The sequence below is a fragment of the uncultured Comamonas sp. genome, assembly GCF_964277875.1.
Lineage (GTDB): Bacteria > Pseudomonadota > Gammaproteobacteria > Burkholderiales > Burkholderiaceae_C > Comamonas > Comamonas sediminis.
The window spans coordinates 1-54,714 of sequence record NZ_CAXYJV010000003.1 but is presented as its reverse complement, the minus strand read 5'-3'; the positions used below and the strand labels follow the sequence as shown (position 1 = coordinate 54,714).

At 64.5% G+C, this 54,714-nt stretch carries 57 protein-coding genes and 1 pseudogene (1 of these 58 only partly in view); 49 read left to right on the top strand and 9 right to left on the bottom strand.

Features of this window, described 5'->3' with window-relative positions:
- The 5 genes from ACHWUQ_RS02100 to ACHWUQ_RS02080 all read left to right on the top strand — a co-directional run.
- On the top strand, window positions 1-898 hold the 3' portion of the coding sequence (locus ACHWUQ_RS02100) for a tripartite tricarboxylate transporter substrate binding protein (protein ID WP_313329422.1). It extends 80 nt beyond the left edge of the window; 898 of the gene's 978 nt are visible here — the last part of the coding sequence; its start codon lies beyond the left edge, outside the window; its stop codon occupies window positions 896-898.
- 15 nt (window positions 899-913) lie between these two features.
- The gene (locus tag ACHWUQ_RS02095) at window positions 914-2,071 is read left to right on the top strand and encodes an acyl-CoA dehydrogenase family protein (protein ID WP_394680216.1); all 1,158 of its coding nucleotides are present in this window, start codon (window positions 914-916) and stop codon (window positions 2,069-2,071) included.
- 16 nt (window positions 2,072-2,087) lie between these two features.
- The gene (locus tag ACHWUQ_RS02090) at window positions 2,088-3,119 is read left to right on the top strand and encodes an acyl-CoA dehydrogenase family protein (RefSeq protein WP_394680215.1); all 1,032 of its coding nucleotides are present in this window, start codon (window positions 2,088-2,090) and stop codon (window positions 3,117-3,119) included.
- A gap of 82 nt (window positions 3,120-3,201) precedes the next feature.
- On the top strand, window positions 3,202-4,296 hold the full coding sequence (locus tag ACHWUQ_RS02085; RefSeq protein ID WP_394680214.1) for an enoyl-CoA hydratase/isomerase family protein: 1,095 nt from the start codon (window positions 3,202-3,204) through the stop codon (window positions 4,294-4,296).
- A 123-nt stretch (window positions 4,297-4,419) separates the two neighbouring features.
- Window positions 4,420-6,384, top strand: a complete 1,965-nt coding sequence (locus ACHWUQ_RS02080; protein WP_394680213.1) for an oleate hydratase — start codon at window positions 4,420-4,422, stop codon at window positions 6,382-6,384.
- 90 nt (window positions 6,385-6,474) lie between these two features.
- Here the strand turns inward: ACHWUQ_RS02080 and ACHWUQ_RS02075 are convergent, their stop codons facing one another.
- From ACHWUQ_RS02075 to smpB, 3 genes are all read right to left on the bottom strand, one after another.
- On the bottom strand, window positions 6,475-6,885 hold the full coding sequence (locus tag ACHWUQ_RS02075) for an ATP-binding protein (protein WP_239811722.1): 411 nt from the start codon (window positions 6,883-6,885) through the stop codon (window positions 6,475-6,477).
- Between the two features lie 89 nt (window positions 6,886-6,974).
- Complete coding sequence (locus ACHWUQ_RS02070) at window positions 6,975-7,352, bottom strand: DUF4259 domain-containing protein (RefSeq protein ID WP_394680212.1); 378 nt, start codon at window positions 7,350-7,352, stop codon at window positions 6,975-6,977.
- An 87-nt stretch (window positions 7,353-7,439) separates the two neighbouring features.
- Complete coding sequence (gene smpB, locus ACHWUQ_RS02065; protein WP_021027262.1) at window positions 7,440-7,913, bottom strand: SsrA-binding protein SmpB; 474 nt, start codon at window positions 7,911-7,913, stop codon at window positions 7,440-7,442.
- Window positions 7,914-8,050: 137 nt separating this feature from the next.
- Here smpB and ACHWUQ_RS02060 point away from each other — a divergent pair, with 137 nt between their 5' ends.
- Window positions 8,051-8,491, top strand: coding sequence for a type II toxin-antitoxin system RatA family toxin (locus tag ACHWUQ_RS02060; RefSeq protein WP_239811724.1), 441 nt, complete (start codon window positions 8,051-8,053; stop codon window positions 8,489-8,491).
- A gap of 46 nt (window positions 8,492-8,537) precedes the next feature.
- Window positions 8,538-8,864 carry an RnfH family protein gene (locus ACHWUQ_RS02055; protein ID WP_312409390.1) on the top strand — a complete coding sequence of 109 codons (327 nt, stop codon included), beginning with the start codon at window positions 8,538-8,540 and terminating at the stop codon, window positions 8,862-8,864.
- A 65-nt stretch (window positions 8,865-8,929) separates the two neighbouring features.
- Here ACHWUQ_RS02055 and ACHWUQ_RS02050 read toward each other — a convergent pair whose 3' ends face one another.
- A complete protein-coding gene (locus ACHWUQ_RS02050; protein ID WP_394680211.1) occupies window positions 8,930-9,490 on the bottom strand; it encodes a DUF4124 domain-containing protein in 561 nt (186 codons plus the stop codon).
- Between the two features lie 144 nt (window positions 9,491-9,634).
- Between ACHWUQ_RS02050 and guaB the strand changes: the two genes are divergently transcribed.
- From guaB to guaA, 5 genes are all read left to right on the top strand, one after another.
- On the top strand, window positions 9,635-11,110 hold the full coding sequence (gene guaB, locus ACHWUQ_RS02045) for an IMP dehydrogenase (RefSeq protein ID WP_239811726.1): 1,476 nt from the start codon (window positions 9,635-9,637) through the stop codon (window positions 11,108-11,110).
- Between the two features lie 59 nt (window positions 11,111-11,169).
- Window positions 11,170-11,628, top strand: a complete 459-nt coding sequence (locus tag ACHWUQ_RS02040; RefSeq protein ID WP_394680210.1) for a DIP1984 family protein — start codon at window positions 11,170-11,172, stop codon at window positions 11,626-11,628.
- A gap of 381 nt (window positions 11,629-12,009) precedes the next feature.
- Window positions 12,010-12,270 carry a type II toxin-antitoxin system Phd/YefM family antitoxin gene (locus tag ACHWUQ_RS02035; protein WP_230777299.1) on the top strand — a complete coding sequence of 87 codons (261 nt, stop codon included), beginning with the start codon at window positions 12,010-12,012 and terminating at the stop codon, window positions 12,268-12,270.
- On the top strand, window positions 12,267-12,713 hold the full coding sequence (locus tag ACHWUQ_RS02030) for a type II toxin-antitoxin system VapC family toxin (RefSeq protein WP_312529862.1): 447 nt from the start codon (window positions 12,267-12,269) through the stop codon (window positions 12,711-12,713). The genes ACHWUQ_RS02035 and ACHWUQ_RS02030 overlap by 4 nt, the downstream gene beginning before the upstream one ends.
- A gap of 44 nt (window positions 12,714-12,757) precedes the next feature.
- The gene (gene guaA, locus ACHWUQ_RS02025; protein ID WP_312462345.1) at window positions 12,758-14,374 is read left to right on the top strand and encodes a glutamine-hydrolyzing GMP synthase; all 1,617 of its coding nucleotides are present in this window, start codon (window positions 12,758-12,760) and stop codon (window positions 14,372-14,374) included.
- Between the two features lie 337 nt (window positions 14,375-14,711).
- Here guaA and ACHWUQ_RS02020 read toward each other — a convergent pair whose 3' ends face one another.
- Window positions 14,712-15,431, bottom strand: a complete 720-nt coding sequence (locus ACHWUQ_RS02020) for a hypothetical protein (RefSeq protein ID WP_394680209.1) — start codon at window positions 15,429-15,431, stop codon at window positions 14,712-14,714.
- A 44-nt stretch (window positions 15,432-15,475) separates the two neighbouring features.
- Between ACHWUQ_RS02020 and ACHWUQ_RS02015 the strand changes: the two genes are divergently transcribed.
- A complete protein-coding gene (locus ACHWUQ_RS02015) occupies window positions 15,476-16,822 on the top strand; it encodes a PLP-dependent aminotransferase family protein (protein ID WP_394680208.1) in 1,347 nt (448 codons plus the stop codon).
- On the opposite strand, the gene ACHWUQ_RS02010 is transcribed toward ACHWUQ_RS02015, so the two are convergent.
- Window positions 16,819-17,763, bottom strand: coding sequence for a GlxA family transcriptional regulator (locus tag ACHWUQ_RS02010; RefSeq protein WP_394680207.1), 945 nt, complete (start codon window positions 17,761-17,763; stop codon window positions 16,819-16,821). The genes ACHWUQ_RS02015 and ACHWUQ_RS02010 overlap by 4 nt on opposite strands.
- Window positions 17,764-17,881: 118 nt before the next feature.
- Here ACHWUQ_RS02010 and ACHWUQ_RS02005 point away from each other — a divergent pair, with 118 nt between their 5' ends.
- Entirely contained in the window at window positions 17,882-18,682 is an 801-nt protein-coding gene (locus tag ACHWUQ_RS02005) for an SDR family NAD(P)-dependent oxidoreductase (protein WP_394680206.1), read from the top strand.
- Window positions 18,683-18,703: 21 nt separating this feature from the next.
- Complete coding sequence (locus ACHWUQ_RS02000) at window positions 18,704-19,837, top strand: thiolase family protein (RefSeq protein WP_394680205.1); 1,134 nt, start codon at window positions 18,704-18,706, stop codon at window positions 19,835-19,837.
- Window positions 19,838-20,261: 424 nt separating this feature from the next.
- Here the strand turns inward: ACHWUQ_RS02000 and ACHWUQ_RS01995 are convergent, their stop codons facing one another.
- Window positions 20,262-21,005 (bottom strand): GntR family transcriptional regulator, encoded by a 744-nt coding sequence (locus ACHWUQ_RS01995; RefSeq protein WP_394680204.1) that lies wholly within the window; start codon window positions 21,003-21,005, stop codon window positions 20,262-20,264.
- A gap of 132 nt (window positions 21,006-21,137) precedes the next feature.
- Between ACHWUQ_RS01995 and ACHWUQ_RS01990 the strand changes: the two genes are divergently transcribed.
- The 32 genes from ACHWUQ_RS01990 (at window position 21,138) to ACHWUQ_RS01835 (ending at window position 51,034) form a co-directional block, all read left to right on the top strand.
- Window positions 21,138-22,064 (top strand): VOC family protein, encoded by a 927-nt coding sequence (locus tag ACHWUQ_RS01990; protein WP_394680203.1) that lies wholly within the window; start codon window positions 21,138-21,140, stop codon window positions 22,062-22,064.
- Window positions 22,065-22,119: 55 nt separating this feature from the next.
- Window positions 22,120-22,578: a carboxymuconolactone decarboxylase family protein gene (locus ACHWUQ_RS01985; RefSeq protein WP_312408875.1), complete on the top strand. Its 459-nt coding sequence runs from the start codon at window positions 22,120-22,122 to the stop codon at window positions 22,576-22,578.
- A gap of 195 nt (window positions 22,579-22,773) precedes the next feature.
- Window positions 22,774-23,475: a FadR/GntR family transcriptional regulator gene (locus ACHWUQ_RS01980; RefSeq protein WP_312834511.1), complete on the top strand. Its 702-nt coding sequence runs from the start codon at window positions 22,774-22,776 to the stop codon at window positions 23,473-23,475.
- A 135-nt stretch (window positions 23,476-23,610) separates the two neighbouring features.
- Window positions 23,611-24,381, top strand: coding sequence for an SDR family oxidoreductase (locus tag ACHWUQ_RS01975; protein ID WP_394680202.1), 771 nt, complete (start codon window positions 23,611-23,613; stop codon window positions 24,379-24,381).
- Between the two features lie 13 nt (window positions 24,382-24,394).
- Window positions 24,395-25,642 carry an enolase C-terminal domain-like protein gene (locus ACHWUQ_RS01970; protein ID WP_394680201.1) on the top strand — a complete coding sequence of 416 codons (1,248 nt, stop codon included), beginning with the start codon at window positions 24,395-24,397 and terminating at the stop codon, window positions 25,640-25,642.
- A 64-nt stretch (window positions 25,643-25,706) separates the two neighbouring features.
- Window positions 25,707-26,720, top strand: coding sequence for a TRAP transporter substrate-binding protein (locus tag ACHWUQ_RS01965; protein ID WP_312834513.1), 1,014 nt, complete (start codon window positions 25,707-25,709; stop codon window positions 26,718-26,720).
- A gap of 147 nt (window positions 26,721-26,867) precedes the next feature.
- Entirely contained in the window at window positions 26,868-27,449 is a 582-nt protein-coding gene (locus tag ACHWUQ_RS01960) for a TRAP transporter small permease (RefSeq protein WP_312408879.1), read from the top strand.
- Window positions 27,446-28,726, top strand: a complete 1,281-nt coding sequence (locus tag ACHWUQ_RS01955) for a TRAP transporter large permease subunit (protein ID WP_312462112.1) — start codon at window positions 27,446-27,448, stop codon at window positions 28,724-28,726. The genes ACHWUQ_RS01960 and ACHWUQ_RS01955 overlap by 4 nt, the downstream gene beginning before the upstream one ends.
- Before the next feature lie 111 nt (window positions 28,727-28,837).
- Window positions 28,838-29,863: a DctP family TRAP transporter solute-binding subunit gene (locus ACHWUQ_RS01950; protein WP_312834515.1), complete on the top strand. Its 1,026-nt coding sequence runs from the start codon at window positions 28,838-28,840 to the stop codon at window positions 29,861-29,863.
- A gap of 37 nt (window positions 29,864-29,900) precedes the next feature.
- Window positions 29,901-30,938 (top strand): L-idonate 5-dehydrogenase, encoded by a 1,038-nt coding sequence (locus tag ACHWUQ_RS01945; protein ID WP_394680200.1) that lies wholly within the window; start codon window positions 29,901-29,903, stop codon window positions 30,936-30,938.
- Between the two features lie 48 nt (window positions 30,939-30,986).
- A complete protein-coding gene (gene dgoD, locus ACHWUQ_RS01940) occupies window positions 30,987-32,135 on the top strand; it encodes a galactonate dehydratase (protein WP_394680199.1) in 1,149 nt (382 codons plus the stop codon).
- 466 nt (window positions 32,136-32,601) lie between these two features.
- On the top strand, window positions 32,602-33,414 hold the full coding sequence (locus tag ACHWUQ_RS01935; RefSeq protein ID WP_394680198.1) for a beta-ketoacyl synthase chain length factor: 813 nt from the start codon (window positions 32,602-32,604) through the stop codon (window positions 33,412-33,414).
- Window positions 33,407-34,183, top strand: coding sequence for a lysophospholipid acyltransferase family protein (locus tag ACHWUQ_RS01930; protein WP_394680197.1), 777 nt, complete (start codon window positions 33,407-33,409; stop codon window positions 34,181-34,183). The genes ACHWUQ_RS01935 and ACHWUQ_RS01930 overlap by 8 nt, the downstream gene beginning before the upstream one ends.
- Window positions 34,170-34,430 (top strand): phosphopantetheine-binding protein, encoded by a 261-nt coding sequence (locus ACHWUQ_RS01925; protein ID WP_133858483.1) that lies wholly within the window; start codon window positions 34,170-34,172, stop codon window positions 34,428-34,430. Before ACHWUQ_RS01930 ends, ACHWUQ_RS01925 begins: the two co-directional genes overlap by 14 nt.
- Before the next feature lie 44 nt (window positions 34,431-34,474).
- Window positions 34,475-34,735: an acyl carrier protein gene (locus ACHWUQ_RS01920; protein ID WP_312408887.1), complete on the top strand. Its 261-nt coding sequence runs from the start codon at window positions 34,475-34,477 to the stop codon at window positions 34,733-34,735.
- Window positions 34,736-34,740: 5 nt separating this feature from the next.
- Window positions 34,741-35,298: a hypothetical protein gene (locus ACHWUQ_RS01915; RefSeq protein ID WP_394680196.1), complete on the top strand. Its 558-nt coding sequence runs from the start codon at window positions 34,741-34,743 to the stop codon at window positions 35,296-35,298.
- A 17-nt stretch (window positions 35,299-35,315) separates the two neighbouring features.
- Window positions 35,316-37,049: an AMP-binding protein gene (locus ACHWUQ_RS01910; RefSeq protein ID WP_394680195.1), complete on the top strand. Its 1,734-nt coding sequence runs from the start codon at window positions 35,316-35,318 to the stop codon at window positions 37,047-37,049.
- Window positions 37,050-37,052: 3 nt separating this feature from the next.
- Entirely contained in the window at window positions 37,053-37,808 is a 756-nt protein-coding gene (locus ACHWUQ_RS01905) for a glycosyltransferase family 2 protein (protein WP_313336196.1), read from the top strand.
- Window positions 37,808-38,824, top strand: coding sequence for an acyltransferase (locus ACHWUQ_RS01900; protein ID WP_394680194.1), 1,017 nt, complete (start codon window positions 37,808-37,810; stop codon window positions 38,822-38,824). The genes ACHWUQ_RS01905 and ACHWUQ_RS01900 overlap by 1 nt, the downstream gene beginning before the upstream one ends.
- On the top strand, window positions 38,821-40,371 hold the full coding sequence (gene hutH, locus ACHWUQ_RS01895; RefSeq protein ID WP_394680193.1) for a histidine ammonia-lyase: 1,551 nt from the start codon (window positions 38,821-38,823) through the stop codon (window positions 40,369-40,371). The genes ACHWUQ_RS01900 and hutH overlap by 4 nt, the downstream gene beginning before the upstream one ends.
- The gene (locus tag ACHWUQ_RS01890; protein WP_394680192.1) at window positions 40,361-40,801 is read left to right on the top strand and encodes an acyl-CoA thioesterase; all 441 of its coding nucleotides are present in this window, start codon (window positions 40,361-40,363) and stop codon (window positions 40,799-40,801) included. The genes hutH and ACHWUQ_RS01890 overlap by 11 nt, the downstream gene beginning before the upstream one ends.
- Window positions 40,798-41,439, top strand: coding sequence for an outer membrane lipoprotein carrier protein LolA (locus ACHWUQ_RS01885; protein WP_394680191.1), 642 nt, complete (start codon window positions 40,798-40,800; stop codon window positions 41,437-41,439). Before ACHWUQ_RS01890 ends, ACHWUQ_RS01885 begins: the two co-directional genes overlap by 4 nt.
- 14 nt (window positions 41,440-41,453) lie before the next feature.
- Window positions 41,454-43,838 (top strand): MMPL family transporter, encoded by a 2,385-nt coding sequence (locus ACHWUQ_RS01880; RefSeq protein WP_394680190.1) that lies wholly within the window; start codon window positions 41,454-41,456, stop codon window positions 43,836-43,838.
- A 7-nt stretch (window positions 43,839-43,845) separates the two neighbouring features.
- A complete protein-coding gene (locus ACHWUQ_RS01875; protein WP_394680189.1) occupies window positions 43,846-45,099 on the top strand; it encodes an NAD(P)/FAD-dependent oxidoreductase in 1,254 nt (417 codons plus the stop codon).
- Window positions 45,066-45,695, top strand: coding sequence for a DUF3261 domain-containing protein (locus tag ACHWUQ_RS01870; RefSeq protein WP_394680188.1), 630 nt, complete (start codon window positions 45,066-45,068; stop codon window positions 45,693-45,695). The genes ACHWUQ_RS01875 and ACHWUQ_RS01870 overlap by 34 nt, the downstream gene beginning before the upstream one ends.
- Entirely contained in the window at window positions 45,692-46,888 is a 1,197-nt protein-coding gene (locus tag ACHWUQ_RS01865; RefSeq protein WP_394680187.1) for a beta-ketoacyl-ACP synthase, read from the top strand. The genes ACHWUQ_RS01870 and ACHWUQ_RS01865 overlap by 4 nt, the downstream gene beginning before the upstream one ends.
- A 21-nt stretch (window positions 46,889-46,909) precedes the next feature.
- Entirely contained in the window at window positions 46,910-47,374 is a 465-nt protein-coding gene (locus tag ACHWUQ_RS01860; RefSeq protein ID WP_313336404.1) for a hotdog family protein, read from the top strand.
- Window positions 47,375-48,121 (top strand): 3-ketoacyl-ACP reductase FabG2, encoded by a 747-nt coding sequence (locus ACHWUQ_RS01855; protein WP_394680186.1) that lies wholly within the window; start codon window positions 47,375-47,377, stop codon window positions 48,119-48,121.
- Window positions 48,118-49,371, top strand: a complete 1,254-nt coding sequence (locus ACHWUQ_RS01850) for a beta-ketoacyl-ACP synthase (RefSeq protein ID WP_394680185.1) — start codon at window positions 48,118-48,120, stop codon at window positions 49,369-49,371. Before ACHWUQ_RS01855 ends, ACHWUQ_RS01850 begins: the two co-directional genes overlap by 4 nt.
- Window positions 49,372-49,412: 41 nt before the next feature.
- Window positions 49,413-49,847: a hypothetical protein gene (locus ACHWUQ_RS01845; RefSeq protein WP_313336413.1), complete on the top strand. Its 435-nt coding sequence runs from the start codon at window positions 49,413-49,415 to the stop codon at window positions 49,845-49,847.
- Entirely contained in the window at window positions 49,844-50,284 is a 441-nt protein-coding gene (locus tag ACHWUQ_RS01840; RefSeq protein ID WP_394680184.1) for an excinuclease ATPase subunit, read from the top strand. The genes ACHWUQ_RS01845 and ACHWUQ_RS01840 overlap by 4 nt, the downstream gene beginning before the upstream one ends.
- A 15-nt stretch (window positions 50,285-50,299) precedes the next feature.
- The gene (locus ACHWUQ_RS01835; RefSeq protein WP_394680183.1) at window positions 50,300-51,034 is read left to right on the top strand and encodes a 4'-phosphopantetheinyl transferase family protein; all 735 of its coding nucleotides are present in this window, start codon (window positions 50,300-50,302) and stop codon (window positions 51,032-51,034) included.
- A 9-nt stretch (window positions 51,035-51,043) separates the two neighbouring features.
- On the opposite strand, the gene ACHWUQ_RS01830 is transcribed toward ACHWUQ_RS01835, so the two are convergent.
- Window positions 51,044-51,781, bottom strand: a complete 738-nt coding sequence (locus ACHWUQ_RS01830; protein WP_394680182.1) for an SDR family oxidoreductase — start codon at window positions 51,779-51,781, stop codon at window positions 51,044-51,046.
- 131 nt (window positions 51,782-51,912) lie between these two features.
- Here ACHWUQ_RS01830 and ACHWUQ_RS01825 point away from each other — a divergent pair, with 131 nt between their 5' ends.
- Window positions 51,913-52,803, top strand: coding sequence for a LysR substrate-binding domain-containing protein (locus ACHWUQ_RS01825; RefSeq protein ID WP_312462121.1), 891 nt, complete (start codon window positions 51,913-51,915; stop codon window positions 52,801-52,803).
- A 171-nt stretch (window positions 52,804-52,974) separates the two neighbouring features.
- Window positions 52,975-53,778, top strand: a complete 804-nt coding sequence (locus ACHWUQ_RS01820; protein ID WP_394680181.1) for a hypothetical protein — start codon at window positions 52,975-52,977, stop codon at window positions 53,776-53,778.
- Window positions 53,779-53,883: 105 nt separating this feature from the next.
- On the opposite strand, the pseudogene fusA reads toward ACHWUQ_RS01820, so the two are convergent.
- Window positions 53,884-54,690, bottom strand: a pseudogene (fusA, locus tag ACHWUQ_RS01815) (elongation factor G); the annotation flags it as partial.
- Window positions 54,691-54,714 lie beyond the last annotated feature (24 nt).

Sequence of the window (54,714 nt, the reverse complement as noted above, 5' to 3'; positions counted from 1 at the left end):
TCCCTGGCCCAGCAAGCCGATCACCCTGGTCGTGCCGTTTCCGCCGGGCGGGCCGACGGATATGGTGGCGCGGGTGCTGGCCCAGCAGGTGGGCCAGCAGCTGGGGCAGACGGTGATCGTCGACAACCGGCCTGGCGCCAACGGCAATATCGGCAACGCGCTGGTGGCCAAGGCTGCGGCCGATGGCTATACGGTGCTCTACAACACCTCGTCGATTGCGCTCAGCCCATCGCTGTACAAAAAGCTCAGCTACGACGTGGCCCGGGACCTGCGCCCGGTCGCATTGACGGCCGTGGTGCCGCTGGGCCTGGTGGTCAACCCCAAGGTGCCCGCCCACACGGTGCAGGAGCTAGTGAAGTACGCGCAGGACAACAAGGGCAAGCTCTCCTACGGCTCGGCCGGCAATGGCAATGTCACCCACCTGGCCGCCTTTCAGGTGGTGCAGCACTATGGCATCGATGCCAGCCATGTGCCCTACAAGGGCAGTGCGCCGGCCGATGTGGACCTGGTCGCGGGCCAGATCGAGTTCATGACCGACACCATCAATTCGGTGGCGCCCTTCATCAAGGACGGCAAGCTCAGGCTGCTGGCGGTGAGCACGGCCCAGCGTATTCCCAATTTCCCCAACGCCCCCACGTTGGCCGAAAGCGGCATGACCGGCTTTGAGGCCGGTGCCTGGCAGGGTGTGATGGTGCCCGCCAAGACGCCCGATGCGGTGGTGCAGCGCCTGAACGCCGAACTGCTGAAGGCATTGAAGGACCCGGGCGTGCTGGAGAAGCTGCGCGTGCAGGGCACCGAGCCGCTGGGCTCTACCCCGCAGGCCTATGGAGACTACATCCAGAGCGAGATCAAGCGCTGGGCCGGCGTGGTCAAGAGCACCGGCGTATCCCTGGACTGAACGAAAGCGAAGACGATGACGATTCTCAACGGACTGGCGCTGACGCGCATCCCGCCCGAGGGTGAGGCGCTGCGCGCCGAAGTGCGTGCCTTTTTGCAGGAGGCGGTCAAGGACATTCCGGCCCATATCCGCGCCAAGTCATGGAGCGGTTATGACCCCGCCTTCAGCCGCAAGCTGGGGCAGAAGGGCTGGCTGGGCATGACCTTTCCCAAGGCCTATGGCGGCCACGCGCAGGGCGCTTTTGCGCGCTATGTGGTGGTCGAGGAGCTGCTGAATTTCGGCGCGCCGGTCGGTTCGCACTGGATTGCCGAGCGCCAGAGCGCGCCCTTGATCCTGAAATACGGCACCGAGGCGCAAAAGCAGCGCTATGTACCGCCGGTGGCGCGGGGCGAGAGTTTTTTCTGCATCGGCATGAGCGAGCCCAATGCCGGCTCCGACCTGGCCAGCGTGCGCACGCGCGCCGTGCCCCATGAGGGGGGCTGGCTATTGAACGGGCAGAAGATCTGGACGACGAACGCCCAGCACTGCCAGTACATGATTGCGCTGGTGCGCACCTCGGGTGAGGCGGCTGACCGCCACAAAGGTCTGTCGCAGCTGATCGTGGACCTGAGCCTGCCGGGCGTCACCGTGCGGCCCATTGAGGACATGTCAGGCGATAGCCATTTCTGCGAGGTCTTCTTTGACAACGTGCAGCTCGCTCCCGATGCACTGGTGGGCGCTGAAGGGCAGGGCTGGGAGCAGGTCACCGCCGAGCTGGCCTATGAGCGCAGCGGCCCGGAGCGTCTGTTCTCGTCGGTGGTGCTGTTGGACCAGTGGCTGGCCTTCTTGCGCAGTCAGGCGGCGCCACGCGCCGAATCGCTGAAGCTGGCCGGCCAGATCCTGACACGCCTGGCACCCTTGCGCGCGCTGTCGGTAGCGGTGCAAGAGAAGCTGGTGCAGGGCCAGAGCCCCATCGTCGAGGCCGCGCTGGTCAAGGACCAGGGCACCGTGCTGGAGCAGTACATTCCGGCCGCGATTGCCGATGACCTGATGGCGCTGGATGGCGAGGGCGTGCCGCATGAACTGCTGCTGACCCTGAACTACCTCACACTCGTCTCGCCCTGCTACACGCTGCGCGGCGGCACCCGCAGCATTTTGCGCGGCATGATCGCGCGCGGCCTGGGCCTGCGTTGAGCGCAAGGAGAAAAACATGGACCATTTGATTAACGAGGCCCTGCGCGATCTGCTGAGCGGCCAATGCACGCCTGCTGTGGTACGCGCAATGGAGAGCGAAGTGGCGCAAGGCGCTGGCGCGTCGCCCGCCGCTGCGGCGCTGTGGCAGCAGATTGAAGATACCGGCTTTGCCGACCTGCTGCTGCCCGAGGCTGCTGGCGGCGCAGGCCTGGCCTTGCGCGATGCCTTTGGCGTATGGGATGTGCTGGGCCAGCATGCGATGCCGCTGCCGCTGGCAGACACCATGCTGGCGCGGGCCTGGCTGGCAACCGCCGGTGTGCCGTTGCCGCAGGGCGCCATTGCATTGGCGCCGCAGCTGGCAGTGGCGGCCGGTGGCGTGCGGGCCACCGGTGTGCGCGGCGCCCGCGTGGCGCAATGGGTGCTGGGCCAGCAGGGCGCCGATCTGCTGCTGCTGCCGGTGGCTGCGGCGCAGGCCAGTGCCAGCATTTTTGTGCTGGATGCGGATCTGCTCTGGCCCGAAGCAGCACTGGCGTCTGCAACGCGCGTGCCGGCCTTCGCCTCCTTGCTGGTCGCGCAGGCGGGGGTGGTCTCGGCCTTGCTGGCGGGCAGCCTGCTGACGGTGCTGGAGAGCAGCCTGAACTTTGCCAACGAACGCCAGCAGTTCGGCCGCCCGATTGGCAAGTTCCAGGCGATCCAGCATGAGCTGGCGGTGATGGCCGAACATGTGAGCGCCGCGCGCATGGCCGCACAGATCGCCTGCGAGGCCGATGGCGTGGTGGCAGACCCGCTCAAGGTGGCGGTGGGCAAGGCGCGCAGCAGCGAGGCGGCTGTCGAGGTGGCCTCACTCGCACATTCGATCCACGGCGCCATCGGCTTTACCACCGAGTTTGACCTGCAGCTCTACACCCGCCGCCTGCACCTGTGGCGCCAGACGGCCGGCAGCGAAAGCTATTGGCAGCTGCAGGCGGGCCAAGCGCTGTTGGCTGCCGATGGCATGGCGCTCGATGTGATCCGCCAGATCACGGACAGCAGCGCGCCGGTAGCCTGATTTGGCACCTGATTGACCGCAGCCAGCGCCGTTTTTCGGCTATGGTGGCGGTTGTTTTCAGAAGAACAAGGAGTCAAGTCTTATGTCGGTCTACACCGAAGATGTGCAAAGCGAAGTGCGTGGCCAGCTGGGCTTTATCACGCTCAACCGGCCCAAGGCGCTGAATGCGCTGTCGCTGGCGATGGTGCGCGAGCTGCGTGATGTGCTGCTGCGCTGGCAGCAGGACGACAAGGTGCTGGCCGTCGCCATCCGGGGCAGCAACAAGGAGGGCGCGTTTGGCGCCTTCTGCGCTGGTGGCGATATCCGCTTTCTGCATGCCGCCGGCATGGCAGGCAACCCCGAGCTGGAGAATTTCTTCACCGAGGAGTATGCGCTCAACCACCTGATCCACCATTTCGGCAAGCCCTATATCGCCTTCATGGATGGCATCGTGATGGGTGGCGGCATGGGCATCAGCCAGGGCGGCAGCCTGCGCATCGTCACCGAGCGCACGAAGATGGCGATGCCCGAGACGGCCATTGGCCTGTTCCCCGATGTGGGCGGCGGCTACTTCTTGTCCCGCTGCCCCGGCCATGTGGGCGAGTACCTGGGCCTGACCGGCCAGATGATTGGCGCGGCCGATGCACTGGCCTACCGGCTGGCCGATGGCTACCTGCCCAGCGCGCAGCAGCAGGCGCTGTGGGACGGGCTGGCCAGCGGCAGCTTTGCCAACGGCGACGCGGTGCAGGCCTTTGTCAAAGCCGGCCTGGCACCTGCGCCAGAGCGTGCAGCCAACCCCGATGCGGAGATCAACCAGTACTTTGGCCTGGCCGATGTGCCGGCCATCATCGCCGCGCTGGAGGCCGGCAACAGCGACTTTGCCCGCGCCACTGCCGAGACCTTGCGCAAGCGCTCACCGCTGATGCTGTTTGTCGTGCTCGAGCAGATCCGCCGCGCTCGCGGCATGCGCCTGGCTGACGACCTGCGCATGGAGCGCGACATGGTGCGCCACTGCTTCTACCTGCGGCCCGACCGCAAGAGCGAGACGCTCGAAGGCATCCGCGCACTGGCGGTGGACAAGGACCACGCCCCCCAGTGGAGCCCCGCCCGCATCGAAGACGTGAACCTGCAGGAGGTGGCGCAGATGTTTGCCAGCCCCTGGCCTGTGGAGGCGCACCCGCTGCTGGCGCTGAACTGAGCGACAGGACAGCGCCAGCGGCTACGTGGATGCGTAGGCGCTTGCCGCTCATCAATAGCGGGTGGGAGCCGGTGTGCTATACCTTGACGTCTGATCGTCAAGCTATCCATGAAAGGCAACAGCATGAAGCATGCAGACTCCCGGACCTCCTCGCTGCGCGTTGAGGCGAACATTGGTGAAGGCTTTTGGCGCAAGGGCCCCCAAGACAGCCTGCCGCCACCGGACATGACGGGCGCCTATATGCGCAACCGGCCGGTGCTGGGCGCGCCGGTAGCGGGGCGCAAGGCCTGGATCATCGGCAGCGGCATCGCCGGCCTGGCCGCAGCTTTCTACCTGATCCGTGACGGCGGCATGGCTGGCGAAGACATCACCATTCTGGATACCCTGGATGTGGCGGGTGGCTCGCTCGATGGTGCGGGCAATGCCGAGCAGGGCTATATCGTGCGCGGTGGCCGCGAGATGAACTGGAACTACGACAACTTCTGGGACCTGTTCCAGGACGTGCCGGCGCTGGAGCTGCCCGAGGGTTACAGCGTGCTCGACGAGTACCGCTACGTCAATGACAACGATCCCAACTGGTCCAAGGCCCGGCTGATGCACCAGCAAGGCAAGATCCGCGATTTCTCCACCCTGGGCCTGACCAAGGCGCACCAGTGGGAGATCGTCAAGCTGCTGCTCAAGCGCAAGGAGGAGCTGGACGACATCAGCATCGAATCCTATTTCAGCAAGAGCTTTCTGGAGACCAATTTCTGGTACCTGTGGCGTTCGATGTTCGCGTTCGAGAACTGGCAAAGCCTGCTGGAGATGAAGCTCTACATGCACCGCTTTCTCGATGCCATCGATGGGCTGACCGACATGTCGGCGCTGGTGTTCCCCAAGTACAACCAGTACGACAGCTTTGTCGTACCGCTGACGCGCATGCTCAAGGACAAGGGCGTGAAGGTGCAGTTCAACACCCGCGCCTATGACCTGGACATGCGCGAAGAAGCGGGCAGCCGCACGGTCACCGCGATCCGCTGCCGATCGGCGGGCCAGGAGGTACAGATTGACGTCGGTCCCCACGATGTCGTGTTTGCGCTGACCGGCTCGATGACCGAGGGCACGGCATATGGCGATCTGGATACGGTGCCGGTGCTGGCGCGTGGCAATGAGGAGCCGGGCGACGACAGCGACTGGACCTTGTGGAAGCGCCTGGCAGCCAAGTCGCCGGTGTTTGGCAGACCCGAAAAATTCTATGGCGATGTGAAGGGCTCGATGTGGGAGTCGGCCACGTTGACCTGCAAACCCTCGCCACTGATCGACAAGCTCAAGGAACTGTCGGTCAACGATCCCTACTCGGGCAAGACGGTGACCGGCGGCGTCATCACCTTCACCGATTCGAACTGGGTGATGAGCTTTACCTGCAACCGCCAGCCGCATTTCCCCGACCAGCCCGGCGACGTGCTGGTGCTGTGGGTCTACGCGCTGCTGATGGACAAGAAGGGCAACCATGTGCCCAAGACCATGCCTGAATGCACGGGCCGCGAGATTCTGGCCGAGCTGTGCTACCACCTCGGTATTGCCGACCAGATCGATGCGGTGGCGGCCAATACCAAGGTGCGCCTGGCATTGATGCCCTACATCACCGCGCAGTTCATGCCGCGCGCTGCCGGCGACCGGCCCCATGTGGTGCCCGAGGGCTGCACCAACCTGGCCTTGCTGGGCCAGTTTGTCGAGACCAGCAATGATGTAATCTTCACGATGGAGAGCTCGGTGCGCACGGCGCGCATCGGCGTCTACACCCTGCTGGCCCTGCCCAAGCAGGTGCCCGACATCAGCCCCACGCAGTACGACATCCGCAACATCATCAAGGGTGCGCGGGCGCTGAATGGCAACCAGCCCTTTGTCGGTGAACGTCTGCTGCACCGCGTGCTGGGCAAGACCTATTTCGCCCACATTCTGCCGCCGTTGCCTGACAACGACGAGACCCTGCGCGAGCGTGCCGAATCGGAGCTGGCGCAGCTGCTGGGCAAGGGCGGCCAGGCTTTCGGCAAGCTGTCGGCCTGGCTGGAGCGCTACAGCAGCAATCTGCGCGATAAATCCAAATAATTGGCGTGCGGGGCGGCATGCCCCCATGCAAAGAGGTGGCCGCAGGGCCACCTCTTGTGGTATGCGCTGACGGTCAGGGCCGCTGGCCGATCAAGGCGTGGCGAGCTTCCACACACCGCCGCCCATGCCGTCGCCACGCTTGTCGCCCGCCTGGCTGTCCTTGGCGAAGTAGTACAGCGGCCAGCCCTTGTAGGCCCACTGCTGGGTGTTGTCGGTGCGGGTGATGATGCTGAAATCACCAATCGGCTTGGCGCCTGGGGCCACGCCCAGTGGCGGCCAGTTGGTGGCGCACTGCTGGTAGCAGGTGGATGCACCGCTGCCAGCAGTGTCCTTGGTGAAGGTGTAGAGCGTGCGGCCATCGGGGCCGACGAGCACGCCATCGGCGGAACGCACCGGGGTGCTGGTGGCCGCTTCCTTGTGGTCCTTGTGGTGCATCGAGCCACAGGCGGTCAAAAGGACGGCCGACAGCGGAATGGCCAGTACTGCGAGCTTGGAGAACATAGACAGCATCCAGGTTGGTTGATGGTGCCGACCAATATAGTGCGCGCTGATGTAGTGCCGTGTCAGACGGGCGCGCTATATCGCAGCGCTCAGCGCCCGGCGTCAGCGCTGGCGGCAGCCAGTTTCAGCATGCGGTCAAAGGTGGCGGCAAGGGTGTCGCGGCGGTTTTGGCGGTAGTCCTCATCCGGGTCCAGCTCGTCGATGCTGCCGTCCCATTCGCGCAAATAGATAAGCTTCCACTGCTGCAGCTCCAGCAGATCAGGCCAGCGCGGCGCCATGCCGTTTTCTGCCATCACGCACAGCAGCTCGATGCGGCAGGGAACGATATCGCCATCCCATTCATCGGCCTGCATGCTGTCCGGCGATGCCATCGCTTCCCGGATCTCTGCAATCAGCTGGCCGGTGGTGCCGCCGAGCCAGTCCAGTGCTGCGTCGTTGTCAAAATTGCCGTGTGACCAAGTTCCCATGCGGACCTCGCTACAAGAGATAGAGGGCAAAAAACAGGGCCACTCGTGATGGTGGCCCCATGGCAGTTACGCGGAAGTCGTCGCCGATCAGCGGTTGTGCACCTTCATCGCGCGCTCGACCTCGCGCTTGCCTTCGCGGTCCTTGATCACGTCGCGCTTGTCGTGCTCTGCCTTACCCTTGGCCAGTGCGATATCGCATTTGGCCAGGCCGTTCTTCCAGTGCAGGTTGATGGGGACCAAGGTGTAGCCCTTTTGCTCGACCTTGCCGATCAGGCGCTTGATCTCGTCCTTTTTCATCAAGAGCTTCTTGATGCGCGCGGCATCCGGGCTCACATGGGTCGAGGCGGTCTTGAGCGGGTTGATCTGGCAGCCCATCAGAAAGAGCTCGCCGTTCTTGACGAGCACGTAGCCATCGGTCAGCTGGGCCTTGCCCTCGCGCAGTGCCTTGACTTCCCAGCCATGCAGCACCATGCCCGCTTCGAAGCGTTCCTCAAAGAAATAGTTGAATGCAGCCTTCTTGTTATCGGCTATGCGGCTGTTGGTGTTGTTCGTCTTCGACATAATTGCAATATTAGGGGCAAAACGGCTTTCCCAAGCCCTTAGGGCTGCTGGATGCAGCGCTTTTTGTTCTGGTCTATGATTTTATGAATGTTTTGGGCGGCAGCCGGTTTGCTGCTGCAGCCCGCTCTCCTGTCTGCATGAAAACTGTCAACAAGTCCGTCCTGATCTGGTACAGCCCCCAGGAGATGTTCGATCTCGTGGCCGATGTGCCACGCTACCCAGATTTTCTGCCCTGGTGTGACCACGCGCATGTGCTGGAGCAGCACGCCGATGGCGTCACTGCCGAGGTAGGCATTGCGTTGGCGGGCATCAAAAAATCCTTTGTCACCCGCAACACCTACGAGCCGGGCAAGCGCCTGCAGATGGCGCTGGTCAAAGGGCCATTCTCGCAACTGCAGGGTGATTGGCGCTTTGAGCCGGTGGGCGACGGCAGCCAGCGCGCCTGCAAGGTATCGCTGAGCCTGAGCTACGGCTTTGACAGCATGGCGCTGGCCGCCGTGGTCGGCCCCATTTTCGACAAGATCGCCGCGACGATGATGGACGCCTTCATCCAGCGTGCCGAGAAAATCTATGGCTGATGCAGACACGGCGGCAGCAGCGCCCGCTGGGGGCGCTGCAGGCCTGATGCAGATCGAAGTGGTCTGGGCCGAGAATGGCGAACCCCACAGCGTGCAACTGCGGCTGCCCGCCGGTGCCAGCCTGGCCCAGGCCCTGGCTGCTGCCAGCGCACAAACCGGCCAGGTGTTTGCCGATACGCAGGACGCTGGCATCTGGGGCCGGCTGCGCTCCCGCAGCCAGCTTCTGGCAGATGGCGACCGGGTGGAGCTGTACCAGCCACTCAAGGTCGATCCGAAAAAGGCCCGCCGTGAGCGCTTTGCCAAGCAGGGCGCCCGCGGTACAGGCCTGTTTGCCCGGCGCAGGCCGCAGTCCAAAGCCGGCTATGGCGCTTGACGCCGCGCGCCTTGAATGAAAAAAGCCAAGCATCTGCTTGGCTTTTTGGCGGGTGGCGCGGGTGATCAGCAGTTGTTGAAGATGGCCTCATCGGTGCGCTTGATCTCGGAGGCGCGCTGTTCGGCATTCTGGAACACCATCTCACCCTTTTCATTCGGTGCACGGACGGCCTTGCCGGTGTCATACATCGCCTTGGCCTGCTGCGCACGTTTGCAGTTGTCCGCTCTGGCCGCCGCTTGCTTGGCCTTCTCAGCAGCTTCGGCATCGGCCTTGGCCTTGGCGTCTGCGGCTTTTTTCGCCTCCAGCTCCTTGTCCTTGCCGGCGGCTGCCTTGGCAGCAGGGACGGCCGCTGCGGGGGATGGTGCCGCTGCCGCATCGCTGGCTTCGCCCTCTTGCGGGGCAGGGCTGGCATCGCGCAGCGCGGGGCCGGTGCCCGAGGATTGCACACCCTTGAGCGCGCCATAACCCTTGGGGCGCTTGACAATGTTCTTCTCCGGCACCTCCAGCCCCGGTGGTCGGTCGCTGAAGACCTTGCGGCCATCTTTGTCGATCCACTGCCACTGGGCCATGGCGGGCGCGCCAATGCCAATGGCTACCGAGAGCAAGAGCAGCTTGATGAGTTTCATAGAAGGCGAGTGTAGCGTGCCGATTGTCGGTGCCGCACGAAGTTGTTGGTTGGAGATAACAACCTGCGTTGGAGGGGCTGTCATACCGCCGCCCTGCAAGCTGCTTACAAAAGACGGTAGAATCCTTTTTTTGGAGCCTTCACAATGCGCCTGATCGGAAAAGCGCTCACCTTCGACGATGTGTTGCTGGTGCCCGCATACTCCCAAGTCCTGCCCAAGGACGTCTCTCTCGCCACCCAATTCACCCGCAATATCCGCCTGAACCTGCCCCTGGTGTCTGCCGCCATGGACACGGTGACGGAAGCCAGACTGGCGATTGCCATCGCCCAGGAGGGCGGTATTGGTGTGATCCACAAGAACATGACCGCCGAGCAGCAGGCTGCCGAGGTCTCCAAGGTCAAGCGCCATGAATCGGGCGTTGTGCACGACCCGGTGGTCATCACCCCGGAGCACACGGTGCTGCAGATCATGCAGCTGTCCGACGAACGGGGCATTTCCGGCTTCCCGGTCTGCGACGGCGGCAAGGTGGTGGGCATCGTGACCAGCCGCGATCTGCGCTTCGAGACCCGCTACGACGTCAAGGCGCGCGACATCATGACGCCGCGCGAGAAGCTGGTCACCGTCAACGAAAAGGACGACACCACGCCCGCCGCTGCCAAGGCCTTGCTCAACAAGCACAAGCTCGAGCGCATTCTGGTGGTGAACGATGCCTTTGAACTCAAGGGTCTGATCACCGTCAAGGACATCACCAAGCAAACCACCTTCCCCAATGCGGCCCGTGACCGCGCGGGCCGTCTGCGCGTCGCTGCAGCCGTGGGCGTGGGCGCTGGTACCGAAGAGCGCGTGGACCTGCTGGTCAAGGCCGGTGTCGACGCCCTGGTGGTGGATACGGCCCACGGCCACAGCCGTGGTGTGATCGAGCGCGTGCGCTGGGTCAAGCAAAACTACCCGCAAGTCGATGTGATCGGCGGCAACATCGCCACCGGCGCAGCTGCACTGGCACTGGTCGAGGCGGGTGCGGATGCCGTCAAGGTCGGTATCGGTCCTGGCTCCATCTGCACCACCCGTATCGTGGCCGGCGTGGGCGTGCCCCAGATCATGGCTGTGGACAGCGTGGCCCAGGCGCTGCAAGGCACCGGCGTGCCCTTGATCGCTGACGGCGGCATCCGCTTCTCCGGCGATATCTCCAAGGCCCTGGCTGCTGGCGCATCCACCATCATGATGGGCGGCATGTTTGCCGGTACTGAAGAAGCCCCTGGCGAAGTGATCCTCTACCAAGGCCGCTCGTACAAGAGCTACCGTGGCATGGGCTCGATCGGTGCGATGCAGCAAGGCTCGGCCGACCGCTACTTCCAGGAATCGAGCACCGGCAACCCCAATGCCGACAAGCTGGTGCCCGAGGGCATTGAAGGCCGCGTGCCTTACAAGGGCTCGATGGTAGCCATCGTCTACCAGATGGCAGGCGGCGTGCGTGCGTCGATGGGCTACTGCGGTTGCGCATCGATTGCAGAGATGAACGAGAAGGCCGAGTTTGTGGAAATCACCGCAGCCGGTATCCGTGAATCGCATGTGCACGACGTGCAGATCACCAAGGAAGCGCCGAACTACCGCGCTGACTGATGGTCCAGAGAATGGCTGCCGCTGGCAGCCATTCTTTTAACTCCTTCCAAGGAATGCCGATGAAGCTTGCCGAAGCCCTGTTGCTCCGCGCCGACCACAAGAAAAAGCTGCTCTCCTTGCGTGAACGCATTGCGCGCAATGCCATCGTGCAGGAGGGCGAGCAGCCCAAGGAGCGGGTCGAAGACCTGCTGGCCGAGGCCACCTCGACCTTGCTGGCGCAGCAGCAACTGGTGCGCGCCATCAACACCGCCAATGAGACGGCCCGCTCGGCCGATGGCCGTTTGTTAGCCGACATCCTGGCCGAGCGCGACACCCTGGTGGCCCAGCATTCGCTGCTGGTTGCCACCATCGCCGCCACCCACAAGGATGTGGACCGCTACAGCCAGCGCGAGATCAAATGGCTGCCGCAGATCCATGTGGCCAGCTTGCAAAAGCAGGCCGATGACCTGTCGCGCCGCATCCGCGAGACCAATGTGGTGCTGCAATCGGCCAATTGGCAAGTCGATGTGGCGGCGTAACCGTTCAGGGATTCAACAAGGGATGATCAGCTAGTTTTTGGAGCGCCACGGGCGAGTGCAAAGACCCCGGCCGGGAGCCAGGGGGTTGAAAACATACTGGGTCCCTCTGGATGCGCGGAGGGCAGCGCAAACGTGCTCAATACACGGCTTACCCATCAGCCCGTAACCACGCACCCGGTACTTTTGACAGCGTATACCTCACTACCTTGCACTGACGCGGCGCTCCTCCCTCTTGTAACACCAGCCCGTGCCGCGCTGTTGTGCCACAAGAGGCCACCACCAAAACCCCTTCAATTCTGGTCTGTTGGCATAAAACTGGTCTGAATGATAGAATCTGGTCTGAATTGATGTTCAGGCCAGATTTTTTTGTCACCTACTTCCATGCACAGCGTCGGTATCTACGAAGCCAAAACCCGTTTTTCTGCGCTGGTCGAGTTGGTCGAGCAGGGCGAGGAAGTGCGCATCACGCGCCACGGCAAAGAAGTGGTGCGCATGCTGCCGATGCGGCGCAAACCGGTGATCACCGACGAGCAGATTGCCCGTGAGCTGGCGCAGATCGAGGCCTTGCAGGCCAGCATTGCGCCGCCGCCCGAGGCAGATTCGGTGCCGCAACTGCGCCGCCGCGGCAGGAGCGCTGCATGAGCGCCGCCTTCAGCGCGTTTGTGCTCGATGCCTCGGTCACTGCAGCCTGGCTGCTGCCCGAAGCGGCGAGCAGCCATACCCAGCGCCTCTACGCCCGCATTCGCCGCCATGAGGTCGACCCGCAAGCGCCCAACCTGTGGTTCTGGGAATGCAGCAACTTGGTGGCCACCGGCGCCAACAGCGGCCGTATCCCGCTGGGCAGCGTCGAAGGCCTCTGGGGCGTGCTCGACGCCATACGCCACAGAGTGGAGCTGCATGAGCTGGCTCCTGCCCAGCACAAGGCCGTGCTCGATGTGGCGCTGGCCACTGGCCTGCCGGTCTACGATGCCGCCTATCTGTGGCTCGCGCAGTCGCTGCGCCTGCCATTGGCCAGTTTTGATGCCGCGCAGGTGGCAGCGGCCCAGCAATGCGGAATCACCGTGCTGGCCGCCGACGATTTTTGACCCATCACCCCCGTTTTTTCTCCATCCAAACCCAACGATCTGCTATGCAACACGACAAGATCCTCATCCTTGACTTTGGCTCCCAAGTCACCCAACTGATCGCCCGCCGCGTGCGCGAAGCCCATGTCTACTGCGAAGTGCATCCCTGCGATGTGAGCAGCGAATGGGTGCGCGAGTTTGCCGCTGACGGCAAGCTCAAGGGTGTGATCCTGTCCGGCAGCCATGCCAGCGTCTACGAAGTGGACGACCGCGCGCCGGACGCGGTGTTCGAGCTGGGCATTCCCGTGCTGGGCATCTGCTACGGCATGCAGACCATGGCCACCCAACTGGGCGGCAAGGTTGAAGGCTCCAACAGCCGCGAATTTGGCTACGCCGAAGTGCGCGCCCATGGCCACACCGAACTGCTCAAGGGCATCGAGGACTTCGTCACCCCCGAAGGCCACGGCATGCTCAAGGTCTGGATGAGCCACGGCGACAAGGTCACCGAACTGCCCCCAGGCTTCAAGGTCATGGCGTCCACGCCATCCTGCCCGATCGCCGGCATGGCCGACGAAGCGCGCCGCTACTACGCGGTGCAGTTCCACCCCGAGGTAACGCACACCGTGCAAGGCCAGGCCTTGCTCAACCGTTTTGTGCTCGACATCTGCGCTACCCAGGCCGACTGGATCATGGGTGACTACATCGAAGAAGCGGTTGCCAAGATCCGCGAGCAAGTCGGTGACGAAGAGGTGATTCTGGGCCTGTCCGGCGGCGTGGATTCGTCCGTCGCTGCCGCGCTGATCCACCGTGCCATTGGCGACCAGCTGACCTGCGTGTTTGTGGACCACGGCCTGCTGCGCCTCAACGAAGGCGACATGGTCATGGAGATGTTCGAAGGCAAGCTCCACGCCAAGGTCATCCGCGTGGATGCCTCGGACCTGTTCCTGGGCAAGCTCGCTGGGGTGAGCGATCCCGAAGCCAAGCGCAAGATCATCGGCGGCCTGTTTGTCGACGTGTTCAAGGCCGAGGCTGCCAAGCTCAAGGCTGGCGACGGCGGCCACAAGGGCGCCACCTTCCTGGCCCAGGGCACCATCTACCCCGACGTGATCGAGTCGGGCGGTGCCAAGAGCAAGAAGGCCGTCACCATCAAGAGCCACCACAACGTCGGCGGCCTGCCAGAGCAACTGGGCCTGAAGCTGCTCGAGCCGCTGCGTGACCTGTTCAAGGACGAAGTGCGCGAGCTGGGCGTGGCCCTGGGCCTGCCCCGTGGCATGGTCTACCGCCATCCGTTCCCCGGCCCGGGCCTGGGTGTGCGTATCCTCGGTGAAGTGAAAAAGGAATACGCCGACCTGCTGCGCCGCGCCGACGCCATCTTCATTGAAGAGCTGAACAACTGGGTGGACGACGCCACCGGCAAGACCTGGTATGACCTGACCAGCCAGGCCTTCACCGTCTTCCTGCCGGTCAAGAGCGTGGGCGTCATGGGCGATGGCCGCACCTACGACTACGTCGTGGCGCTGCGCGCCGTGCAGACCAGTGACTTCATGACCGCCGACTGGGCGGAACTGCCTTACGGGCTGCTCAAGCGTGTCTCGAACCGGATCATCAATGAAGTGCGCGGGATCAATCGCGTTACCTACGATGTTTCGAGCAAGCCGCCTGCGACGATCGAGTGGGAGTGAAACAGCGTCGTCTCACGCTGCCTCAAACAGGCTTGAAAACACGGAAATTCAAAATGCAATAAAGGCTTAGGCGTCTCTGGGTGTCTCACCCAGTTTGCCTAAGCCGGCGCATTTGACGGTTGTCGTGACGGTATCTTTTTGCGGCGGCAAACCACATGAGATGCTGATTGCTGACCGATCGAGCACGTGGCGCCTTGGCGCTCAAAAAGAATATTCCACGTGGTGGACCGCGACGGCATGTTCGTAGCGGTGTTGCCAACTGAAGCCGGAGCGTTTCAGTACAACTACCATTTCAATGGCTTTGGCTGCCGCGCGTCCGAGATGCCCGCTGCTTATTTCAGGCAGAACCGCAGAACCGCAGAATTGCATCAGCCACAGCCTGCGGCGCCTCGCGCTGCGGAAAATGCCCCAAGCCATCGAGCACTTGTCGCTCGTAGCCGCCCTGGAAGAAGGCTTCCCGCCCCTGGGAGCTATCGGGGTGGTTACAGGTGTCGGCGCCGCCGTGCAATACCAGCGTTGGCACCTGCAGCACCGGTGCTGGGTCGAGGCGTGCTTCGTCCTCGGCATAGGCTGGATCGCCTTCGGCGAAGCCCCAGCGGTGGCGGTAAGAATGGAGCACGACCTCGGCCCAGTCCTTCCCCTGGAACGCACGTGCTGCCTCGTCGAAATCGGCTGGGTCGTACCAGCCGGCCGGCGCCCAGGTGTCCCACATCATCCGAGTGAACGCCTCGCGTTCGTCCTGCACCGTGCGGGCGCCGCGCGGCGTGGCCATGTTCTGGAACAGCGGATAGCCAGTCCCGATACCGGCCACCAGCCCCGGAACCAGCAACAGCAGATCGGGCTTTGACCAGGTAGACGGCTTCCAGTAGCGCAGGCCGTACAGATCCATCGCTATGAACAGCGGCGCCAGCAGGCCGCCTGCCGTGACTGGATCCATCACAAGCGACAGCAATGGGATACCGATGATGGCAAAGCCGCCGCCAAACGCGCCTTTCATGAAGCAGATCAAGAAGACACCGGCAAAGCTGATGAGGATGGTGGTGGCAGCCAGTTCCATGCCGGCATCCTAGGGACAATTGTCAGTACAATCAAATTATTGTCATGGATACAATTCGTATGCCGCAAGCGCGCTACAAGCAACTGGTGGACCGGCTTGCTGACGACATCCGGCAAGGGCGGTTGAGGCCCGGAACGGTGCTGCCACCCCATCGCAAGCTGGCGGCTGTGGAGGGCATTTCGCTGGCTACGGCGACGCGCGCCTATGCCGAACTGCAGGCCATGGGGCTGGTCGCTGGTGAGGTGGGCCGCGGGACCTTTGTTCGCGAGCCCATCTCGATGGACGGGGAGGTTGCGATGCACGCGGCCAGCGACGATCTGGTGGATCTGACCTTCAACTATCCAGCCTTGCCCACGCAGACGGAGATGTTGCGCACGGCGCTCAAGCAGCTTGCGTCGGCAGGTGAATTGGAGTCGGTTCTGCGCTACCAGCCGCATGGAGGCCGTCCCCACGAACGGGCCATTGTGGCCGAGCACCTGAAGAGCCGAGGCCTGCCGGTGTCTGCCGATGCTGTGCTCATCGTCAGTGGTGCCATCCACGGGCTCGCCACGGCAGCCATGTCCTTGCTGCAACCGGGCGACGTGGTGGCCGTGGATGCCTTGAGCTACCCCGGCATCAAGGTCGTGGCCGAGCAGTGTCGGCTGGAACTGGTTGCCATCCCGCTTAGCGGCGCTGGCCCCGACCTCGATGCACTGCAAGCGTTGTGCCGTACCCGCAAGGTGCGTGCGATGTACTGCATGCCCACGCTGCATAACCCGTTGGGTTGGGTCATGACGGTGAATCAGCGTCTTGCGCTGATAGAAGTGGCCCGGCGCCATGGCCTGCTGCTGCTGGAGGACGGCACCTATGCCTTTCTGGAAAAGCTGGCGCCACCACCGCTGGCTGCGATGGCGCCCGACATCACCGTTTACGTCTCCAGCCTGTCCAAGAGCGTGGCGGCAGGCTTGCGTTTCGGATTCCTATGCGCGCCCGTTGCCTTCGTTCCCAGGATCAGCCGCGCCATACGTGCCACGGTCTGGAATACGCCCACTCTCGTGACCTCGCTGTGCTGCAACTGGTTGCAGGACGGCACCGTGGCGCGGCTGGAGCAGGACAAGCGCCGCGATGCCGGCGCGCGTCAGGCCATCGCGGCCAAGGCGCTCGCAGGCTTCAGGACCATCCGCCATCCGGCGTCATACTTTGTCTGGCTGTCCATGCCCGATGAAGTGCGGGCGGATGCAGTCGCCATGCGGCTTGAACGCGAGGGCATCTTGGTATCGACTGCGGCGCCCTATGCCATGGGGGGCCAGCCTACGCATGCCCTTCGGCTGGCCCTGGGCTCCATCTCCCATGCCAGGCTGAAGCTGGCCTTGGAGGCTGTTGCCCGTGCGGTGGCCAGTCTCAGCTACTAGGCCGGTGGTGCGATCCGCGCTTCACGCCGCACGGCCTGTGGCGGCATGCCGTAGCCGCGCAGGAAGGCCTCGCGCATATGGCGCCGGTCGCGAAAACCCGTTTCCCTCGCTACGACTTCAAGGGGATGCCGGCTGCCTTCGATCATCAGCCGCGCGGCCTCGAGCCGCAGTCCTTCCACGGCCTTGGCGGGTGACTGGCCGGTCTCTGCGGTGAAGACGCGGCTGAACTGGCGCGGGCTCAGGCTGGCGGCTTCGGCCAGCGCTTCGACGCTCAATGGCTGCGCCAGGTTGCGCCGCGCATGTTCCAGCGCCTGCTGGATGCGGTCGGACTTTGGCGCGAGCTTGAGCATCTCGGAATGCTGTGATTGCCCGCCCGAGCGGCGCTGGTGCATGACCAAGCGGTGTGCCACGGAGCGCGCAATGTCGGCACCGAGATCTTTCTCGACGAGGGCGAGGGCCAAATCCATCTCTGCCGTCATGCCCGCTGACGTCCACACCGGTCCGTCGGCAATGTAGATGCGGTCGGCCTCGACCTGGATGTGGGGATAGCGCTCCTGCAGCACTTCAGCCCAGTACCAGTGCGTCGTGGCGCGACGCCCGTCGAGCAGACCTGCCTCGGCCAGAATGAAGGCACCCGTGCACAAACCTGCGATGCGCCGCGCGCGCACGGCGATCTTGCTCAGCAGCCGGATCAATTCGGGGGCCGAAGGCATGGGCTTGATGGTGCCTGCTACCAGCCACGTATCAGCACTGCGGTGCGCGCTGAGCGGCTTGGCTTGCAGCACCAGGCCTGTCGATGCGCGTGCCGATCCGTCCAGCGCATAGGTTTCCACGGCATAGAAGGGCTGGCCCACCAGCAGATTAGCCAGCTCGAACACGGCCTGGGTGGCCAGCGCCATGACCTGAAAGCCTTCGGGCAGTATGTAGCCAATGCGGTGCATAGAAGGTGTCCTGGGGATATGTCCTTTTTTATAACTATATACGTCATTTACGACATTGTCTGCATCGCGGACCATTCATGCCATGGACAGCATCTCTCAACCCTCCAGGAGTTTCACCATGGCACAGACCCATCTCGGCACCGCCCTCATCACCGGCGCATCCAGCGGAATCGGTGCGCTGTATGCGCAGCGACTCGCGCAGCGCGGCTACGATCTGATCCTTGTCGCCCGCAACCGCGAGCGGCTGAATGCGCTGGCGAGCGACATCAGCGCCCGCACAGGCCGCGCGGTGGAAGTGCTGCCCGCTGACCTGAACGACCGTACCGCCCTGGCGCAGGTCGAGGCGAAGCTGCGCCAGGACGCCAGCATCACCCTGCTGGTGAACAACGCGGGCATCGGCACGCACACGCCGTTGCTGCAGAGCGACGTGGAACAGATGACGCGCATGGTCGAATTGAACGTTACCGCACCGATGCGGCTGGCCTATGCCGCCGTGCCGGGCTTCGTGGACCGTGGACACGGAGCGATCATCAACATCGCATCCATCGTCGCCATCTCGCCAGAGACGCTGAATGGCGTATACGGCGGCAGCAAGGCCTTTGTGCTGGCCTTCAGCCAGTCGCTGCAGCATGAGCTGGCCGACAAGGGCGTGCAGGTGCAGGCGGTTCTGCCTGGTGCCACTGCCACCGATTTCTGGGCCATTGGCGGGTTACCGATCGAGCATCTGGATCAGCGCATCGTCATGCGCACTGAGGATCTGGTCGATGCCGCGCTGCTGGGCTTCGAGCGCGGCGAGAAGGTCAGCATTCCCTCGCTGCATGCCGGCGAGAAATGGGATGCGTACGAGGCCGCACGCCAGGCGATGGCAGGCCAACTGTCCAGCAGTGCCGTCGCGCCCCGCTATGCCGCCGGGCACTGACCCCTGCAAGGAGGTTCCACCATGAAAGCCGTCATCACCGCTTATGCGCGCTCGCCATTCCACTTTGCCCGCAAGGGCCGTCTGGCCGAAGTGCGGCCCGACACGCTGGCCGCCCAGGTCGTGCAGGGCCTGCTCCGGCGCGCCGATCTGGATCCCGTGCTGCTGGAGGACGTGATCCTCGGCTGCGCCTACCCGGAAGCCGCGCAGGGCAACAATCTGGCGCGCATCGTCGGCCTGCTGGCCGGCCTGCCCCAGGCCGTGGGCGGCATGACGGTGAACCGCTTCTGCGGCTCGTCGATGCAGGCAGTGCACATCGCAGCGGCGCAGATCGAGGCTGGCATGGGCGATGCTTTCCTGTGCGTGGGCGTGGAGTCGATGACGATGGTGCCGCAGGGCGGCTTCAACTTCTCGCCCCATCCCGAGCTGCAGGCGACGAGCGATGCCTACATCTCCATGGGAGAGACGGCGGAGAACGTGGCGCAGCGCTGGAACGTGAACCGTGCCGACCAGGAGCTGCTCGCACTGCAGTCCCACCAGAAAGCCGCAACTGCCCGCGACCAAAGCTTGCTGGCTGAGGAGATCGTGCCCATCCGTTTGCCCGATGGCGAGGTGGTGGAGGCCGACGGTTGCATCCGCCCTGGTACCACCTTGGAGGCGCTGGCGGGGCTCAAGCCGGCCTTCCGGGCCGATGGCGTGGTCACGGCGGGCACTTCGTCGCCGCTGACCGATGGGGCGGCAGCGCTGCTGGTCACCAGCGATGACTTTGCCGAACGCCACGGCCTGCAGATGCTGGCGCGTATCCGCAGCTTTGCCACTGTGGGGGTGGACCCGGCCATCATGGGCATTGGCCCGATCCCGGCCACGCGCAAGGCACTGGCGCGCGCCGGCCTTGCCGTCACCGACCTGGACGTCGTGGAAATCAACGAGGCCTTCTCATCGCAGGCCCTGGCTTGCATCCGCGACTTGGGCCTGGACATGGCGACCGTGAACATCGACGGCGGAGGCCTGGCCATCGGCCACCCGCTGGGCGCCACCGGCGCGCGCATCACCGGCAAGGCTGCGGCCCTGCTGGCGCGCCAGCAAGGACGCTACGCGCTGGCCACGCAATGCATAGGCGGGGGGCAGGGCATCGCCACGGTGCTGGAGAGGGCTTGAATGATGACCACGCCCACTTCCATGGCCATCTCGCCGGTCGGCTCCACGCCCAGCTACTGAGCGGCCCTGTGCTGGCCATGCTCGCCGGGCTGCGTTGGGGATGGTGTCCGCGAGCGCCATCCTGCCGGCCTTGCCGTGCATGACGTCCGATCTTGGCGCCGCCACCAGCGCCACCAGCAGGGTGCGGTAGCGTCCGTTCCTGGCCTTCGCGGTCGGCAGCTGTTCGCCGGGCAGGTATTGATCGTTGGGGCCACCGTGCTGCGCGTGGGGCGGGCGATATTTGGGGCGCGGGTGACGCGGGAAGCCACTACTGCCCGGAGGCCGGTGGCTGCGGGCGGCCAGCTGGCTTGATACATGGCAGGCACATCGGCGGAGTTTTGTAGCCCGCACCGCGCTCGGTCAGCCACGACGTTGATCCATGTCCTTATCTGGCCCTCGAAAGGCGGAGCTCTTTGCTGCTTGCGGCAGGACTGGCGGATGCCTGCGATGGCACCACGGCGCGCTTGACGTTCTCGCCCGTTCGGCGGATGTGTGCTTCCAGGATGGCGGCGGCTTTGTCTGCATCCCGGGCCAAGGCCGCTTCATACAGCTGCAGGTGCTCTGTGGGCACCTTTTTGTCGCGCGGCGCCTGGGTGAGGAACAGGCGCCGGTAGCGGTCACTCAGGTCATGCAAGGTGCTGCAAAACTTCAGCAGCAGCGGCATGCGGCAGGCGGACACCAGCGCCGCATGGTAGTTGCGGTGTGCGGCTTCCCAGGTCTGCTGGGCTTGCGCGTTGACGGGCGCTGCGGCAACGCGGCCAAGCCGGTAGTGCGCGGCGACCAGAGCCTCTTCCCATTGCTCATTTCCCAACCGGATCGATTCGCGGATGGCCGTGGTTTCGGCCATGCAGCGCAGGCGGATGAGCTCGTCCAGGTTCTCCGCAGACACCGGGGCCACATGGAAGCCGCGCTGGCCTGCTGCCACGACCAGGCCTTCTGCCGCCAGGCCTGTCAATGCCTCACGCAGCGGACTGAAACTGATGCCAAAGCGGGCTTTCAACGCGCTCAGGTGCAGACGCTCACCCGGCGCAATGTCACCGTTCAATATGGCTGTGCGCAAACGGACTGCCAGCGAATGGGCCAGGGTGCTGCCTTCGTTGTCTGTCTTCAGCGGGGGCAGGCTTTGCATGGGAATCCTCAGAACAAGAAGGGCCGCATTCTAGCCATACCGATACTTATGGACACCATCGGTATCTCAAGCAATGTCGATGAATTGCCAAAATATCGATAATAATTATTTTCAATCGATGGAGGTGTTGTGATGCAAATCGTTGGATTGAATTCTGTGGTGTACGGTGTGGAGGACTTCGATGTGGCGCGCCGCTACTGGACTGATTTCGGACTGCAGCTCGTGATAGATGCACCCGACCAGATCATCTTTTGCACGCCGGAGGGCTCGCAGGTGCATGTGCGGCGCCTCGCAGATCCCATGCTGGCGCCCGCGCCGGTGGCGGGCCCCACGGTGCGGCAGGTGGTCTGGGGTGTGCAAAACCAGCGCGCGCTGGATGCCATCGCGGCCGAGCTCGGCCAGGACGCCAGCATGCGTACCGATGAGGCCGGACGGGTGCTCGCCACCGACCCCGCCGGGCACGCGATTGCCTTCGAGCTCAGCTGTGTCGAGCCCATGGTGCAACCGGCTACCGTCTTCAACACCCCAGGCCATGCGATGCGCATCAATGCTGCGGCGCAGATTTATCCGCGTGCCTACCCCAGCCACATGAGCCATGTGGTGTATGCGGTGCAGAACCTGCAGGAGACGGCAGAGTTCTACGAAAAGCGCCTGGGCTTTCGGGTCACCGATTCGTATACCGGCAGCGGCGTGTTTCTGCGGCCCGCCGGTTCGGCAGACCACCACAGCCTGTTTCTGCTCCAGCGCGGTGATGCGGTGGGCTTCCACCATCTGGCATTCGATGTACGCGACATCCATGAGGTTTTCGGCGGCGGGCTCTTCATGACCTCCCGGGGCTGGAAGACCCACATTGGGCCTGGGCGGCATCCGGTGTCCTCCGCCTATTTCTGGTACTTCAAAAACCCCTGCGGGGGCGCTGCTGAATACGACTTTGACGCAGATATCTGCGATGACAGCTGGGTGGCCCGGCAGTTTGTCCCCAGTGCCGAGGCCTTTGCGGAGTGGGCTTTTCCGGATGGCGTGCAGCGCTACCAGGGCATGCAGACCGGCAAGGCATGACCGCCGGCACCGTGCCATGCCGCCTTTATCTCCCCTCCATTGAAAGCAGTTGCATATGAACTCAAGTCTTGACACCGCCGCGCTGGCCAAATTTGCGGGCCTGGATTCTCTCGCATCACAAACGGCCGTATGCACCCATGCCCATACCTACCGCAATTTGCTGGGATTTCTGCCGCACCGGGTGGAGTCCCGGCTCAACTTCACCGGAGGGCTGGATTCGCAGATGCTCAACCTGCAAGAGCGCATGCGCAACCATGCCATGACCACCCCGCATATCGATGCCAAGACCATCCAGTTGATGCTGTTTGGCATGCTGCTGATGGATGGCAACGACGCGGCGGAAACCCATGCGATCGCTTCACGCCGTGCCGGCGCTGGCTGGGCTGAGTTGCAGGCGGTCATCAACCTGTGTTTTCTGTTCCGTGGCCTGCCCGCTGCCAACCGGGGCGCCGATATTCTGGTGCGTGTGGCTGGCCGCGAGAGCCGGGCGGCAGGGGCTGACGACGCGGCATAGCACCTTGGCGCTGGTGGCGGGATGCAAAAAGCCTGGGGTAGCCAGCAGGCGTTCCCGCCCGGCAGCAAAGGTGAGTGCTGCGCTCGGTGGCAGAAGGCGGGCATCATCGGCCCAGGGGCAGCGGCAAAGCGCCAGTGCTGGCCCCAAGCTCTTTTGTTTTGTATGATGAATGATTCTGCACCACCACCGATTGCCATGTCTTTATCGTCACAGCCCGGCAGCAGTCTGCACCACCAGGTGATGGACAGCCTGGGCCGGCTGATTGCCAGCCCCGAGTATGGGCCCGGGGCCACCTTGCCCAATGAGGAGGAGCTGTGCGAGCGCCTGGGGGTGAGCCGCACTGCCGTGCGCGAAGCGATCAAGGCGCTGAGCGCCAAGGGCATGCTGGAGGCGCGGCCCCGCACCGGTACCCGCGTGCGGCCGCAAGCGCAGTGGAGCCTGTTTGATGCCGATGTGCTGGGCTGGCTCTGCAGCCAGGGGGTGGACCAGCAACTGGGCCGGCACCTGATGGTGATGCGCGGCATCCTGGAGCCGGCCGCCGCGTCATTGGCCGCGCGCATGCACACCGAGGCGCAGCTGCTCAGCCTGCAGCAGGCCTTCGCCGCGATGGAGGCGGCGGCCTCGATCGATGAGTGGGTCGTCGCCGATCTGGCGTTTCACCAGAGCATTCTGCAGGCCACGGGCAACCCTTTGCTGATCTCGCTGGGCGGCATTGTGGCGTCGGCGTTGGAATCCTTGCTCACCGTCAACGCGCAGCAGGCCGGGCAGTTCAACGATGGCTTGCTCATGCATGGCAAGGTGCTGGCGGCCATTGAGCGGCGCAGCGCCGATGATGCGCAGCTGTGGATGCGGGCGTTGCTGGCAGACACGATTGCCCGCTGGGGCGCACCCGCTTAAGGCCTGCCAATCCAGGTATCGCACGGCTGTCACGCAAAGCGCAGGGGCGGCGGAAGTCTAGGGTTTGCTCGGATTCAATCATCATACAAATAAACCGATGATGGCGACTTCTGAAATTCTCCAGGTCGCCATTCCATGTCTCGTTCCCTGTTTGATCTGTCGGGCCGTACGGCGCTGATTACCGGTTCCTCGCGCGGCATTGGGCTGGCGCTGGCCCAGGGCCTGGCGGAGTCGGGGGCGACCGTGGTGGTCAACAGCCGCCAGCAGGCTGCGGTGGATACGGCGGTGGCGCAGCTGCAGGGCATGGGCCTGCAGGCCCAGGGGGCAGCATTCGATGTGGCGGATCAGGCCGCGGTGGAGGCCGCCTTTGCTGCGTGGGATGCCCAGGGCCTGGCGATCGACATCGTCGTCAACAATGCCGGCATCCAGCACCGCCAGCCCTTGCTCGATGTGTCGCTGGAGGACTGGACCCGCGTCATCAACACCAACCTGACGGCCGCCTTTGTGGTTGGCCGCACGGCAGCGCGCCGCATGATCGAGCGCGGCACCGGCGGCAAGATCATCAACATCGGCTCGCTCACCAGCGAGGCGGCACGGGCCACGGTCGCGCCCTATACGGTGGCCAAGGGCGGCATCAAGATGCTCTCCAAAGCCATGGCGGCCGAATGGGCCATGCACGGCATCCAGGCCAACTCCATCGGCCCGGGCTACATCCTTACCGACATGAACGAGGCCCTGGTCAACAACGTGGCGTTTGACGCCTGGGTCAAGGCCAGCAACCCGACGCAGCGCTGGGGCCGCCCCGATGAGCTGGTGGGCACCGCCATCTACCTGGCCTCGGGCGCCTCCAACTATGTCAACGGCCAGATCATCTATGTGGATGGCGGCTGGCTGGCGGTACTGTAGGCGGGGCATCACCATGGCCACCTTGATCACCGACGTCAAAGTCATCGCGACGGCGCCAGAGGGCATCAACCTCCTGGTCGTCAGGATCGAGACCAACCAGCCCGGCCTCTACGGCCTGGGCTGCGCCACCTTTGCCTACCGCCATCTGGCGGTGCAATGCCTGGTGGAGCAATACCTGCGCCCGCTGCTGATCGGCCGCGATGCCAGCCAGGTTGAAGAGCTGTGGCAGCTGATGCACCAGAACGCCTACTGGCGCAACGGTCCGATCGAGAACAATGCGATCTCGGGCGTGGACATGGCGCTGTGGGACCTGAAGGGCAAGCAGGCCGGCATGCCGCTGTACCAGTTGCTGGGCGGCAAGCTGCGCGAGGGCGTGCCCATCTACCGCCATGCCGATGGGCGCGATCTGGAGGAGCTTTGCGACAACATCCAGAAGTACCGCGAGCAGGGCATCACCCATATCCGCTGCCAAAGCGGTGGTTATGGCGGTGGCGGCTTTGGGGCTGCGCCCGGTACGGCACCGCAAGGCGCAGCGGACGGCATTTACCTGGATGCGCGCAAGTACATGCGCGAGACGCTGAAGATGTTCGACACCCTCCGCAGCCGCATCGGCTTTGAGGTGGAGCTGTGCCACGATGTGCATGAGCGCCTGAAGCCGGCAGACGCGATCCGCTTTGCGCAGGCGCTCGAGCCCTACGAGCTGTTCTTTCTGGAAGACGCGATTGCGCTGGAAGAGGGCGACTGGCTGCGCCAGCTGCGGGACAAGACCAATGTGCCGCTGGCCCAGGGCGAGCTGTTCAACCACCCGTTTGAATGGCGCGGCATCATCGCCGAGCGGCTGATCGACTTCATCCGCGTGCACCTGAGCCAGGTGGGTGGCATCACCCCGGCGCGCAAGCTGCAGCTGTTTGCCGAGCATTACGGCGTGCGCACCGCCTGGCACGGTCCGGGTGATATGTCGCCGCTGGCGCATGCGGCCAATATCCACATCGACCTGGCCTCGCGCAATTTTGGCGTGCAGGAATGGTCGGGCACCGAGCCGCCCAATTTTGTGATCCAGGAACTCAAGGGCCCGCGCGATGCCTTGCTGGCCGTGTTCCCTGGATTGCCCACATTCCGCAATGGCTATGTCTACGCCAATGACCAGCCCGGCCTGGGCGTGGACATTGACGAGCGCGAGGCCGCCAAGTACCCCTGCAGCAGCGCGGTCACCACCTGGACGCAGACCCGCCTGAGCGACGGGAGCCTGCAGACCCCCTGATTCCCAGCGTGCCGGGCAAGAGCGCCGGCTTTTTTCGATTCACAACAAAGACGGAGACAGACAGATGAGCACTCACTTCCAACTGCGCCGCATCCTGCTGGCCACCCTGGCGGCATCGGCAATGGGCGCTGGCGCGGCCTATGCCGAGGTCAAGGCACGCATCGGCCATGCGATGCCCGAGAGCCACCCGCAAGCGATGGCGATGAACAAGTTCGCCGAGCTCGCATCGACTTACACCAATGGCAATGTGAAGGTGCAGGCCTACCACAGTGCGGTGCTGGGCAGCGATGAGAAGCAGCTGCAGGCCGTACAAGCGGGCACCCAGGATCTGTACATCGGCACCCTGGCGCCGCTGTCCTCGCGGGTCAAGGAAGTGCAGGTCTGGGATCTGCCGTTCATGTTCCGCAACTCGGCCGAAGTCTATGCAGTGCTCGATGGCGCCTCGTCCAAGAAAATTTTCGAGAAGATCGCACCGGCCAACCTGGTGGGTCTGACCTGGACCGGCATGGGTTTCCGCAACCTGTCCAACAGCAAGCACCGCGTGGCCAAGCCCGAGGATGTGAGCGGCCTCAAGATCCGCGTGATGACCAACCCGGTCGCGCTGGACACCTGGAAGACCCTGGGCGCCAACGCCACGCCGATGGCCTTTGCCGAGGTGTTCCCGGCGCTGGAGATCAAGGCGCTGGACGGCCAGGAGAACCCGCTGCAGCACATGTGGGCCAACAAGATGCAGGAAGTGCAGAAGTACATCACCATCACCAACCACGTGTACACGCCGTCGGCGCTGGTGGCCTCGAAGAAGTTCTGGGACAGCCTCTCGGCCGCCGACAAGGCCGGCGTGCAAAAGGCGGCGACGGAGGCCGGGCTGCTGCAGCGCAAGCTGCTCGATGAAGGCGACAGCCAGGCGATCGACAACTTCAAGAAGGCGGGCGTGACGGTGGACAGCATGCCTGCGGCCGAGCTGGCGCGCATGCAGGACAAGGTCAAGCCCGTGCTGGCCAAGTTCGCACCGCAGATCGGCGATGAGTTCGTCAAGGGCTTCTTTGCCGAAATCGAACAGGCGCGCAAGGCCCAGTAACGGCAGCGGGCCTGCCCGGTGAGGCCGGGCCCGTTTCCCTCGTTTCAACGTTCTGGCAGCGCCCCATCGCGCGGCGCTGCCGGCATCGACCTACAAGCTTCAGGTGGCGGCACGGCACAAGGCCATGCTGCCGGGAAAGGTGTTGCCATGGGCAAGGTACTTAAAATGCTCGCCGACGGGCTGACGCGCGCGCTGGAAATCGTCATGGTGCTGTGTATGCTCGTCATGCTGGTGATGGTGTTCGGCAATGTGATGCTGCGGCTGTTTTTCAATACCGGCATTGATCTGTCGGAAGAGGTGCCGCGCTTTGCCTTTGTGTGGCTGACCTTTCTGGGCGCCATCGTGGGCATGCGCAAGCGCGCCCACCTGGGGGTGGACCTGATGGTGCAGATGATGCCGCTGGCCGGCCGCCGCGTTTGCTGGGGGCTGAGCCAGGCCATCATGCTGCTGTGCTGCATCTACATCGTCTACGGCACTTGGCTGCAGCACGACATCATTGCCGGCAACGCCTCGCCGGTGGCGCAACTGAGCATGCTCTGGGTCTACGGCGTGAGCTACTTCACCGGCGCGGCCATCGGCATCATCTGCCTGTCCAACCTGGTGCGCCTGGTGCTGGGCAGGGTAGCGGATGACGAACTGATCGACGTGCAGGAAGAGGGCATGGATGAGGCGCGCGAAGCCGAGCATGCGATGCAGGCGCAGTCCGGACCTCAGGGAGGCCGCGTATGACCATCTTCATTTTTATCTCGTCGTTGCTGGGGCTGATGGCGCTGGGCATGCCCATTGCGTTTGCGCTGATCGGCTGCGGCCTGGCGCTGATGTACTACATGGGCTTTACCGATCCGCAGATCGTCGTGCAGAACATGTGGGATGGCGCCAACAGCTTCCCGCTGCTGGCCGTGCCGTTCTTCATGCTGGCGGGGGAGTTCATGAACGCCGGCGGCATGACGCGCCGCATCATTCAGATGGCCATGTCCTGGATTGGCCATATCCGTGGCGGCCTGGGCTATGTGGCTGTGGGTGCAGCGGTCATCATGGCATCGCTGTCGGGTTCGGCCGTGGCCGATACCGCCGCACTCGCTGCGGTGCTGGTGCCAATGATGCGCAAGGCCGGCTATGACGTGAACCGCTCCTGCGGCCTGATTGCCAGCGGCGGCATCATTGCGCCGGTGATTCCGCCATCGATCGCGATGATTCTGTACGGCGTGACCGGCGGCGTCTCCATCACCAAGCTGTTCATCGCCGGCATTGTGCCGGGCCTGCTGATGGGGCTGGCGATCTTGCTGGCCTGGCGCTGGTGCATTGGCCGCGATCCGATCGTCACCGAGCCCAAGCGCACGATGGCCGAGCGCCTGAGTGCCACGCGCCAGTCGCTGTGGGCGCTGGTGCTGCCGGTGGTCATCATCGGTGGCCTGAAGTTCGGCTGGTTCACCCCGACCGAGGCTGCCGTCATTGCCGCAATGTACTCGCTGGTCGTGGGCATGTTCGTCTACCGCGAGATCAAGCTGAACCAGCTGTTCGCGCTGGTCTACCGCGCTGCCGAGACCACGGCGATCATCATGTTCCTGGTGTCGGCCGCTGGCGTGTCGGCCTGGCTCATCACCACAGCCAATATCCCGCAGCAGCTGGCCGCGCTGGTCGAGCCGCTGATGGACAACAAGATGCTGCTGACCTTTGCGCTGATGGTGCTGGTGCTGCTGGTGGGCACGGCGCTGGATTTCACGCCCACCGTGCTGATCATGACGCCCGTGCTGATGCCCGTGCTCAAGCAGGCAGGCATCGACCCGGTCTACTTCGGTGTGCTGTTCATCATGAACAACGCCATTGGCCTCGTCACGCCCCCGGTGGGTACCGTGCTCAATGTCGTCTGCGGGGTCGCCAAGATACCGATGAGCGGAGCCATCAAGGGCGTGATTCCGTTCATGGTCGCCCAGACGATTGTGATGTTCCTGCTGGTCGTGTTCCCGCAGATCGTCATGTGGCCGCTGGAGATGATGAGCCGCTAGCCCCAGCCGCTACCCCCTAACCCTATCCATTGAATAGCCCTGGGCGCATGCAAATAACCTGTACCTGCAAGCGCCGGGCTGGGCTTTGCCCAAAAAAACAAGGAGCCGACCATGACACTGATCCAACGCCGAAGCCTCGTTGCAGGCCTTGCCTTCGCCACCTTGGCGGCGCTGGGCCTGGCGCCCGCGCAAGCCCAGGAGGGCAAGCGTGCACGCCTGGGCCATTCCTTTGCCGATTCGCACCCCCGCGCCATCGCAATGAAGCAGTTTGCCGCCGATGTGGCCAAGGCGACCGATGGCAAGGTGCTGATCGATGTGTACAGCAGCGCCACCCTGGGCAGCGAAGACAAGATGCTGATTGCGGTGCAAAGCGGCACGCAGGACCTGTACATGGGCGCGCTCTCGCCCATCGCCGCACGCAAGAAGGCGCTGCAGATTTTTGATTTTCCGTTTCTGTTTGCCAGCGACGCCGAGGCCGCCCATGTGCTCGATGGCCCCATCGGCCGCCAGATGCTGGACGGCATTGCCGACATGAAGATGCGCGGTCTGGTCTGGGCGGGCGGCGCCTTCCGCAATATGTCCAACAGCAAGCGCCCGCTGGCCTCGCTGGCGGACATGAAGGGCCTGCGCGTGCGCGTGATGCAAAGCCCGATGGCGCTGGCCAGCTTCAATGCGATGGGCATGAACGCCGTGCCGATGGCCTTCTCCGAGGTCTACCCGGCGCTGGAGATCAAGGCGCTGGACGGCTATGAGCACCCAGTGGTCGACATGTATGCCAACAAGATGTACGAGGTGCAGAAGTACCTGACCATCACCAACCATGTCTACACGCCGGTGGCATTGATTGCGTCGGACAAATGGTGGTCGGCCTTGACGCCTGCGCAGCAGCAGGCAGTGCAGCAATCCGCAGAAAAGGCCCGCACCCTGCAACGCAGCGAAGAGCTGCGCCAGGCCGGCGAGGTGGTCGCCCAGCTCAGGTCGCATGGCATGCAGGTGGGCGAGATGCCACCGGCCGAGCTGGAGAAGATCCGCGTGGCAGTGCAGCCGGTGATCGACAAGAACCAGGCGACGGTGGGCCAGGAGTTTGCCCAGTCGTTTTATGCCGCGCTGGCCAGCTACCGCAAGACCAAGCCCTAAGCCACTCCCTTATCCAAGCCAATTAGGAACTCCTGACATGGAAGCGCTTGTTATCCACGCACCCGGCGATCTGCGGGTGCAATCCGTCCCCACGCCTGCGCCCGGGCCTGGCCAATTGCAGGTGCGGGTGCGCTGCGGCGGCATCTGCGGCTCTGACCTGCATTACTACCAGCACGGCGGTTTTGGCACCGTGCGCATCCAGGAGCCGATGGTGCTGGGCCATGAGGTCTCCGGTGTCATCGAATCCGTAGGTGCCGAGGTGGCGGGCTTTGCTGCGGGTCAGCGCATTGCAGTCAGCCCCAGCTGGCCTTGCGGCCAGTGCCGCTTTTGCCAGATGGGCCTGCAGAACCACTGCCTGGACATGCGCTACTACGGCAGCGCCATGCGCACCCCCCATGTGCAAGGGGCGTTCCGCCAGCAGATCGTCATCGAGGCGCACCAGGCCCATCTGCTCGCCCCCCAGGTGAGCGATGCCGAGGGCGCGATGGCCGAGCCGCTGGCCGTGGCCCTGCATGGCGTGCAGCGGGCAGGGCCCTTGCTGGGCCGCAAGGTGCTGGTGACGGGCTGCGGGCCGATTGGCGCACTGGCCATCATTGCGGCACGCCGCGCCGGCGCCGAGCACATTGTCGCCACCGACATGAGCGCGCACCCGTTGGCCAAGGCCTTGCAGGTGGGCGCCGATGAGGTCGTGCACGTGGGCGAATCGCCCGATGGCCTGGCGCGTTACGCGGCCGACAAGGGCCAGTTCGATGTGCTGTTCGAGGCCAGCGGCAACCCGCACGCGTTGCGCGGGGCCTTCGATGTGCTGCGCCCGCGCGCCACCATCGTGCAACTGGGCCTGGCCGGTGCCGAGATGAGCTTGCCGATCAACACGCTGGTGGCCAAGGAGTTCGACTGGCGTGGCTCCTTCCGCTTTCATCAGGAGTTCGCCACTGCCGTGGCGCTGCTCAACAAGGGCCTGGTCGATGTGAAGCCGCTGATATCGGCCACCCTGTCCTACCGCGATTCAGCCCGCGCCTTTGCGCTGGCGGCCGACCGCTCGCAGGCGATGAAAGTGCTGCTGGACTTTGAATGAACTCCCGCCGCATCCGCTGATCTCCACCCATTCTTCTTCTTTCCTCCCATGAAAATCGTCAAGCTCACCACCTTTATCGTGCCCCCGCGCTGGTGCTTTCTCAAGATCGACACCGACGAAGGTGTCGTCGGCTGGGGCGAGCCGGTGGTGGAGGGCCGCGCCCACACCGTAGCCGCAGCGGTCGAGGAGCTGTCCGACTACCTGGTGGGCCGCGACCCGCGCAATGTGCAGGACCTGTGGAATGTGATGTACCGCGCCGGCTTCTACCGGGGCGGCCCGGTGATGATGAGCGCCATCGCCGGTGTGGACCAGGCGCTGTGGGACATCAAGGGCAAGGCGTTGGGCGTGCCTGTGCATGGGCTGCTGGGCGGCAAGGTGCGTGACCGCATCCGCGTCTATTCCTGGATAGGGGGTGACCGCCCGGCAGACACGGCGGCCCAGGCGCAAGCGGCGGTGGCGCGCGGCTTTACCGCCGTGAAGATGAACGGCACCGAAGAGATGCAGTACATCGACAGCCACGCCAAGGTGGAGCAGGCTGTGGCCAATGTGGCGATGATCCGCGAATCGGTGGGCAAGCACATCGGCATTGGTGTGGACTTCCACGGCCGGGTGCACAAGCCCATGGCCAAGGTGCTGATGCGCGAGCTGCGCGATTTCAACCTGATGTTCATCGAGGAGCCGGTACTCAGCGAGCACCTGGAGGTAATCCCCGAGCTGGCCGCCATCGGCGCTGCACCCATCGCGTTGGGTGAGCGCCTCTACTCGCGCTGGGATTTCAAGCGCGTGTTTGCGCAGGGCGGTGTCGACATCATCCAGCCCGACCCCTCGCATGCTGGCGGCATCACCGAGACCTGCAAGATCGCCGCGATGGCTGAGGCCTACGATGTGGCCGTTGCCCTGCATTGCCCGCTGGGCCCGATTGCGTTGGCTGCCAACCTGCAGATCGATGCGGTCTGCTACAACGCCTTCATCCAGGAGCAAAGCCTGGGCATCCACTACAACCAGGGCAATGACCTGCTCGACTATGTGCACAACCGCGATGCCTTTGACTACCAGGACGGCTATGTGGCGATGCCCGGCGGCCCCGGCCTGGGCATCGAGGTGAACGAGGCCTATGTGGTGGAGCGCGCCAACGAAGGCCACCGCTGGCGCAACCCGGTCTGGCGCCATGCGGATGGCAGCGTGGCGGAGTGGTGATGTGGCACAAGGCCCGCACCATTGGGAGACCTAGACGACGCTGAGCGCGACAGTGCTCTCTGGAACACCTGCACCCCACGCGAGCAAGTGGGGTGCAGGTGTTTTGTTATTCGGCCAGTCATCAGGCGCTAACTCGTCGTTAAGAACAGACAGCTGTCGCTCATAATTTATGTAAATATTTAATTTGATAAATTGGAAGCAAAAGAAAAATCAATAGAAATGTTTGAATGTTGAACGGCGTCAAAGCTGCATTGGGTTGCGACTCAGCGCACGCTGCATAAGAGGGCTATCTGCTGCCGCCCTGCCAGCCCTGGCGAGAGCTGTCAGGGCGGCGATGTTGCTTTTTTCGAAGGTCTTGGTTGTAACTCTTTCCTCATCTCCGGCGGGTTATTGTTAAATGTTTTATTCTTTTGAAATTGATAGTTCGATAGCTAAATAACATCAAAGGTTAGAATTTGCGGCCGGTGTGTATTGCCACACCGCTACCCAGCAAATATCAACCAGTGGAGCAGGCGTGAGGATTGAGTTTTCCATTCAAGCCCATTCAGCCGTCGGGCGCGGGCTTCGCACGCCATGCCAATGGGGGACTTGGGCAGCGGCCCAGCCATCGGCACCGCTGGGGGAACTGGATCTCGATGTCTCCTCTATTCCCGCAATGGCACGCCGCAGACTCGGGTCGTTGGCCAAGATGGCGGTCGTGGTGGCGGACGATGTGCTGGCGCAGACATCGATGGCCGATATCCCCATGGTCTGGGTGTCCCGCTACGGTGACAGCGACAAATCCTTGCGGCTGCTGCGCGCCCAGGCCGGCGCACAACCCCTTTCTCCTACCGCATTTGCGCTGTCCGTGCACAACGGCGTTGCGGCGCAGTATTCAATTCTGCGGGGCATGGTTTCCAATGCCATCTGTATAGCGGCGTCCTCCGCTGGCCCCGAGGCCGGCCTCGTCGAGGCCATCGGCCTGCTGCACGAGGGTGCTCCGGCGGTGGTGCTGGTCTGCTACGACGAATGCCTGCCGGGCGAGTACGCGCGTTTTGGCGATGCCGTGGCTGCCGAATTCGCGTGGGCCGTGGTAGTCAGCCTGATCCGGCCTGGTCTGCCAGCCTTTGCGCTGAATGCAGCGGTGGCCCACGGCGAGGCCGATGCAGGTACTGGTCAGGCAGGCCTTCCTCATGGTCTGCAGGTACTGCGTTTTCTACTGGATCCCACGCAAGCCCAATGGACCGGGGCACAAGCTGCGCCGGGCAGGGCCTGGACCTGGGAGCGCATGCATGGCTGAACGTCTCAACCGTTACTGGCGTGTCTTTGCGACGGGCTTTTGTTTTGCCGTCTTTGGCCTGGGCGGGTTGGTGGTCCGCTTGCTGGTCTATCCGCTGCTGCTGGTCTGCACGCGCGATCCGCAACAGCGCAAACATGCCGCGCAGGCATGGATACACCACAGCTTTCGCTGGTTTGTCGGCCTGATGAACTTTGTGGGCGTGATCTCGTACGAGACCCGCCATCTGGAGCGCCTCAACCGCCAAGGACTGTTGATTCTGGCCAACCACCCCTCGCTGATCGACGTGGTGTTTCTGATCTCCTTCATCCCGAAGGCGGACTGCATTGTGAAGGCCTCGCTGCTGCGCAACCCCTTTACGCGTGGTCCCATTCAGGCGGCAGGTTTCATCTGCAATGGCGGCGGCGCCCAGCTGATCGAGGACTGCACACGTTCGCTCGATGCCGGCAGCAACCTGATCATTTTCCCGGAAGGCACGCGCACGCCGCTGCAGGGCGCGCCCAAACTGCAGCGTGGCGCGGCGCATGTGGCGGTCAAGGGCGGCGTCGATATCACGCCGGTGTACATCCACACCAGCTTGCCGATGCTGTCCAAGGGACTTCCCTGGTGGCGGGTGCCGGCGCGCAAGCCGCATTTCACGTTCGAAGTGCGGGAAGACATCGCCATTCAAGAATTCTGCACAGTGGCAGGCAACGAGTCGCTGGCGGCACGCCAGGTGACCGATTACCTGTCCGATTATTTATTCAGAGGACCCTCACGTGCTTCAGCTTGAACAGGAAATCAAGGAACTCATCATCGCATCGCTGGCACTGGAAGACCTGGCACCGCAGGACATCGATTCGGCCGCACCACTGTTTGTGGACGGTCTGGGCCTGGACTCCATCGACGCGCTGGAACTGGGCCTGGCGCTGCAGAAGAAATATGGCCTGAGCATGTCGGCCGACTCCGAGCAGACCCGCCAGCATTTCAGCAGCGTCAACGCCCTGGTGGCTTTTGTCGCTGGGCACCAGGCGCAATAAGCGGCCCTGGCTCCTTCTCATCTATTGATTCATTGGGTACCGCTTTGAAAAAGCAAGAAATTTATGAACATATCGTTCGCATCCTGGACGAGAACTTCAGCATCGAGGCCGCGCGCATCACACCTGAGGCCAGGCTCTATGACGACCTGGATATCGACAGCATCGATGCGGTCGACCTGATCGTGCAGCTCAAGCCCCTGGTGGGTAAGCGCCTGAATGCGGAAGCCTTCAAGTCGGTGCGCACCGTGCAGGACGTCGTGGACGCGCTCTACCTGCTGGTCAACGAGGACCAGCAGGCCGCCTGAGCGCCATGGGCATGCGCAGCGCGCTGAACTGGGCCCTGGTCGGGCTGACCGTGCTCTACCCGCTGGTGGTGTACGCCACCATCGGGCGGGTTGCGCCCCAGTGGCTGGCGCTGTTGATCGTGGTGCTGGCTGTTGGGCGTGCGCTCATCGCCCAGCAGAAGTTTTGGTGGCTCGCGGCAGCAGGCGCCGCCGCGCTGGGCCTGGCTGCCTGGCTGGGCAACGATCCGCTGATGGTCAAGCTCTACCCCGTCTGGGTCAATGCAGTGCTGCTGGCGGTATTTGGCTACAGCCTCTTGCACCCGCCTTCGGTGGTCGAGCGCCTGGCGCGGCTGCAGGAGCCCGCATTGCCGGCATCCGGCGTGCGCTACACACGCAAGGTCACCTTGGTGTGGTGCCTGTTCTTTGTGCTCAATGGCGCAGTCGCTGCCATTACCGCACTCTGGGGCAGTGATGCCGTTTGGGCTTTCTATAACGGACTGCTGGCTTACCTCCTGATGGGATGCCTGATGGGCGGCGAGTGGCTGGTGCGGCGCCATGTGCGGCAGCCAGCGCCCGGGATGTGAACGCCATGGGACAAGGGGTGACGCAGTTGAAGCAGGGTGTGGCATTGGCCGACGTGGCCGTGGCGATGGCAGAGCAGGGCGCCCAGCGCCCCGTGGCCATGCGGGTCACACCAAGCGATGTCCAGGCCGTGGCGGGCGGCGAATGGCTGCAGATGGTGCGCTGCTGGTATGCCGCCTTTGCAGAGCTGCCCGGCCAGGAGATCGGCTTTTATTTTGACGATGCGCTGGAATTTTCGGCCGCGCTATGGGGGGCCTGGCATGCAGGCAAGACGCCAGTGCTGCTAAGCGATCTGCAGCCAGCGACCACCGATGCCCTGCTGCCCAGCCTGGCCGGTACTGCAGGGCTGCTGCCCGGCGCCGTGGCATCCGTGGCCGATGCTGCTGGCGATACGCCTTTGCTGGCCTTGGACAGGCATGCCATGCGCTTGGTGCTGTTCACGTCGGGCTCGACCGGCAAGCCCGAGCGCATTGTCAAGCAGCTGGCGCAGCTGGATGCCGAAGTCCAGGCGCTGGAGGCAGCCTTTGGTGCTGCGCTGGGCGGTGGGCCGCTACAGGTGCTGGCCACCGTGTCGCACCAGCATATTTATGGGCTGTTGTTCCGGGTGCTGTGGCCACTGTCGGCGGGCCGCATGCTCGGCACGGCCTTCGCGCGCTACCCCGAAGACCTGCTTGCGCAGTTCCGCCAGGCACCTGCGTGCCTGCTGGTGTCCAGCCCTGCGATGCTGGGCCGGCTGCCGCAGCAGCTGCCCTGGGGCAATGCGCCATCGCGTTTGCGCGCCATTTTTTCCTCAGGCGGGCCCTTGGCTGCCGAGGCCTCGGCCCACTGCCTGGCAGTGCTGGGGCATTCCCCGACGGAGGTGTTTGGCAGCTCGGAGACCGGTGGCATTGCCTGGCGGCGCCGCGCCGATTCAGGCGAGGTATGGCAAGCCTTGCCGGGTGTGGCCGTCGCGCTGGATGCGGACAGCGGTGTGCTCAAGGTGCGCTCACCGCATCTGCCCGATCCTGCAGTGTGGTGGCAGACCGCAGACCGGGCCAAGGCCAGCAGCGATGGGACCAGCTTTGTGCTACGGGGCCGGGTGGACCGGATTGTGAAAATTGCCGAAAAGCGCATTTCCCTGACCGCATTGGAGCAGTCACTGCAGGCCTGCGATTGGGTGCATACGGCCCGCGCGGTGCTGATCGAGCGCCGCGACTTGCCGACCCGCGTGGGCATGGTGCTGGCGCTGACGGAAGCGGGCTGGCAGCAGCTGCTTACCCATGGCCGCCAGGCCATGGCACAGGCCCTGCGTGCCTTGCTTGCTGATCGGGTAGAGCGGGTGGCGCTGCCACGCAGCTGGCGCTATGTCGAGCGCATGCCGATGAATGCGCAGAGCAAGGTTACCCAGCAAAGCCTGCTGGCGCTGTTTGATCCGATGATGCCCGCGCCGCAATGGATCCGCCGCAGCGCCACCGAGGCCTGCGCCCGCCTCCAGGTCGTGGCGGGCTTGCGTGTGCTGGATGGGCATTTTCCGCAGGCCTTGCTGGTTCCCGGCGTGGCCCAGCTGCATTGGGCGGTGACTTTGGCGCAGCAGGCTTTTGCATTAACAGCGGCCTATGGCCGGGGTGAAGTCATCAAGTTCCAGCAGCCGATCTTGCCGGGTGACGCCGTCGAGGTCGAGCTCCAGTGGTTGGAGGGCAAGGGCGCGGTCCAGTTCGCCATCCGTTCGGCGCGTGGCATGCATGCCAGCGGCCGGCTGCTGCAGGGCGTTTGAAGCATGCAGCACGCCATCATCACCATCATCCCGGTCTACAACCATCCCGACACGATGGCAGACATGCTGCGCGGTGTCCTGGCCAGCGGGCAGGATTGCATCATGGTCGATGATGGTTCGGAGGCGCGCTGCGCCGCCGTGCTAGATGCGCTGGCCGCCGAACATGCACCCCGGGTGGAGCTGCTGCGCCTGGCGCAGAACCAGGGCAAGGGCGCGGCCATGATCGCCGGCATGCGCCGCGCGCAGCAGCGCGGCTTCACGCACGCGGTGCAGATCGATGCCGATGGCCAGCATGCCACCGCCGACATCGCTGGCTTCGCCGCCCTGTCACGCCAGCATCCCTTGGCCATGGTCTGCGGTGCGCCGGTCTACGACCACAGCGTGCCCAAAGCCAGACTGTATGGCCGCTATGCCACCCATGTCTGGGTCTGGATCAATACCTTGTCCCTGGACATCCGCGACTCCATGTGCGGCTTCCGGGTCTACCCGCTGGCGTCCAGCTTGCGTGCCTGGGACAGCGCCCACATCGGGCGGCGCATGGAGTTTGATACCGAGATCCTCGTGCGCATGCACTGGCAGGGCGTGCCCTTTGTCACGCAGTTCACCCGCGTGACCTACCCGCAAGATGGCCTGTCCCACTTCCGGATGCTGCGTGACAACCTGCTGATCTCCAAGATGCATGCGCGCCTGTTTGCGGGCATGCTGTTGCGCAGCCCGGTGCTGCTGCTGCGCAAGCTGACGCGGCGGAGGGCGGTCTAATGGCAGGCGCATGCAACAAGGCCTCGCAGGCTTGTCCGCAGACGCCACCCACGCATTGGGCCCAGATCGGGGAGAGCAGTTTTGTCGCAGGCATGTGGCTGCTATACCAGATCCACCGGTTGTTGGGGCGTTGGCCGTTCTTGCTGTGCCTCTACCCGGTCGTCAGCTATTACTGGCTCAGCCGGCCTCTGGCCAGGCAGTCGTCGTTGGACTACCTGCAGCGCATGCAGCAAGCCCATGGCCTGTGGCCGCATTCGCCCGGTTGGCGGGAGAGCCTGCGCCACTTCCGCATGTTTGCGCAGGTCATTCTCGACAAGATGCTGGCCATCTCGGGCCGTTACCCTGCCTCCCGGGTGCAGGTTCTGGGGCAGCTGGCAGTCCAGGATTTGATCGCGCGTGGCCAGGGGGCCGTGTTCATCACTGCGCACATGGGCTGCATCGAACTGAGCCAGGTGCTGGCCGAGCAGCGCGCGGGTCTGCGGCTGAATGTGCTGGTGCACACCCGGCACGCGCAGCAATTCAACCGCATGCTGGCGCGCCTGTCACCGGGCAGCCAGGTGCGCTTCTTGCAGGTGACGGAGTTCAACGCAGCCACGGCCATCATGCTGGCCGAGCGCGTCAGCGCCGGGGAGTTCATCGCCATTGCGGGTGACCGGGTGCCGGTGCACGCGGGCAATACCGCACAGGCCCCGTTCCTGAGCGCGCAAGCGGCCTTTCCCACCGGTCCCTATGTGATAGCGGCGCTGCTCAAGTGCCCCTTGCTGCTGATGACCTGCACCCACGCCGGCGACGGCTATGCGCTGCAGATCGAGACCCTGGCCTCGCAGGTGGTGCTGCCCCGCGCTGGCCGCGAGCAAGCGCTGGCCCAGTATGCCGCCCGTTACGCGGCGGCGCTGGAGGCGCGGCTGCGCAGCGCGCCCTGGGACTGGTTCAATTTCTTTCCCTTCTGGGCGCAGGCCAACGCGCCGCAGCCCGTCACCCCTTTGGCACAGGCCCAGAAAAGTAGCTCCCCATGACACAGAACGTTCCACCCACGCTGATCCTCTTTGATGGCAGCCCGCTGCAGATCGAGCAGATCACGGCTATCGCCCAGGGCCAGGCGCAAGTGCAGCTCTCGCCCGATCCCCTGTTCCGCAGCCGCATACAGCGCGGCGCGGACTTTCTCGACCGGCTGTTGCGCGAAGATGGTGTGGTCTATGGCGTCACCACCGGCTATGGCGACTCCTGCACGGTTGAGATTCCGCCAGCGCTGATCCCCGATCTGCCGCACCACCTCTATGCCTACCACGGCTGCGGCATGGGCCGTTTTCTAACCGACGTGGAAACGCGCGCGGTGCTGGCCTGCCGCCTGGCCTCGTTATGCCGGGGCATGTCAGGCGTCAGCTGGGCGCTGCTGCAGCAGCTTGAGCACCTGATCGAGCACGATATCCTGCCGCGCATTCCTGCCGAAGGCTCGGTGGGCGCCAGTGGCGATCTCACCCCGCTGTCCTATGTGGCAGCGGTGCTCTGCGGTGAGCGTGAGGTGCTGTTCCGGGGCCAGGTTGTGCCCGCCGCGCAGGCCCTGCAAGATACCGGGGCGACACCATTGCGCCTGCGTCCCAAGGAAGGCCTCGCGCTGATGAATGGCACGGCCGTGATGACGGCGCTGGGCTGCCTGGCCTGGCAGCGCGCGGACTATGTCTCGCGCCTGGCTTGCCGCATCACGGCGGCCAATGTGGTTGCCATTGCCGGCAATGCCCACCATTTTGACGAGACGCTGTTTGCCGCCAAACCGCATACAGGCCAGCAGCGTGCCGCCGCACGCATCCGGGGCGACCTGGTGGCCGAGGCGCAGCTGCGCAACTCCCACCGCCTGCAGGACCGCTACTCGCTGCGTTGCGCACCGCATGTGATCGGCGTGCTCGAAGATGCCTTGCCCTTTTTGCGCCAACTGATCGAGGCAGAGCTCAACTCGGCCAACGACAACCCGCTGATCGAGCCCGATGAGGAGCGGGTGCTGCATGGCGGCCATTTCTATGGCGGCCATATTGCACTGGCCATGGATACCTTGAAGAACACGGTGGCCAATATTGCCGATCTGCTGGACCGGCAGCTCGCACTGCTGGTGGACACGCGCTACAGCCAGGGCCTGCCATCGAACCTGTCGGGCTCGCAGGGCGCAACGCAGCCGATCAACCATGGTCTCAAGGCGCTGCAGATCAGTGCCTCGGCCTGGACGGCCGAGGCCCTCAAACAGACCATGCCGGCTTCGGTGTTCTCGCGCTCGACCGAGTGCCACAACCAGGACAAAGTGAGCATGGGCACGATTGCCGCGCGCGATGCGCTGCGGGTGCTGGAGCTGACCGAGCAGGTGCTGGCGGCCATGTTGATCGCCGCGCGCCAGGCAGTGCCGTTGCGTGAGCGCATCCAGCCCGATGTGCCGGTGGGTCCCGCCATGCGTGCCTGGATTGCCGACCTGGCCGGCCGCGTGGCGCTGGTCGACGAAGACCGTGCGCTGGACCGCGATCTGCACCAGCTGCTGAGCGGCATCCGTGCCCAAACCTGGAGCCTGTATGCCGACTGAAAGAGAAATGGCCTCGCGCGAGCGCCTGTCCTGCGACATCGAAATCACGCCGGCGTTCTATGACATCGATGTGATGGAGATCGTCTACCACGGCAACTATGTGCGCTTTCTGGACCTGGCCCGCAGCGCTTTGCTGGCCCAGTTCGACTACGACTACCCGCGCATGCGCGATTCGGGCTTTGGCTGGCCGGTGGTGGACATGCGCCTCAAATACGTGCGCCCGGCCGTCTTCGGCCAGCGCCTCAAGATCAAGGCCAGCATCACGGAGTGGGAGAACCGCTTGCGCATTGACTACCTGATCCGCGATGCGCAGACCGGCGAAAAGCTCAATTCGGCCTACACGATCCAGGTGGCCGTCGACATGCAGACGCGCGAAATGCGCTATGTCTGCCCGCCAGTGCTGTGGGAACGGCTGGGGGTTGCGCCATGAAGGCCTGGATTCTGTGCATGGCGCTGGCTACGGGGATCGCCCCGGCCTTCGCCCAAACGGCCGCTGCGGCCCCAACGGAGTCAACAGGCCAGGACCTGTTGGTGCAGGTGCGCCAGCAGCTCAAGGATGCGCCTGTGGTGCGCGGCCAGTTCACGCAGGAGAAGACGGTCAAGGGCTTCAAGCAGCCATTGCGTTCTTCGGGCGAGTTCGTGGTGGCCAAGGGCCTGGGCATCGTCTGGCATGTGCGCAAGCCCTTCGAGTCGAGCCTGGTGGTCAAGCCCGACAGCCTGCAATCGCGCCGCGCCGATGGCTCCCTGAGCATGCAGATGCGTGCCGAGGACGAGCCGGTGCTGCGCACGGTAAACGCCATGCTGTTTGCCGTCATGTCGGCCGATCTGGTGCAGCTGCACCATTTGTTTGAGGTCAGCGGCAAGGCGCAGGCTTCGGGCTGGCAGATGCGTTTGCTGCCCCGCGACCCGATGCTGGCGCAGTGGCTGGCCTCGATCGAGCTGGAAGGCGGGCAGTTTGTGCGTGAAGTGCGTCTGCAGGAGGCCAGGGGCGATAGCAGCCTGATTCGCATCCAGGGGGCCGAGGCCGCGTCCCAGGCCAGCGATGCCGAGCTGGCGCAGTTCCGCTGAAGGATGAAGGTTTGATGACTGCTACCCCACAGACTGCCGCTGACTGCGGCCACCAGGAGCGGCCTGCCGGCCTGCTGTGGCGTGCCGCTGCACTGCTGTGGCTTTTGCTGGTGCTGGCCGTTGGCGCGCACCAATGGCATTTCTGGAAGCAGGGCCGCATCGACACCGATGTGCTGGCCCTGCTGCCAGTCAATGAACGCGCGCCCGATGTGGCGCAGGCCACGCAGCAGCTGGCCGAGCAGATCCAGCGCCAGGTCGTGGTGCTGTTGGGCACCGAGCAATGGGAGCAGACGCGAGCGGCGGCGCAGACCTTTCGCGCGGTATTGCGCCAGCACCCTCAAGCGCATCTGCAGGAAGCGGCGATGGCCAGGGATGTGTCACTGCAGTCGGCGCTGGGCTTCTACCAGCCCTGGCACACGGCGCTGCTGACGCCTGCGCAGCGTGCCGAGCTGCGCGCGTCCAGCGATGAGGCCCTGGTCCAGCGCGCGCTGCAGGGCCTGTACCAACCTGCCACGCAGGCCCGCCTGACCGACTGGGTGAACGATCCGCTCGGCCTGTGGACGCAGTGGTGGTCGGTCCGCGCTGCACAGAGCCCGGCCCGGCCGAGGGATGCCGAGCTGTGGGTGGCTGCGCGGGGCAAGCAATGGGTGGTGCTGCAGTACACGCTGGATGGCTCGGCCTTCAGCCTCTCGGGGGAGCCGGTGATTGGCTCGGCGATGGACGATGCGCTGGCCCAGGTGCGCCGGCAAGCGCCCGATGCCCAGATGATCATGGCGGGCGTGCCGCTGCATGCCGAGGCTGCTGCCGTGCAGGCCAATGGCGAGATCCATGTGATTGGCTGGGGCTCGCTGGCGGGCGTGCTGCTGCTGGCCTGGATCGCGTTTCGTTCGCTGCGGCCGGTGCTGCTGGTTGGGCTGTCGCTGCTGATTGGCTGCGCGGTGGCGCTGAGCGTGACCGACCTGGTCTTTGGCAAGGTGCATCTGCTCACCCTGGTGTTTGGTGCCAGCCTGGTCGGCGTGGCAGAGGACTACGGCATCCACTACTTTGCTTCGCGCCAGGGTGCACCCGGCCGCGCACCGCATGCGCTGATGCGTGGCCTGCTACCCGCGCTCTTGCTGGCGCTGGGCACCAGCGCCATCGCCTATGTGGCTTTGGGCATGGCGGCGTTCCCGGGCCTGCGGCAAATGGCCCTGTTCTCGGTGGTCGGACTGGCGGCGGCGATGCTGACGGTGGTTTGCTGGTTCCCCTGGTTGGATCGGGGCCAGGTGGCGGGCAATGCGGCTGCGCAGTGGATCGGCAGGACCATGTGGTGGTGGCCGCGCTGGCGATCGGCACCGCCCTGGTCACTGGCGCTGTGCGCGCTGGCGCTGCTGTGGATCACGCAGGGCCATCTGCTGCAGCCGCGCGACGATGTGCGCCAACTGCAGAACAGCTCGCCCCAGCTGCTGCAGCAGCAGATACAGGTCAGCCAGATGCTGGGACTGCCCAGCCCGGCGCAGTTCTACCTGGTCAAGGCCGCAAGCCCTGAGGCCTTGCTGCAGCAGGAAGAGGCACTGAAGGAGCGGCTGGATGCACTGGTCGCGCAGCAGCACATCGCAGGCTACAGCGCCGTCTCGGACTGGGTGCCATCGCAGCAGATGCAGCAGCGCAACGCCCAGCTGGTGCAGCATGCCAACCAGGTGGTGCTGGCTGGCGTGAATGCACAGCTCGGTGAGGCCTTCGAGGCGGCGGCTGCGGGCAGCCCGCAGGAGCCGCTGACGCTGCAGGCCTGGCTGGCGCAACCGATATCGGCCGCTGCGCGCCCGCTGTGGCTGGGTGAGCACGATGGGGCCTACCGCAGCATGGTGATGTTGCGCGGAGTGCGTGGCCAGGCAGCCTTGCCGGCGCTGGAGGCCGCTGCCCAAGGCCTGACCGCCGTGACCTGGGTGGACAAGCCTGCGGAGATAACCGAATTGCTGCAGCGCTACCGCATCTCGATGACCGAGCTGCTGGTGGTGGGCCACCTGCTGGTGCTGGCTGCCCTGTGTCTGCGCTTTGGCCGCAGCGCCTGGCGTGCCTGGTTGCCGACCGTGCTGGCCAGCCTGGCTGTCGTCATCACCATGGCACTGATGGGCGAGCCCTGGCAGCTGTTCAATGTGCTGGCGCTGATGCTGCTGCTGGGCGTGGGCATTGACTACGGCATCTATTTACAGGAACACGAGAACGATCCGCAGGCCTGGCTGGCGGTGGTCATCGGCGCTGCCAGCACCTGGCTGTCGTTTGGTCTGCTGGGGCTGTCGCAGACGCCAGCATTGCGCGCCTTTGGCGTGACCTTGATGCTGGGCCTGCCGATGGTGCTGCTGCTGGCGCCGCTGTTCCGTGCGGAAGCCGCGCCGCTGCCTGCGGCTGAGAAAGGATGAATGGCCTATGGGCAAGACCGAGCAAACTGAGATTCTGATCATCGGCGCCGGCCCTTCGGGGGCGGTGGCTGCAGGTCTGCTGCGCAAGCAGGGCCGCCAGGTGCTGGTAATCGAGAAAGAGACTTTTCCGCGCTTTTCCATTGGTGAAAGCCTGCTGCCCCAGAGCATGCAGTACCTCGCGGAAGCAGGCATGCTGCAGGAGGTGGTCGAGGCCGGCTTCCAGCACAAGAATGGCGCTGCCTTTGCGAAGGGGCCGTTGTGCAGCGATTTTGACTTTCGCGACAAGTTCTCGCCGGGCTGGGGCACCACCTACCAGGTGCCGCGCGGGCCGTTTGACAAGCTGCTGGCCGATGCTGCAGAAAAGGCCGGCGCCGAGATCCGCTACGGCCATGCGGTGACGGCTGTAGATGTGGACGCTGAGCGGCCCCTGGTACAGGTGCGCGGCGAAGGCGGTGAGAACTACGCCGTCAGTGCGCGCTATCTGCTCGATGCCAGTGGTTTTGCGCGCACCCTGCCACGCCTGCTGGGCCTGGAGCGGCCGTCTGATTTTCCGGTGCGTGGGGCCTTGTTCACGCACGTTGAGGACCGCATCGCGCTGGAGGACATGGACCGGCACAAGATCCTCATCACCGTGCATCCCGAGCACCACGGGGTCTGGTTCTGGACCATTCCGTTCTCCGACGGCCGCAGCTCGCAAGGGGTAGTCGCCACGCCGGAGTACCTGGCGCGCTACCCAGGCACTGAAGTCGAACGCCTGCGCGCCATTATTGCCGAGGTGCCCACGCTGGCCAAGGTGCTGCGACAGGCCGTATGGGATACGCCCGGGCGTTCGCTGACGGGCTATGCAGCCAATGTCACCTCGCTGTGGGGCAAGAACTATGCGCTGCTGGGCAATGCGGGTGAGTTTCTCGACCCCGTCTTCTCCAGCGGCGTGACGATCGCGATGAGGTCGGCCAGCCTGGCCGCCGGCTGCATTGGCCGTGCCTATCTGGGCGAGACGGTGGATTGGCAGGCGAACTATGCGCTGCCGCTGCAGGCCGGTGTCGACACCTTCCGGGCCTTTGTAGCTGGGTGGTACGAGGGGGGCTTTCAGGATGTGATCTTCCATGACCAGCACGCGCCGGAGATTCGCCGCATGATCGCCTCCATCCTCGCCGGCTATGCCTGGGACCGCAGCAATCCCTATGTGGCCGAGCCCCAGCGCCGCCTGGATGTATTGCGCCAGCTGTGCCAGCAGACCGTGCCGGAGGTGGTGGCATGAAGGCGCTGGGCATGCTGGGCACGGCTCTTTTGCTGGCCGGTTGCGCGCTGCAGCCAGCGCCGCAGCGCGAATCCACGGCCCAAGCAGCCCAGGCATCGCCCCGGCTGGCGCTGGCGCTGGCGCTGGCGCCGGCAGCCTTGGGTTGCTCGGCGGCGGTGCAGCAGCGCCTGACGGTGCAGCCCCCGGGCCAGGCTGCGAAGGAACTCGAAGCCTTGCTGGAAGTGGATGCGCACAGCATGAAGCTGGCGATCCTGAACCTGGGCCAGATGGTGGGCACGCTGGAATGGGATGGTGTGCAGCTCCAGCCCCAGCTGTCACGCTGGTGGCCGGCGGTGCTGGAGCCCGAGCAGGTGCTCAGGGATGTGCAGCTGGCGTTCTGGCCGCCCCAGGCGATTTCGGCCGCGCTGCCCGAGGGCTGGTCCTTGGCAGTGTCTGCAGCCGGGCGGGTGTTGCAGTACCGGGGCAGCGAGCGGGTGAGGGTACGCGCTGCAGGTGCTAATGCCCTGGAGCTGGTGTACCAGCAGGGCGCCTGGTCGCTGCGTATCGACAGCCCGGGCGGTGCCGATCTGTGCAGCAACGCGGCGGAGGCACCATGACGGCTGCCACGGTCTATCTAAATGCAAGCTCAGCGATCAGCGCGGCCGGTGGCACGCCGGAGGCATTGCGTGCCAACCTGTTTGCGCCGGCCTTGCCGCCGACCTTGACGGCCACCGAGGCCTATTCGCCTGGGCGGACGCTGATGCTGGGCTGCCTGCCGGCGGATGCCGTGCTGCCGGCGCTGGACTTTGCACCGCCTCAGCAGCGGTCGCGCAACAACGCCCTGGCTTGGGCGGCCATGCTGCCACTGCGCCCGCGCATCGATGCGCTGGTGGCGCGTTGCGGCCCGCAGCGGGTGGCGCTGATCGTCGGCACCAGCACCGGCGGCCTGGACGAAGGGGCGTTGGCTGCAGACAGCTACCGTTGCACCGGGGCTTTTCCCCCCGGTTTTGACTACGCCGTGCAGGAGCTGGGCAATGTGGCCGCGTTTCTGGCCTCCGCGCTGGGCGTTGCTGGCCCCGCCTATGTGATCTCGACAGCGTGTTCCTCCGGTGCCAAGGCCCTGGCCAGTGGTGCAAGGCTGCTGCGTGCTGGGATGGTGGATGCGGTGATTGCCGGCGGTGTGGATGCGCTCAGCCCGTTCACAGTGGCCGGCTTCAGTGCGCTGGAGGCGGTGTCCGCCCAGCGCTGCAATCCGCTGTCCCTGCACCGGCAAGGCATCAACCTGGGCGAAGCGGCTGCCTTTTTTGTGATGACGCGCGACGCCGGGCCGGTGCGGCTGGCGGGCTGGGGCGAGAGCCAGGATGCGCACCACATGTCTGCGCCTGACCCGAGTGGGCGCGGGGCGCTGTCGGCCATGCAGCAGGCGCTGCAAGGTGCCGGCATGCAGCCAGCCGCGCTCGATTACATCAATCTGCATGGCACGGCCACGCCACACAACGACGCGATGGAAAGCCTGGCGGTGCGTGCGCTGGTAGGCGAGGGCTGCGCGGTCAGCTCCACCAAGCCGCTCAGCGGCCACAGCCTGGCTGCCGCAGGTGCGCTGGAGGCCGCCTTTTGCTGGCATGTGCTGCATGACAACCCGCAGGGCCGTTTGCCCGTGCATTGGTGGGATGGTGAGCCCGACCCGGCCCTGCCGGCGCTGCAGGTGGTGGGGCCGCAAACAGCCCTGGGCTGCGCGCCGCAGGCGGTGCTGAGCAACTCCTTTGCCTTTGGCGGCAGCAATTGCGCGCTGCTGTTGGCGGCGGGCTGACCCATGGACGAACCACAAGCAATGACTGAGATGCTGCCCATCGAGAACTATGTACCCCACCGTGGCGCGATGCTGCTGATCGACCGCCTGCTGGCGGCCGACGCAGACGGTGCGACCGCCGAGCTGCAGGTGCCGCGCGACGGTCTCTTTCTGCAGGACGAAGGAATGCCCGCCTGGGTGGGGCTGGAGTACATGGCGCAGACCGTGGCGGCCTGGGCCGGATGGCGTGCGTTGCAGGCCGGTCTGCCTGTGAAACTGGGCTTTTTGCTCGGCACGCGCAAGTTCGAGGCCACAGCACTTTTCTTTGCGCCAGGCACCCGGCTGCAGGTGCAGGCGCAGTGCGAACTGATCGCAGAAAACGGACTGGGCATGTTTGCATGCAGCATCCGTGCGGACGGCCAGGTGTATGCCACGGCCCGCATTTCGGTCTTTGAACCTGAAGACGGCAGTGCCTACGTGCAGGCGCTGCAAACGACTGAGAATTGAATGACAACCCAATCCCTCTCCAAGGGCACCGTGTTGGTGACCGGCTCCAGCCGAGGCATAGGCCGTGCTATAGCGCTGCGACTGGCGCGCGATGGTTTTGACCTGGTCGTGCACTGCCGCAGCGGCCTGACGCAGGCGCAAGCGGTCGTGCACGATATCGAGGCGCTGGGCCGCACCGCCCGCTTGCTGCAGTTTGACGTGGCCGACCGCAGCGCAGCCAGTGCCGCGCTGGAGGCCGATATGGCAGAGCACAGAGCCTACTACGGCGTGGTCTGCAATGCCGGCATTGCGCGCGATGGTGCCTTTCCGGCGATGACCGGCGAGGACTGGGATGCTGTGGTGCACACCAATCTGGATGCCTTCTACAACGTGCTGCACCCGGTCGTCATGCCGATGGTGCGCAGACGTGCGGCCGGGCGTATCGTCACCTTGGCATCGGTGTCGGCCTTGATGGGCAACCGGGGCCAGACCAACTACAGCGCGGCCAAGGCGGGGGTGATCGCGGCCACCAAGTCGCTGGCCATCGAGCTGGCCAAGCGCGACATCACCGTCAACTGCGTGGCTCCCGGGCTGATCGACACCGAGATGGTCAGCGAAGAAGTGCTGGCGCACGCGATCGACTTGATCCCCATGCGCCGCATGGGCGCGGTGGATGAGGTCGCTGGGGTGGTGGCCTTTTTGATGGGGCCGGATGCGTCCTATGTGACCCGGCAAGTCATATCAGTCAATGGAGGCATGCTGGGATGAGCAATGACAACCACAGCGCCAAGCGCCGTGTCGTGGTGACGGGCATCGGCGCCCTGAGCCCGCTGGGCCATGATTGGCAGACCGTCCGGCATCAGCTGCACAGCGGGCGCAATGCGGTCCGCGTGATGCATGAGTGGCAGGACATCGAAGGCCTGAACACCCAGCTGGGCTGTACCGTGCCTGACTTTGCGCTGCCCGCGCACTACAACCGCAAGACCTTGCGCAGTATGGGCCGGGTGGCGCTGATGGCCACCCGCGCAAGCGAGCTGGCACTGGAGAATGCCGGTCTGCTGGGCCACCCGCTGCTCAGGAGCGGGAGTATGGGCGTGGCCTATGGTTCCTCGGCGGGCACGCCAGCGGCCATTGGTGATTTTGGCCGCATGATCATGGACCGCACTACCGAGGGCATCAACGCCAATACCTACATCAAGATGATGTCGCACACGGCTGCGGTCAACATCGGCGTGTTCTTAGGCTTGACGGGCCGGGTGATCACCACCTCCAGCGCCTGCACCTCCGCCAGCCAGGGTATTGGCTATGCGTTCGAGGCGATCCAGAGCGGCAAACAATTGGCCATGCTGGCCGGCGGCGCCGAGGAGCTTGATGCCACGCAAGCGGCGGTCTTTGACACCTTGTTTGCCACCAGCGTGAAGAACGACACGCCCGGGCTGACGCCACGGCCCTTTGATGCCGGGCGCGATGGCCTGGTGCTGGGAGAGGGCGCCTGCACCTTTGTGCTGGAGGAGCTGGCGCATGCGACAGCGCGGGGCGCGCCCATCATCGCCGAGCTGATTGGCTTTGGCAGCAACTGCGACGGCACGCATGTGACCCATCCCAACCCGGCCACGATGGCGCAGGCCATGCGGCTGGCACTGCAGGATGCGGAACTGACGCCCGCAGACATCGGCTATGTGAATGCGCACGGCACCGCCACCGAACAGGGCGATATCGCCGAGTCGGCCGCGACCTTCGATGTCTTTGGCGACCGGGTGCCGGTGAGCACGCTCAAGGGCTTCATGGGCCATACCTTGGGCGCCTGCGGCTCGCTGGAGGCCTGGATGACCCTGGAGATGATGCGCGAGGGCCTGTTCGCCCAGAACGCGAACCTCGACCGGGTGGACGAGCGCTGCGCTGCACTCGACTACATCACCGGCCAGCCCCGGGCCCTCGGTACCGATGTGGTGATGAGCAACAACTTTGCCTTTGGTGGCATCAATACCTCGCTGATCTTCAGGCGCTGGATGCCCTGAGTTCGTCCTCTACCCATCCACAACTCGGAAATGAGAAAAACATGAACCTCTTAAAAACCTCCAGCTGCATTCTGGCCTTGGCACTGTGCTCCGGCGCTGCCATGGCACGCCAGGCAGTTTTGATTGACCACCCAAAGATTCTCTTGCTGGCCGATGGCCCGCCGCTGACCGAACAACAGGTACGCGCCAGAATCATCAATGCCGCGCAGAACATTGGCTGGCAAGCCACCAAGGATGATCCTGGCCATATGGAGCTGATGTATGACAAGGCCGGCCAGTACCAGGCTTACATCGAGGTGAACTACGACGCAGCGGGCTTTGACATCAACTATTTGCGTAGCAACAACCTGAACTATGAGGAGCGCGACGGCCAGCGCAGGATCCACCCGGGCTACAACCGCTGGATCAAGAACCTGAACAAGCAGATCAGCGCGCCCGTGGCGCCCGTACCTGCTGCACCCGGAGCTGAACAATGAACGCCCTGAAATTTGCCTGCGCGCTGCTGCTGGCCTGCGGTAGCCTGGGCGCTGCCCATGCGCGCGATACCCGCTTGCTGGTACCGCTGGAAGAAGTCGTCCAGATGGGCCTGGCCGATGGCAAGCTCGACGGCAGCGTCACCTTCCACCTGTCTGGCGCTGCAACCCCGCCCATCCAAGAAGCGCTGGGCGACGATGTCTCCAACAAAAAAACCAATGGCGTCGGCAAGGACGACCTGACCGCCTGCCGCTGGGCCGCGCTGTCGGCGCTGATCGCTTTCCAGGCGTCTGCCAAGAAACGGGGGGCCGACGCGGTGGTGGACATGCACAGCGTGTACAAGGGCAACACCGTCAAAGACCCCGTCAACTTTGAATGCCATGCGGGCAACATCGTTGTGGGTGTGGCCCTCAAGGGCAGCTACGCCAAGACGCGTTAGAGCGGGAATGCTTCTGTGTCCCATCGGCTGCTGCTGGTCTCACAGGCCTCGTTGGAGGGCGCGGTGCAGGCCAGTGCACCGCCGCAGTGGTTGAGCGCCTCGGAGCAGGCGCGCCTGGCGCAGATGGCGGCGCCGGCGCGCCGCGCCGAGTTCATCGCCTGCCGCTATGCGCTGCGGTTGCTGCTGGCGGGCGACGGGCGGCGGATTGCCGATTGGTCGCTGGAGGCGCCGGCTGGGCAGCCGCCGCGTCTTTCAGCAAGCACAGGCGCGGGCTTGCATTTGTCACTGTCCCACAGCCATGGCTGGATCGCCTGCGCGCTGGCGCCTGAGCCGGTCGGCATCGATATGGAGCTGATCACCCGCAGGCCGGCCAGCGCCATCGCTGACCTGGCCCAGCTGGCCTGCACACCGAACCAGCGCAAGGAGCTGGCGCAGATCGCCAGCCTTGCACAGTGCCAGCAGCGCTTTGTGCAGCTCTGGAGCCTGAAGGAGGCCTGGTTCAAGCTGCGCGGGACGGGGGTGGACTTCGCCATGCTGCCGCGCCTGGTCTGCCAGCCGGCCCCCGCTGCAGCCGTGCAAGGCGCTGTGGACGGTGCCCATGCCTGGGCATGGGTGACAGCGACGCCTGCGGGCCAAGCGGCAATAGTGTCGGTATGCACCGGCAGTCCCGTTGCGCACTGGGCGCTGCATGCGCAGTCCCATCTGCCGCTGCCTGCCGCCCAGCGCTTTTGCATCGGCCTGGTGGGCTGAGTCTGAGGTTTAAGCAATACCGCCATTGGCGCGCAGCACCTGGCCGTTGATCCAGCCGGCGCTCTTGCTGGCCAGAAAGGCGACCACGGCGGCGATGTCTTCGGGCTCGCCCAGGCGCTCCAGCGGCGGCATCTTGGCAAAGTGCTCGATCTGCGCTTCGCTCTTGCCGGCAAAGAACAGCTCGGTGGCCACTGGGCCCGGGGCCACCGCGTTGACGGTGATCTGGCGGCCGCGCAGCTCTTTGGCAAACACGCGGGTAAAAGCCTCTACCGCTGCCTTGCTGCCGTTGTAGATGGCGTAGCCGGGCATGTTCAGCGCCAGTGCGGTGGTCGAGAGGTTGATGATGCGGCCGCCGTCGTTGAGGCGCGTGGCTGCCTCGCGCAGGGTGTTGAACACGCCCTGGGTGTTGATTGCAAAGGTTTTGGCAAACAGCGTGTCGCTGGTTTCGGCCAGGGGGCTGGTGGTCAGCACGCCGGCGTTGTTGACGAGCACATCAATCTTGCCCAGTTGTTGCTCGACGGCGCCGAACATAGCCTGCACCTGCTCTGCCTGCGAGATATCAGCGCGGATGGCCATCGCCTGGCCACCTTCTTGCACCAGTGCCTGGGCCAGTGCCTCGGCCTCTTGCGCGTTGCTGGCGTAGTTGATGGCGATGGCATGGCCCTCTAGGGCCAGGCGGCGGGCAATCGTGGCGCCGATGCCGCGCGATGCGCCAGTGATCAGGGCGATGGATGTGGGTTGGGTCATGTCTGTTTTCCTGTCGTTGATGGAATGGCTGGATTTTTCACTATTCCATTCAAAAGATCATTGCCGTGATTTGAATTTTATAATTCGGTTTACTTTAATAATTACCGGACGCTGCAGCGTCCCTTTGGCCCATGGACCGCTTTCAGGAGATGCAAGTATTTGTGCGTGTGGCGGACCGCAGCAGCTTTGCGCAGGCGTCGGACGACTTGCAGATTCCGCGCGCCACGGTGACCAACCTGGTCCAGCGGCTGGAGGCGCGCGTGGGCGCGCGCCTGCTGGACCGCACCACGCGGCAGGTGCGTTTGACGCCCGAGGGCGAGGACTATTACCGCCGCTGCACCCGGCTGCTGGCCGATCTGCAGGAGGCGGAAAGCGCCTTTCGCCACGCGCCGCCGCAGGGCTTGCTGCGGGTCAACCTGCAGGGCACGTTGGCGCGCTACTTTGTGATGCCCCACCTGGGTGACTTTGCCGACCGCTACCCCGAGGTGCAACTGCACATGGCCGAAGACGACCGGCTGGTGGACCTGGTGCGCGAAGGGGTGGACTGCGTGCTGCGCGCTGGCAGCCTGCAAAGCTCATCGCTGATCGGGCGCCAGGTTGCATCGCTGCGCCAAGTGACCGTGGTCAGCCGTGGCTATGCCAAGCGCCATGGCCTGCCTGCGTCGCTGGATGAACTGCCCCAGCATGCCGCCGTAGCCTATGTCTCCAGCGCCACGGGCCGGCCGGTGGCGCTGGAGTTTTGTGTGGGCAAGCAGGTGGTGGAGCGGCGCCTCAAGCCCAGCATCACCGTCAACGGCGCTGACCTGTACACCGGTGCTGCGATGGCGGGCCTGGGGATGGTGCAGGTGCCGCGCTACCGCATTGCGCGGGCGCTGGAAGAGGGCGAGCTGCTGGAGGTGCTGCCCGATCTGCCTCCGCCGCCCATGCCGGTGTCGGTACTCCATCCCTACAGCCGCCAGCCTTCGGCTCGGGTACGGGTGTTCATCGACTGGCTGGCCGAGCGCTTTGCGCATGTAGGTTAGCGGCGACCGGCGACCGGCGACCGGCGGCCGGCGACCGGCGGCGGGGTGGCCGGGCTCTGCCATCGCTGTGCATGGCCGCCGATCCGTGCGATGATTTGTTCGATCTATAAATAGTTTTATTAATCAAACAAACTGCCCTGGCCTCCCGCTCTGGCAGATGGAGGGATAGCGATGCCTGGGTCATCCACCTTGCACCCCCGGGTGCTCTTTTGTGCGAATGCGAGGCGCCTTGCAGTGCTGGCCGCCATCGCAGGCCTGCCGTTGGCCGCTGTGGCGCAGCAGCTGCCTGCACCGGCAGAGGAGGGCGCCACCGGCACCTGGGCTGTTCAGCTCACGCCCTATGTCTGGGCCAGTGGGGTGGGCGGTGATCTGCGGCCCTTGCGGGGCGGCAGTGTGGTGTCGATGGACAAGCCGTTTTCCGAGGTGATGAAGGACCTGGATGCCGCATTCTTTCTGACCGGCTATGCCCGCAAGGACCGCCTGGTGCTGCTGGGCGACATCAGCTATTCGTCGAGTTCGCGCTCGGGCAAGTTGCCGCCCGGGCTGCCGGCATCGGGCAGTTTTCGCCAGGCCTCGGCGACGCTGGCAGCGGGCTACCGCGCCGTGTCAAATGCCGATATCAACCTGGATCTGCTGGCGGGCCTGCGCGCCTGGAGCGTCAAGGCCTCGGTCGATGTGGCGGGCGGCCTGGTGCAGGCCTCGCCCGAGAAGCGCTTTGTCGACCCCGTTCTGGGCCTGCGCGCCCATATCCCCATTGCGCCGCATTGGTCGGCTATTGCCTATGGCGATGTGGGTGGCTTTGGCCTAGGGTCGCGGGCCACGCACCAGGTCGCTGCCACCGTCAACTACCAGTGGAGCGAGCAGGCCTTTGTCTCGCTGGGCTACCGGGTGCTGACCCTGGACTACCGCCGGGGTGGCACGCGCATCGATGTGACGATGGCCGGGCCTTTGCTGGGGGCCACCTGGCGCTTTTAGGTTCCGCGCATAAAAAACCGGCACACAGCCTGAGGCGCTGTGTGCCAGTTTGCTCTTTTGCGCGGTTGCCTGCCGGGCAAGGGCTTGCTCAGGCAGGCCCGGGTCTTAGCGGTTGGACCGGGTCGCAATGCCCGCCACCACATGGGCAGGCGCTTCGGTGTAGCGCTTGAACTCCATCGTGTAGGTGGCACGGCCCTGCGTCATCGAGCGCAGCTGCGTGGCATAGCCAAACATCTCGGACAACGGAACCTCGGCCTTGATGCTCTTGCCGCCGCCGGCAATGTCGTCCATGCCTTGCACCATGCCCCGGCGCGACGACAGGTCGCCCATCACGGTGCCGGCATAATCTTCCGGCGTCTCCACCTCGACCGCCATCATCGGCTCCAGGATGACCGGGTTGGCCTTCTTCATGCCTTCCTTGAAGCCGAAGATGGCCGCCATCTTGAAGGCCTGCTCGGACGAGTCCACATCGTGGTACGAACCAAAGGTCAGGCGCACGCGCACATCCACCACCGGGTAGCCAGCCAGCACCCCGGTCGTCAGTGCCTCGCGCACCCCCTTCTCCACAGCGGGGATGTACTCGCGTGGCACCACACCGCCCTTGATCTCGTCGACAAAGGCAAAGCCTTCGCCGGACTCCATTGGCTCCAGGGTGAAGACCACATGGCCATACTGGCCCTTGCCGCCCGACTGGCGCACGAACTTGCCGTCCACATCCTTGACCGTATTGCGGATGGTTTCGCGGTAGGCCACCTGGGGCTTGCCCACATTGGCTTCCACGTTGAACTCCCGCTTCATCCGGTCCACGATGATCTCCAGATGCAGCTCGCCCATGCCGGCGATGATGGTCTGGCCCGATTCCTCATCGGTGCGCACGCGGAAAGAGGGGTCCTCGGCGGCAGATCGGAAGAGCACACGTCTGAACTCCAGTCACCG

Coding starts and splice junctions, on each gene's coding strand:
- ACHWUQ_RS02095 (WP_394680216.1), top strand. CDS start 914: ATGACGATTCTCAACGGACTGGCGCTGACGCGCATCCCGCCCGAGGGT.
- ACHWUQ_RS02090 (WP_394680215.1), top strand. CDS start 2,088: ATGGACCATTTGATTAACGAGGCCCTGCGCGATCTGCTGAGCGGCCAA.
- ACHWUQ_RS02085 (WP_394680214.1), top strand. CDS start 3,202: ATGTCGGTCTACACCGAAGATGTGCAAAGCGAAGTGCGTGGCCAGCTG.
- ACHWUQ_RS02080 (WP_394680213.1), top strand. CDS start 4,420: ATGAAGCATGCAGACTCCCGGACCTCCTCGCTGCGCGTTGAGGCGAAC.
- ACHWUQ_RS02075 (WP_239811722.1), bottom strand. CDS start 6,885: ATGTTCTCCAAGCTCGCAGTACTGGCCATTCCGCTGTCGGCCGTCCTT.
- ACHWUQ_RS02070 (WP_394680212.1), bottom strand. CDS start 7,352: ATGGGAACTTGGTCACACGGCAATTTTGACAACGACGCAGCACTGGAC.
- smpB (WP_021027262.1), bottom strand. CDS start 7,913: ATGTCGAAGACGAACAACACCAACAGCCGCATAGCCGATAACAAGAAG.
- ACHWUQ_RS02060 (WP_239811724.1), top strand. CDS start 8,051: ATGAAAACTGTCAACAAGTCCGTCCTGATCTGGTACAGCCCCCAGGAG.
- ACHWUQ_RS02055 (WP_312409390.1), top strand. CDS start 8,538: ATGCAGATCGAAGTGGTCTGGGCCGAGAATGGCGAACCCCACAGCGTG.
- ACHWUQ_RS02050 (WP_394680211.1), bottom strand. CDS start 9,490: ATGAAACTCATCAAGCTGCTCTTGCTCTCGGTAGCCATTGGCATTGGC.
- guaB (WP_239811726.1), top strand. CDS start 9,635: ATGCGCCTGATCGGAAAAGCGCTCACCTTCGACGATGTGTTGCTGGTG.
- ACHWUQ_RS02040 (WP_394680210.1), top strand. CDS start 11,170: ATGAAGCTTGCCGAAGCCCTGTTGCTCCGCGCCGACCACAAGAAAAAG.
- ACHWUQ_RS02035 (WP_230777299.1), top strand. CDS start 12,010: ATGCACAGCGTCGGTATCTACGAAGCCAAAACCCGTTTTTCTGCGCTG.
- ACHWUQ_RS02030 (WP_312529862.1), top strand. CDS start 12,267: ATGAGCGCCGCCTTCAGCGCGTTTGTGCTCGATGCCTCGGTCACTGCA.
- guaA (WP_312462345.1), top strand. CDS start 12,758: ATGCAACACGACAAGATCCTCATCCTTGACTTTGGCTCCCAAGTCACC.
- ACHWUQ_RS02020 (WP_394680209.1), bottom strand. CDS start 15,431: ATGGAACTGGCTGCCACCACCATCCTCATCAGCTTTGCCGGTGTCTTC.
- ACHWUQ_RS02015 (WP_394680208.1), top strand. CDS start 15,476: ATGGATACAATTCGTATGCCGCAAGCGCGCTACAAGCAACTGGTGGAC.
- ACHWUQ_RS02010 (WP_394680207.1), bottom strand. CDS start 17,763: ATGCACCGCATTGGCTACATACTGCCCGAAGGCTTTCAGGTCATGGCG.
- ACHWUQ_RS02005 (WP_394680206.1), top strand. CDS start 17,882: ATGGCACAGACCCATCTCGGCACCGCCCTCATCACCGGCGCATCCAGC.
- ACHWUQ_RS02000 (WP_394680205.1), top strand. CDS start 18,704: ATGAAAGCCGTCATCACCGCTTATGCGCGCTCGCCATTCCACTTTGCC.
- ACHWUQ_RS01995 (WP_394680204.1), bottom strand. CDS start 21,005: ATGCAAAGCCTGCCCCCGCTGAAGACAGACAACGAAGGCAGCACCCTG.
- ACHWUQ_RS01990 (WP_394680203.1), top strand. CDS start 21,138: ATGCAAATCGTTGGATTGAATTCTGTGGTGTACGGTGTGGAGGACTTC.
- ACHWUQ_RS01985 (WP_312408875.1), top strand. CDS start 22,120: ATGAACTCAAGTCTTGACACCGCCGCGCTGGCCAAATTTGCGGGCCTG.
- ACHWUQ_RS01980 (WP_312834511.1), top strand. CDS start 22,774: ATGTCTTTATCGTCACAGCCCGGCAGCAGTCTGCACCACCAGGTGATG.
- ACHWUQ_RS01975 (WP_394680202.1), top strand. CDS start 23,611: ATGTCTCGTTCCCTGTTTGATCTGTCGGGCCGTACGGCGCTGATTACC.
- ACHWUQ_RS01970 (WP_394680201.1), top strand. CDS start 24,395: ATGGCCACCTTGATCACCGACGTCAAAGTCATCGCGACGGCGCCAGAG.
- ACHWUQ_RS01965 (WP_312834513.1), top strand. CDS start 25,707: ATGAGCACTCACTTCCAACTGCGCCGCATCCTGCTGGCCACCCTGGCG.
- ACHWUQ_RS01960 (WP_312408879.1), top strand. CDS start 26,868: ATGGGCAAGGTACTTAAAATGCTCGCCGACGGGCTGACGCGCGCGCTG.
- ACHWUQ_RS01955 (WP_312462112.1), top strand. CDS start 27,446: ATGACCATCTTCATTTTTATCTCGTCGTTGCTGGGGCTGATGGCGCTG.
- ACHWUQ_RS01950 (WP_312834515.1), top strand. CDS start 28,838: ATGACACTGATCCAACGCCGAAGCCTCGTTGCAGGCCTTGCCTTCGCC.
- ACHWUQ_RS01945 (WP_394680200.1), top strand. CDS start 29,901: ATGGAAGCGCTTGTTATCCACGCACCCGGCGATCTGCGGGTGCAATCC.
- dgoD (WP_394680199.1), top strand. CDS start 30,987: ATGAAAATCGTCAAGCTCACCACCTTTATCGTGCCCCCGCGCTGGTGC.
- ACHWUQ_RS01930 (WP_394680197.1), top strand. CDS start 33,407: ATGGCTGAACGTCTCAACCGTTACTGGCGTGTCTTTGCGACGGGCTTT.
- ACHWUQ_RS01915 (WP_394680196.1), top strand. CDS start 34,741: ATGGGCATGCGCAGCGCGCTGAACTGGGCCCTGGTCGGGCTGACCGTG.
- ACHWUQ_RS01905 (WP_313336196.1), top strand. CDS start 37,053: ATGCAGCACGCCATCATCACCATCATCCCGGTCTACAACCATCCCGAC.
- ACHWUQ_RS01900 (WP_394680194.1), top strand. CDS start 37,808: ATGGCAGGCGCATGCAACAAGGCCTCGCAGGCTTGTCCGCAGACGCCA.
- hutH (WP_394680193.1), top strand. CDS start 38,821: ATGACACAGAACGTTCCACCCACGCTGATCCTCTTTGATGGCAGCCCG.
- ACHWUQ_RS01890 (WP_394680192.1), top strand. CDS start 40,361: ATGCCGACTGAAAGAGAAATGGCCTCGCGCGAGCGCCTGTCCTGCGAC.
- ACHWUQ_RS01885 (WP_394680191.1), top strand. CDS start 40,798: ATGAAGGCCTGGATTCTGTGCATGGCGCTGGCTACGGGGATCGCCCCG.
- ACHWUQ_RS01880 (WP_394680190.1), top strand. CDS start 41,454: ATGACTGCTACCCCACAGACTGCCGCTGACTGCGGCCACCAGGAGCGG.
- ACHWUQ_RS01875 (WP_394680189.1), top strand. CDS start 43,846: ATGGGCAAGACCGAGCAAACTGAGATTCTGATCATCGGCGCCGGCCCT.
- ACHWUQ_RS01865 (WP_394680187.1), top strand. CDS start 45,692: ATGACGGCTGCCACGGTCTATCTAAATGCAAGCTCAGCGATCAGCGCG.
- ACHWUQ_RS01860 (WP_313336404.1), top strand. CDS start 46,910: ATGACTGAGATGCTGCCCATCGAGAACTATGTACCCCACCGTGGCGCG.
- ACHWUQ_RS01855 (WP_394680186.1), top strand. CDS start 47,375: ATGACAACCCAATCCCTCTCCAAGGGCACCGTGTTGGTGACCGGCTCC.
- ACHWUQ_RS01850 (WP_394680185.1), top strand. CDS start 48,118: ATGAGCAATGACAACCACAGCGCCAAGCGCCGTGTCGTGGTGACGGGC.
- ACHWUQ_RS01845 (WP_313336413.1), top strand. CDS start 49,413: ATGAACCTCTTAAAAACCTCCAGCTGCATTCTGGCCTTGGCACTGTGC.
- ACHWUQ_RS01840 (WP_394680184.1), top strand. CDS start 49,844: ATGAACGCCCTGAAATTTGCCTGCGCGCTGCTGCTGGCCTGCGGTAGC.
- ACHWUQ_RS01830 (WP_394680182.1), bottom strand. CDS start 51,781: ATGACCCAACCCACATCCATCGCCCTGATCACTGGCGCATCGCGCGGC.
- ACHWUQ_RS01825 (WP_312462121.1), top strand. CDS start 51,913: ATGGACCGCTTTCAGGAGATGCAAGTATTTGTGCGTGTGGCGGACCGC.
- ACHWUQ_RS01820 (WP_394680181.1), top strand. CDS start 52,975: ATGCCTGGGTCATCCACCTTGCACCCCCGGGTGCTCTTTTGTGCGAAT.